The organism is Brevundimonas sp. 01N35 (assembly GCF_056399785.1).
Genome location: NZ_JBFTRZ010000008.1, coordinates 55,282 through 109,936, shown reverse-complemented (window position 1 = coordinate 109,936; position 54,655 = coordinate 55,282). Strand labels below are relative to the sequence as shown.

Sequence of the window (54,655 nt, the reverse complement as noted above, 5' to 3'; positions counted from 1 at the left end):
CTGGCCGAGCGGATTCCCGCAGCGATCGCCTCGGCCATGCTGGCCGGGGTGCTGCTGCCCTTCTGTCTGAAGCTGTTCCTCGTCTTTCCGACCGACATGGCCCTGGCGGGAGGGCTGCTGGCGGTCTTCATGATCCTGCGCCGCGTCGCCGCCGCCTGGGCCCTGCCTGCGGTTCTGGTCGCGGCCTTTGCGGTTCTGACCCTGCGCGGTCAGGTCGGCCTGCCCGCCGGGACCGGCCTGTTCGGCGCGCTGTCGCCGGTCACGCCCGCCTTCGACTGGAAGGCGGCCGTCAGCCTGGCCCTGCCGCTCTATCTGGTGACGCTGGCGTCGCAGAACCTGCCCGGTCTGGTGGTGCTGCGGGCCGCCGGATACGCCCCGCCCGCCGGAAAGCTGATCTTCTGGGGCGGGCTGACCAGCACCATCCTGGCCCCCTTCGGCGCGCACGGCGTCAATCTGGCGGCCATCGTCGCCGCCATCTGCACCGGACCGGAAGCCCATCCGGATCCGAACCGGCGCTGGACCGTCGGCGTCATTTACGGCCTGATCTATCTGGTCGTGGCCCTGTTCGCCGCACCGCTGGCGGGCCTGTTCATCGCCATGCCGACCGGGGCGCTGGCGGTCATCACCGGCCTGGCCCTGATCGCGCCCCTGACCGGGTCCCTGACCGGCATGATGAATGTGGCGGAGGACCGCGAAGCGGCGGTGCTGACCTTCGCCGCCACGGCCTCGGGCGTGGCCCTGTTCGGGGTCGGATCAGCCTTCTGGGGGCTGGCGGTCGGCTTCATCGCCCTGGCCGCGCGCCGCTGGATCCATCCCCGCCGCGCCTGAGCATCACGTCACTGTGAGAGAACAGCGGCTTCCCACGCCACAGCCGATTGTGAGAGCGTCCCCCCGGCCGATGGACGGCCAGATAGAGAGACGACGATGTCCCACAAGTTCGAAATCTATCAGGACAAGGCCGGCGAGTTCCGAGTCCGGTTCAAGTACAATGCCGAGATCATCTTCTCGACCGAGGGCTATTCCGACAAGTCGGGCGCCAAGCGTGCGATCGACTCCATCAAGAAGCACGTCGGCGACGCCCCCACCGAAGAAGTCTGAGTACACCTAAGCTTCACGGGGGCGCGGACGCCGCGTCCCCGCCATCTGTCTTATGGCCGCGCCGGGATGTTCAGACCCCGCTGCACTGCGGGTCGCGTCAGGCCGCGCTTCAGCCAGGCGGCGACGTGCGGGAAGTCGTTGAAGCCGACCAGATCGCCCGCCTCGTAGAAGCCGATCAGGTTGCGCACCCAACCCAGGCTGGCGATGTCGGCGATGGTGTAGTCCTCGCCCATGATCCAGTCGCGGGGCTCTGCCCCCTCATTGGCGAGCCGGCCTTCCAACACCCCCAGCAGACGCCTCGACTCCGCGACGTAACGGTCGCGCGGGCGCTTGTCCTCGAACGCGCGCCCGGCGAATTTGTGGAAGAAGCCGAGCTGGCCGAACATCGGCCCGATCGAGGCCATCTGGAAGAAGACCCACTGCAGGGTCTCGTAGCGCGCGGCCGGATCGGCGGGCAGGAAGCGTCCCGTCTTCTCGGCCAGATAGACCAGGATGGCGCCGGATTCGAACAGGGCCAGCGGCTTTCCGCCTGGGCCGTCGGGGTCGAGGATGGCGGGGATCTTGCCGTTGGGGTTCAGCGACAGATAGTCAGGCGTCCAGGTCTCATTCTGGCCGATGTCGACCAGATGCGGCTCATAGACCAGACCCAGCTCCTCCAGCAGGATGGAGACCTTGACCCCGTTCGGCGTCGGCAGGGAATAGAGCTGCAGCCGGTCGGGATGGGCCGGCGGATACTGGCGGGTGATCGGAAAGGCGGACAGGTCGGCCATGGGGCGCTCCGGGCGGGTTGAACCTCCCATGTTGGAAGCCACCCCGCCCGCCGCAATAGCCACCGTAACGGTGGCGGTCGATCAGGCCTCGTCGCGCTCGTCCACCTCGGTCGGGCGCACGATGCGCAGCCAGCCGTCAGCGACGTGCAGGTCCGGCGCCGCCTCGCGCGTGAAGGGCAGATACCACGTCGGTCCGCCTTCCTTCGGGGCGATCTCCAGCATGTCCGAGGCGCCGAAATTCTGCACCGACTTGACCGTGCCGACCGCCGCGTCGTCGAGGTCGCGGGCTTCCAGCCCGACCAGATCGGTCAGGTAGAACTCGTCTTCCTCGGGCTCCGGCAGGCGGTCGCGCGGCACGAACAGCTTCTGGCCGCGCGCGGCGTCGGCCTGCTCCTTGGTGGCGATCTCCTTGACCTTGGCCACCACGCCCGCCCTGTCCGGTCGCGCCGAAAGCAGGGTCAGGGCTGGCGTGCCGTCGGCCTTCAGCAGAGGCTGATAGTCCATCAGGGTCATGGGCTCGGCGGTGAAGGCGGTGATGCGCACCTCGCCCTTCACGCCGAAGGCGCCGCCGACCTGGCCGACGAGGATCAGTTTCGGATCAGACATGAGCACTCCTCATAAACGTCACCCCGGAATCGCAAAGCGATATCCGGGGCCGCGGTAGGCTCGACAATATTGACCTGCAGCGCATCCGGCGGTCCCGGATACCGCCGTGCGGCGGTTCCGGGATGACGCTCGAAAGGCTTAGGCCTGTTCTTCGGTCGCTTCAGCGGCCGGAGCTTCTTCAGCAACGACTTCAGCGGCGACTTCTTCGGCAGCAGCTTCAACCGGAGCTTCTTCGACAGCCGGAGCGTTCTTGGCGGCTTCGGCGGCGGCGGCGGCTTCTTCCTTGGCGCGGGCGGCGGCTTCGGCAGCCTCGACCTTGGCGGCGGCTTCAGCTTCCAGACGGTCGGCTTCGCGCTGGGCGCGCTCGGCGGCGCGTTCCTGGGCCTTCTTGCCCGGAGCGCCCTTGTTCGGGTTGTTCGACTGGGTCCAGGCGACCTTGCCGACCAGGGCTTCGTCTTGCGATTGGCTGATGAAGCGCGCGACGCGGTCGGTCGGCTGGGCGCCCTTGGCGAGCCATTCCGAGATGCGGTCGGCCTTCAGGACGATGCGCGGGGTGGCGCTGTCCTTGGGCAGCATCGGGTTGTAGCTGCCGACGCGCTCGATGAACTTGCCGTCGCGGGGAGCGTGCGAGTCAGCAACGACGATGTAGTAGTAGGGGCGCTTCTTGGCGCCGCCGCGGGCCAGACGAATTTTCAGCATTTTCAGTCTCTTTCTAGAAAGTCGAAATCAGTTCTTTTTCGGGAAGCCCGGCAGACCCGGAAGGCCTCCCGGAAGTTGTCCGCCGCCCAGACCCGCAAGGCGGTCCTGAATGGCTTTCATTTCGTCGGCGCTGGCTTCCGGCATCTTGCCGCCGCCCAGAGCTTTGAGCCGGGCCATGTCGGCGCCGCCCCCGCCCATGCCTGACATGCCGGGCATTCCGCCCATCATGGAGGCCATCTTCTGCAGGTTCTTGCCGCCGCCCTTGGACAGCGACTTGACCATGTCGGCCATCTGCCGGTGCTGTTTCAGCAGGCGGTTGATGTCCTGGACCTCGACGCCGGCGCCGGCGGCGACGCGCTTCTTGCGGCTGGCGTTGAGCAGGTCGGGCTTCTTGCGCTCGGCCTTGGTCATGGAGCTGATGATGGCTTCCTGACGGGCGATCATCTTGTCGTTGACGTTGCTCTCGGCCATCTGGGCCTTCAGCTTGGACACGCCGGGCAGCATGCCCATGATGCCCTGAAGCCCGCCCATCTTCTTCATCTGCTGCAACTGGGCGGCCAGATCGTCCAGATCGAACTGACCCTTGGCCAGCTTGCGGGCCATCTTCTCGGCCTTGGCCTGGTCCAGCTCGCCCGCAGCCTTTTCGACCAGGGCGACAATATCGCCCTGACCCAGGATGCGGCCGGCGACGCGGCGAGCGTCGAAGACGTCCAGGGCGTCGACCTTTTCGCCGGCGCCCAGATACTTGATCGGCAGGCCGGTGACGGCGCGCATCGACAGCATGGCGCCGCCGCGGCCGTCGCCGTCGGCGCGGGTCAGCACCAGGCCCGTCAGCGGCAGGCGCTCGTGGAAGGCGGCCGCGGTGCGGACCGCGTCTTGACCCGTCAGGCTGTCGGCGACCAGCAGGGTCTCGACCGGATTGGCGACGCGGGCGACCTCGGCCACCTCGGCCATCAGGGCCTCGTCCAGCGTGATGCGGCCGGCGGTGTCGAGGATCAGGACATCGAAGCCCTGAAGTTTTGCGGATTGCAACGCGCGCTTGGCGATCTCGACCGCCGACTGGCCCGCCACGATGGGCAGGGTCGCGACCTCGATCTGCTGACCCAGGGTCGCCAGTTGCTCCATGGCCGCCGGACGACGCGTGTCCAGCGAGGCCATCATGACCTTCTTTTTGTCGAACTTGGTCAGCCGCAGCGCCAGCTTGGCCGAGGTCGTGGTCTTGCCCGAGCCCTGCAGGCCGGCCATCAGGATCACGGCCGGCGGCGTGGCGTTGATGTTGATCGGGGTCGGCTCTTCGCCGCCCAGCATCTCGACCAGACCGTCATAAACGATCTTGACCACCTGATCGGCCGGCTTGACCGAACGGATGACGTCTTCGCCCGTCGCCTGCACCTTGGCGCGGCTGATGAAGTCCTTGACCACCGGCAGGGCGACGTCGGCCTCGAGCAGGGCGACGCGGACTTCGCGCAGCGCTTCCTCGACATCCTTTTCGGACAGGGCGCCGCGGCCGGTGATCCGGTCGAAGACGCCTGTCAGTCGCTCGTTCAGAGCCTCGAACATTCAAAACCTTTCATGCGCGAACCCTGACCTCCATAGAGAAACGACCTCTGGCGACGATCACGTCGGCAGAGGGTCCTCGCCATCCTCGTTCTTTCTTTTTGGGCTATCGGCCGGTCGGCCTACTTGAGCCCGAATGGGCTGTGCTCAAGTAGCGCTCAGCGCGGTAGCACGACCAAGAAAGCTGTCGTGATGGAGGAGGCGCAGGTTCAATTGCGCCGGAAGTGGCGGCTTATGCCTCATCAACAAGCCAGAGTCGACATTTTGTTGGGGGCGCTCCCAACTTCGTCCGACAACCACACAAAGGGTTTCAGCGTTGGGCATGGGACTGGCTCGTTCGCATTCCGCTGATACGGTTCTGCTTCCAGCCTCCCCGCTGAAGGACAATGCGATGATCCAGGCCGCCGACGATGCCCCGCGCGAAGAGGTCCGCCTGCTGGGCGCCCTGCTCGGCGAGGTGATCCGCGACGAGGGGGGCCAGGCGCTCTACGATCGGATCGAGGCGGTGCGTCAGGCCTCGGTGGCCTATCACCGCGACTCCGCCTCGCACGACGCGTCCAAGCTGGAAGCCCTGCTGAAGGACCTGTCGCTGGATCAGGCCGTCGGCCTGGTCCACGGCTTCGCCGCCTTCTCTCTTCTGGCCAATGTCGCCGAGGACCGGGCAGGCAAACGCCGCGCCCGGGAACAGGCCGAGGCCGGCGAGCGGGCCGACACGCCCGAGGGCGCACTGAAGCGGTTGGAGGCGGCGGGGGTGGATCGGGCGGCGGTGCGCGGCCTGTTGTCGGACGCGCTGATCTCGCCGGTCCTGACCGCCCACCCGTCGGAGGTCCGGCGCAAGAGCGTGATCGACCGCATCACCGCCGTCGGCGCCCTGCTGGACGGCTGCGACCGCGACGGGATCGCCTGTTCGCCCACGGCGCTGAAGGCGGCTCTGCGCCGCCAGATCGTCATCCTGTGGGCCACGCGGCTGACCCGCGCCTCCGGCCTGGTGGTGCAGGACGAGATCAACACCGTGACGGACTGGCTGCAGCGCATCTTCCTGCACGTCGCCCCGGCGCACCTGGCCGAGTGGCGCAAGCTGCTGGACGCGCCCGACCTGCCGCCCTTCCTGCGCATCGGCACCTGGGTCGGCGGCGACCGAGACGGCAACCCCAATGTCGACGCCGCCGTGATGAGCGCCGCCTTCCGCACCCAGTCACGCGCCGTCCTGCGTTTCTATCTGGACGAGGTGAACGCGCTCGGCGAGGAGCTGAGCCTGTCGGCCGACCTGACCACCGTCACCCCCGAACTGGCGGCTCTGGTCGGCACCTCCGGCGACGCCTCGATCCAGCGGGCGGACGAGCCCTATCGCCGGGCGCTCAGCCAGATTTACGCCCGACTGTCGGCGACCCATCTGGCCCTGACCGGCGGCCCCGCCCCCCTGCCCGCCCAGTTCGACGCCGCCCCCTATGACGACGGCCCCGACGCCTTCCGCGCCGACCTGACCGTGCTGCACGACAGCCTGGTGCGCACCCACGGCGCCGTCTTCGCCGACGACCGGCTGGCGCGTCTGATCACGGCCGCCGACGTCTTCGGCTTCCACATGGCGACCCTGGACCTGCGCCAGAACTCGGACGTGCACGAGCGCGTCGTCGCCGACCTGATGAAGGTCGCGGGCGCCTGTGATGACTACGCCGCCCTGGACGAGGAGGGCCGCTTGGCCCTGCTGGCGCGCGAACTGGCCGGGCCGCGCCCGCTGTTCTCGCCCTATGCCGACTACGCGCCCGAGACGCTGAAAGAACGCGCCATCCTGCAGGCGGCGGCGCAAGCTCTGGCCGCCTTCGGCCCGCAGGCGATCCGCACCCACATCGTCTCCAAGACCGACGCGGCGTCCGACATGCTGGAGGTCTATCTGCTGCTGAAAGAGGTCGGCCTCTACGACCCCGCCGATCCCGCCGCCTGCCCCATCCAGGCCGCCCCCCTGTTCGAGACCATCGACGACCTGCGCGCCTCGCAGCCGACGCTGGAGCGGGTGCTGGCCGAGCCCTCGGCCCGCGCCGTAGCGACCGCGCGCGGGGTGCAGGAGGTCATGATCGGCTACTCCGACAGCAACAAGGACGGCTCCTACCTGACCTCGGGCTGGGAACTGCACGAGGCCTCGCGCGCCCTGCTGGAGGTCACCCGCGCGGCGGGGATGCGGCTGCAACTGTTTCACGGTCGCGGCGGCGCGGTCGGGCGCGGCGGCGGCTCATCCTTCTCGGCAGTTCTGGGCCAACCGGCGGGGACGGTGGCGGGCCGCATCCGCGTCACCGAACAGGGCGAGGTCATCGCCAACAAGTACGGCGAGCCGGAGGTGGCGCAGAGGAACCTGGACGCCCTGACCTGCGGCACCCTGCTGGCTTCGCTGGGGCCGCAGACCGACGGCGGCTACAGCGCCGAGCACGGCGCCACGGCGGCGCGTCTGTCGGCGGCCTCGATGAAGGCCTATCGCGCCCTGGTCTATGAGACGCCGGGCTTTGTCGACTATTTCCGCGCCGCCACTCCCATCGCCGAGATCGCCGACCTGAAGATCGGCTCGCGCCCGGCCAGCCGCACCGCCTCCCCCGCCATCGAGGACCTGCGCGCCATTCCCTGGGTGTTCAGTTGGTCGCAGTCGCGGGTCATGCTGCCCGGCTGGTACGGTTTTGGCTCGGCGGTTCAGGGCGAGGACATGGCCGAACTGCGCGACATGGCCGCCGCCTGGCCCTTCTTCCGCACCGTGGTCCAGAACATGGAGATGGTGATGGCCAAGGCCGACATGGCCATCGCCCGCCGCTACGCCCGGCTGATGCCCGACGCGGCGCTGGCCGAGCGCATCTACGGCGCCATTCGCGCGGAGTGGGACCGCACCCGCGACGCTGTCCTGGCGATCACCGGCCATAACGATCTCTTGGGCGGCCAGCCCGAACTGGACCGGTTGATCCGCCAGCGCATGCCCTATGTCGAGCCGCTGAACCACGTGCAGATCGAGCTGATCCGCCGGAGACGGGCCGGCGACGACGACCCCCGCGTGAGGAACGGCATCCTGCTGGCCATCAACGGCGTGGCGGCGGGCCTCAGGAACAGCGGCTGATCACAGCCACCTGGTCCGCTTGAAGGTGATGTAGAGGCCGACGCATACGGCGGCGATGAAGGCCATCGTCGCCGGATAGCCATAGACCCAGCGCAACTCCGGCATGTGCTCGAAGTTCATGCCGTAGATGCCCGCCACCGCCGTGGGCGTGGCCAGGATGGCGGCCCAGGCGGCTAGCTTGCGGGTGATCACCCCCTGGCGCTGCTGCTCCAGCAGGTTGGACACCTCGAACACCGACGACAGGATGTCGCGCAGCGACGCCGCCCGACTGGAGACCCGCCGCACATGGTCGGCCACGTCGCGGAAATAGGGGCGGACCTCGCGGTCGATGCAGGGCAGGTCCAGCGACTGCAGCTTGTTCGCCACCTCTTCCATGGGACCGAGGACGCGGCTGAATTTCAGCAGTTCGCGGCGCAGCTGGAACAGGCGCTTGATGTCGGCGCGCGACAGGAAGCTGTCCAGCGCCTGCTGCTCCATCTCCAGGACGCTGTCCTCGATGTCGTCGACGATAGGCACATAGCCGTCGACGATGAAGTCCAACACCCCGTGCAGGATGAAGTCGGCGCCGTGCTTCAACTGAAGCGGCGAGGCCTCCAGCTGGGTGCGCAGCTGGGTATGGGCGCGGGCCGAACCGTGGCGGATGGTGATGACGTAGCGCGGCCCGACGAAGACGTGCGTCTCGCCGTACAGGATGGCGTCGTCCGCCGCCTGGGCCGTACGGGCGACGACGAAGAGCTCGTCGCCATAGACCTCGATCTTGGGCATCTGGTGCGCCGTCAGCGCGTCTTCGACCGCCAGCGGATGCAGATGAAAGCGCCGCACCAGCCCCTCGAACTCCTCGTCCGTCGGTTCGTAGAGGCCGATCCACAGGTACTCGCCGGCCTTGAGCCGCAGACCCGCATCGGTCAGCGGCGCCTCGCGAACGCGCTTGCCGTCCTTGTAGACATAGGAGGCGACGACGCTCATGCGGGGAACCTCATTCTTGCTGGACCGCGGTCAGAAGGCTCCGCCTTCACGACCCGACGCGGCCCGCGACACAGCCAAGGCTACGCCACCTCGGCCCGAATAGAAAAGGGCCCGGACGGATCGCTCCACCGGGCCCTCTCCAACATTATCACCTAACGGGCCTCAAGTAGGCCGAAGGCCGATAGGCCCCCTTAGGAAACAGGGAACCCCCGCACCTTCAGCAGGGCCGCCACGTTCGGGTTGCGGCCGCGGAACTGGCGATAGGCGTCGCCGCGATCCGTCGTGTTGCCCGGGGCCAGCATGATCGACTTGAAGCGGCCGGCGATGTCCGGATTGAAGACGTCGCCCGACTCCTCGAAGTAGGCCCAGGTGTCGGCGTCCATCGTCTCGGACCACAGGTAGGAGTAGTAGCCGGCCGAGTAGGCGTCCGAGGTGAACAGGTGGTTGAACTGCGGCAGGCGGTGCCGCATCACCATCTCCTTGGGCATGCCGATGCGGGCCAGCGAAGCCTTCTCGAAGGCGTCGATGTCGGTCGGCGGCGTGGCCTGGGTGTGCAGGTCCATGTCGACGATGGCCGAGGACAGGTAGCTGACCGTGGCGTAGCCCTGGTTGAAGGTCGAGGAGGCCTCGATCTTGTCCACCAGCGCCTGCGGCATCGGCTGACCGGTCTCGACGTGCTTCATGTAGCCATCGAGGATCGGGCGGCTCAGCACCCAGTGCTCGTGCACCTGCGACGGATATTCCACGAAGTCGCGCGGCGTGTTGCCGAACGACGGATAGGTCACGTTCGAGCTGAAGTAGTGCAGGGCGTGGCCGAACTCGTGGAACAGGGTCTCGGCGTCGTCCAGCGAGATCAGCAGGGGCTGACCGTCCTCGGCCTTGACGAAGTTGTTGTTGTTCGAGGCCAGGATCGGCTTGGCGCCGGTCAGGGTCGAGAAGGACCGATAGGTGGTCATCCAGGCGCCCGAACGCTTGCCCGGACGGGCGAAGTCGTCGGCGTAATAGAGGCCGATCAGCTTGCCGGTGGCCTTGTCGGTGACCTCATAGGTGGTCACGTCGGGCTCGAAGGTCGAGACCGTGCCCTTGGGCAGTTGCTTGAAGACGAAGCCGTACAGGCGCTCGGCCATGTAGAAGGAGGCCGCGCGCACCGCGTGCAGTTCGAAGTAGGGCTTCAGCTCGTTCTGGTCGAGGTCGTACTTGGCCTTGCGGACCTTCTCGGCGAAGTAGAGGTAGTCCCAGGGCTCGATGTCGAAACCAGCGATCGCCTTCATGTCGGCGACCTCTTCGGCCACGCGGGCCTTGGCCGGGGCCCAGACGCGCATCATCAGCTCGGATGCGGCGGCCGGGGTCTTGGCCATGGTGTCCTGCATCCGCCATTGGGCGTGGTTGGCGAAGCCCAGCAGCTTGGCGCGCTGCTGACGCAGGGCGACGATCTGGGCGATCGTAGCCTTGGTGTCGTTGGCGTCGCCGTTGTCGCCGCGCTTGACGAACTTCTTCCACACCTGCTCGCGCAGGGCGCGGTCGTCGGCGAAGGTCAGGAAGGGATCGACGCTGGAGCGGGTGTTGACGATGGCCCAGCCCTGGACGTTGCGGGTGCGAGCGGCGGAGGCGGCGGCGGCCTTGTTCGAGGCGGGCAGGCCCTTCAGGCCGGCTTCGTTGGTGATGACGGTCCAGGTGTTCTCGTCAGCCACCACCTTCTGACCGAAGCCGGTGAAGGCGTTCGACAGGGCGGTGTTGATGCGGCCCAGTTCGGCCTTGCCGGCGGCGTCCAGGGCGGCGCCGTTGCGGATGAAGGCGTCGCGGCTGCGCTCGGCCAGACGCGTCTGCTGGGCGTTCAGGCCGTTGGTGTCCGCGCCGTCGGCCACGGCCTTGATGCGGGCGAACAGCTTCTCGTTGAAGGTGATCTCGTCGCTGGCCGCCGACAGGATCGGCGACAGTTCCGTTTGCAGCGCCTGCCATTGCGGGCCGCCGACGTTGGACGTCATGACGCTGAACACGCTCATGGCGCGATCCAGCGGTTCGCCAGCCAGTTCCCTCGCGACCAGGGTGTTGGCGAAGGTCGGCGCGTCGGGGTTGTTCGCGATCGCGGCCACGTCGGCGCGCCGCAGGTCGATGCCTTCCAGGATGGCTTCGCGCATCTTGGCCACGGTCACCTTGTCCCAGGGCGGCACGCCCTCATAGGGGCCGGTCCAGGGCTGCAGCAGTTCGGCGCGCGGCGCGGTCGCCGGCAGGACGGCGCGGGCGATGCGCGCTTCGTCGGCGGTCGAGAGGGCGGCGGCCGACGGGGTCATTGCGGTCTCCTTGGCGCCGGCGGAGGCGCAGCCCGTGAGGGCGAAGAGGCTCGCGCCCCCGACGAGAAGATGGCGTCTGTGCATCCGGTTCTCCCAACCATTGAGCAGTGTCGCGCGGCCCTAAGGCGGACGTGGTCGGGCCGTCACATGGCGTCGATGTAGCCCTAACTATTGGACGACGGAACCCCGCAGGTCTAAAGGCCGCATCATGGCGATAGGCGTTTTCGACTCCGGCGTGGGGGGCCTTACGGTCCACCGCGAACTCACGACCCGCTTTCCGACGCGGGACTTCATCTATCTGGGCGACCAGGCCCACGCCCCCTATGGCGGGCGCGGCGGCGAGGACATCGTCGACCTGACGCGCGCGGGCTGCGAACGGCTGTTCGAGGCGGGGGCCTCGGTCGTCGTCCTGGCCTGCAACACCGCCTCGGCCATCGCCCTGCGTCGCCTGCAGCAGACCTGGATCCCGGGGATGCGCGAAACGCTGGGCCGTCCGGTCAATGTCCTGGGCATCATCGTCCCGACCATCGAGGCGGCCACCGGCCTGCCCTGGTCCTATGAGGCCGAGCGCAACGGCCGGCAGGAAGGCCAGAAGAAGCAGGCGATCGACGTCACCGGCGTCTTCTGCACCGCCGCCACAGCCATGAGCCGCGTCTATGAGATCGAGATCGACAAGCGGCGCGAAGACCTGGCCGTCTTCACCGAACCCTGCCCCGGCCTGGCCGGCCTGATCGAACTGGGCGCTCCGGCCGAGGAGCTGAAGGTGGTGGTCGACGACCACGTCGACGCCCTGCGTCGCCGCATCGGCCGTCACCCGGACAAGGCCATTCTGGGCTGCACCCACTATGAGATCGTCGCCGACATGTTCGCCGCCGCCCTGCCCGCGGGGGTCCAGGTCATCAGCCAGCCGACCGCCGTGGCCGACTCGCTGGAACGCTATTTCGAGCGCCACCCCGAATACGATCTGGGAGCCTCGGGTCGCCGCGACTTCCTGACCACCGGCGCGCCCGGCCCGCAGTCGGACCTGATCGCCCAGTTCTGGGGCGCGCCCCTGACCTTCACCGCCGCCTGAGGCGGGGGCGCGCCCCCCATACCCCGCCGTCATCCACGGGCTTGACCCGAAGATCGGGCGTGACTGCGAGCGCGACGACTGAAGTCTGCGCGCCGGTCGCGGGTCATCCTGCGCCGAGGCGGAGCCGACGGCTCGATCCTCGGGTCAAGCTCCGAGGATGACGGCCAGTGGGGGAGGGTGACGGCAGGCCCCGAAGGCCTGGCCGATTGCACCGTGCGCCGAAAAAAACAGTGCAATTAGTGCAATGGGAACGGGGTGGGTTTCGCCCGCATCCTGCGCCGAACCGGCCGAAGCCTCCTTGCGAACGCCAAACTTTGTCAAAGACCAGGGCGCATCATAGGGGCGCGCTGAACCTCGGCGCGTTCAAGACGGATTTCGCCGCGCAATGGCCGTCGCGGCTAGGTTCGGGGCGTCGGTGAAAAGAATATGGCTCGCGTCTGGACGAGGCTCTCACACGGCGAAGCGCCGCAAAAGCGAAGCGCCGGCCCCACCGCCGTCATCCTCGGGCTTGACCCGAGGATCGGGCGTTCAGCGCGCGCCTCGACGGAAGGCGGGCCGCCGGTCGTGGGTCATGGGTCATGGGTCATGGGTCATCCTGCGCAAGCGCCGGAGCGCCGGCTAGATCCTCGGGTCAAGCCCGAGGATGACGGCATTAGGGGCAGGGCGGTCTATTCCGACGACCGCGCCCCAGAGCGGCGTTGGCCGAAGGTCGGGGCCCGCTCCTTCTGCTGCGCCCAGTAGGTCGGGCCGTCGTCGGGCTTGAACATGGTGCGCGGCACGCCGTTGCGGTCCACCACCGCGAAGGTGTTGGTCGAGGCCTGGTAGTAGAGGGTGTCGCCGTTCGGGCGCTTGACCGTCTCGGTCCCGCGCGGCGCCTTGTCGGTGAAGGCGCGCACCTTGGTCAGATAGTCGTCCGCCGACTTGGCCCCGAAGGCCGCCCCGTTGCGCTCATACAGGCGCTGAACCTTGGCGTCGGCGGTTTCGCGCCGATTGGCGGTGACCGGCGGCTTGGCTTTGGCCGCGACCTCGACCGCCTCCCCTTCCGGCGCCGACGCCGAGATCAGGGCGACGGGTTCGGCCGCCGCCCGTTCACGCGTCTCGACCGCCGAGCCGCCGCTGTCGCATCCCGCCACAACCAGAGCCGTCAAAGCGGCCGCAATCATTTGAACTCGCATGGGTCACCCTCCCTGAAAAACCCGCCGAACACAGTTAGGCATAGAAGGCTTGTTCTGGCAATGTTCCGGAGACGCTTGATCGCCCGGACTCGGGCTTTGTCTCGACGCCGTCATGCGGCCCCGCTAGAGATTCCCCCATGACCGCATCCTCGCTTTCCGGCCGCAAGGTTCTGCTGATCGTCGGCGGCGGCATCGCCGCCTACAAGGCGCTGGAGCTGACGCGCCTGCTCAAGAAGGCCGGGGCCGAGGTGATGAGCCTGCTGACCAAGGCCGGGGCCGAGTTCGTCACCCCCATGTCGCTGGCGGCCCTGACCGGCCATCCGGTGCGCCAGGACCTGTTCATGCCCGAGGACGAGACGGCCATGGGCCATATCGAGCTGTCGCGCTGGGCCGATCTGGTGGTGGTGGCGCCGGCGACGGCGGGCCTGATCGCCAAGGCCGCCAACGGGATGGCCGACGACCTGGCCTCGACCACGCTGCTGGCCACCGACAAGAAGGTGCTGCTGGCCCCGGCGATGAACGTGCGCATGTGGCTGCACCCGGCGGTTCAGGCCAATGTCGCGCGGCTGAAGAGCTTTGACGGCTTCCACGGCGTGGCCGTGGTCGGTCCCGACGACGGCGAAATGGCCTGCGGCGAATTCGGCCCCGGCCGGATGGCCGAGCCGCCCGTCATACTGAACGAGATCGTCCGCCTGCTGGCCGGCCCTGATGGTCGCCCCCTGACCGGCAGGACCGCCGTGGTCACCGCCGGTCCGACGTTCGAACCCATCGACCCGGTGCGCGGCCTGACCAACCGCTCCAGCGGCAAGCAGGGCTACGCCGTGGCCGCCGCCCTGGCCGAACTGGGCGCCGAGGTGACCCTGATTTCCGGCCCCGTGGCGCTGGACGCCCCCGTCGGTGTCGCGCGCGTCTGGGTCGAGGCCGCGACCGAGATGAAGGCCGCCGTCGAACAGGCGCTCCCCGCCGACATCGCCGTGATGAGCGCCGCCGTCGCCGACTGGCGCGTGGACGGCATCGCCTCGGGCAAGATCAAGAAGAAGCCGGGCGGCCCGCCGTCGCTGGCCCTGATCGAGAACCCCGACATTCTGGCCGGCGTCTCCGCTCCCGGCCCCAGGCGGCCGAAACTGGTGGTCGGCTTCGCCGCCGAGACCAGCGACCTGGAAGCCAACGCCCGCGCCAAGCTGTCGAGGAAGGGCTGCGACTGGATCGTCGGCAACGACGTGTCCGACGACGTCTTCGGCTCGGACGGCAACGCCGTGACCCTGTTCACCCGCGACGGCGCCGAACCCTGGCCGCGTCAGTCCAAGACCGAGGTGGCGAGAAAGCTCGCCCAGCGCATCGCCGATCATTTCAAGGCCTGAGAGACTTCCATGACCACTGTCCGCGTCGAACGCCTGCCCCACGCCCAGGGCCTGGCCCTGCCCGCCTATGAGACAACGGGATCGGCGGGGATGGACCTGCGCGCGGCCCTGCCCGACCTGGCGCCCGTGACGTTGGAGCCCGGCCAGCGGGCGTTGATTCCCACCGGCCTGAAGATCGCGCTGGAGCCCGGCTATGAGGCCCAGGTGCGGCCCCGCTCGGGTCTGGCGCTGAAGCACGGCGTCACCTGCCTGAACTCCCCCGGCACGATCGACAGCGACTATCGCGGCGAGGTCGGCGTCATCCTGATCAACCACGGCCAGACGGCGTTCGAGATCCAGCGCGGCGAACGCATCGCCCAGCTTGTGATCGCTCCGTACGCCCAGGCGATCATGACCGCAGTCGAAGCCCTCGACGAAACCGCGCGCGGCGCCGGCGGCTTCGGCTCGACGGGCAAATAGGCTGAAAATCCTTCTCCCCTTGCAGGAGAAGGTGGACGGCGAAGCCGGACGGATGAGGGGTTGCGGGACATTCAACTCGCCGCCTTCATCCGCCCTGGCGAGACCCCTCATCCGGCCCTGACGGGCCACCTTCTCCCGCAAGGGAGAAGGGCGATTGGCGCTCAAGCAGCGCGCGACCCGCGTCGCGAGCCTTAGCGCCCTTCAGACTTATGCCTGCCTGAAACCCAAAACATCCTGCATGTCGTAGAGGCCGGGGCGGCGGTTGCGGACCCAGGCGGCGGCGGCGACGGCGCCCTTGGCGAACAGTGACCGGTCGATGGCCGAGTGCGACAGGGTCAGCAGTTCGTCTTCCGACCCGAACAGCACCGTATGCTCGCCGATGACGCCGCCGGCGCGCAGGGAGGCGAAGCCGATCTTGCCCGGTTCGCGCGGGCCAGTGATGCCGTCATAGGGAGCGGTCTTGAGCTCTTCCAGATCGCGGCCCCGGCCGTTGGCGGCGGCCTCACCCAGCATCAGGGCGGTGCCCGAGGGGGCGTCCACCTTGCGCCGGTGATGGGTCTCCAGCACCTCGATGTCCCAGTCGCGGCCGTCCAGACGCTGGGCCGCGTGCTCGACCAGACCGATCAGGATGTTGAGGCCCAGCGAGAAATTGCCGCTGCGGACGATGGCGATCTTTTCGGCCGCCGCCTCGATCAGGGCGTCCTGTTCGGGCGACAGGCCGGTGGAGCCGATGACCAGGGCCGGGCCGCCGCGCTCAGCGCAGGCGCGGGCCAGATCGACCGAGGCTTCCGGCGTCGAAAAGTCGATGATGACGTCGCACAGGTTCAGATCGGGCGTCTCGCCGCGATCAAAGCGAGTGGCGACCACCACGTCCTCGCGGGCGTCCAGGACTTGCGAAACGGCGCGGCCCATGCGGCCCCGGGCGCCGGAAATGCCGGCGTGGAAGATGTCGCTCACGCCGTCTCTTTCGGAGTATCGGCGTCGCCGCCCAGGATGTCGGCCCAGAAGCGCTTGGCCTTGCCGGCGAAGGTGGTGTTGCGCGGGTTCTGGCTCTCGCCGAACGAGGCGGCCAGTTCCTGCATCAGTTCCTTCTGACGCGGGGTCAGGTCGGCGGGCGTCTCGACGAACAGCTCGACCACCAGATCGCCGCGCTGGCGGCCGTTCAGGTGGGGCATGCCCTTGCCCTTGATGCGGACGGTCTTGCCGGTCTGGGCGCCCGCGGGCACCTGCACCGCAGCCTTGCAGCGGCCGTCGCAGGCCTCGGACACCAGGCAGGGCGCGTCGATCTCGCCGCCCAGGGCCGCGACCGTCATCGGCACGGGGACCGTGACCAGAAGGTCCAGGTTGTCGCGCTCGAACAGTTCGTGGTCGTGCACCGACAGGAAGACATAGAGGTCGCCGCGCGGGCCGCCGCGCTGGCCGGCCTCGCCCTCGCCCGACAGGCGGATGCGCGAGCCGTCGTCGACGCCGGCGGGGATCTTGAGGCTGAGCTGGCGGTTCTTGCGGACCTGGCCGTGACCGTGACAGGCGCCGCAGGGGTCGGCGATCATCTCGCCCGAGCCGCCGCATCGCGGGCAGGTGCGTTCGACCTGGAAGAAGCCGTTGGCCTGGCGCACGCGTCCAGCGCCGCCGCAGGTGGAGCAGATGGTCGGCTTGGTCCCGGCCTTGGCGCCCGAGCCGTCGCAGACCTCGCAGGTCATGGTGGTGGGCACCGCGATCTCGACCTCGGCGCCCTTGTAGGCCTGCTCCAGGGTGATCTCGAGGTCGTAGCGCAGGTCGGAGCCGCGACGCGGTCCGCCCTGCTGCTGGCGCCCGCCGCCCCGGCCGCCGAAGGCGTCGCCGAATGCGTCGCCGAAGACCTGGGAGAAGATGTCGTTGATGTCGTGGAAGCCCTGGCCGCCGCCGCCGCGTCCGAACGGGTCGCCGCCGCCGGCGCCGCCGTTCACGCCCGCATGACCGAACCGGTCATAGGCCGCGCGCTTCTGATCGTCCGACAGCACCGTATAGGCCTCGGAGATCTCCTTGAACTTGGCGAGGGATTCTTCCGAGCCGCCGTTGCGGTCGGGGTGGTGAACCATGGCCAGCTTGCGATAGGCCGACTTCAGGCCCGCAGCGTCGATGGTCCGCTCGACCTCCAGAATTTCGTAATAGTCACGCTGCGCCATCAGGCGTTCGTCCTCTTACTTTCCCGTTGCGTCCGCCGTCCCTGTTAAGCCGAGGATCGTGCGTTCGCGGATGACCCGTTGACCATGCCTGCTGACATGGGCGCCCGGTCGAATGATGCAAGTTTTATGAAACGGCCCCGCCTGCCGTCTGGCAAGCGGGGCCGGTCGTCATGAGCCGCGTTTCGTTACGCGTTCTTCTTGTCGTCGTCGCCCGCGTCGCCATTTGGCGAGACTTCCTCGAACTCGGCGTCGACCACGCCGTCGTCGGCGGGGGCTTCGTCCGAAGCGCCGCCTTCACCCGCGCCCTGCTGGGAGGCGTACATGGCCTCGCCCAGCTTCATCGAAGCCTGGGCCAGGGTGTTGGTCTTCTCGCGGATGACTTCGGGGTCCGAGCCTTCCTTGGCCGTCTTCAGGTCGTCCAGGGCCGACTGGATGGTCGCCTTGGTCGCGTCGTCGACCTTGTCGCCGTGTTCGGCCAAGGCTTTCTCGGTCGAGTGGATCAGGCTGTCGGCGCCGTTGACGGCCTCGACCAGTTCCTTGCGGACCTTGTCGGCCGCGGCGTTGGCCTCGGCTTCCTTGACCATCTTGTCGATGTCGGCGTCCGACAGGCCGCCGTTGGCCTGGATGCGGATCGACTGTTCCTTGCTGGTCGCCTTGTCCTTGGCGGTGACGTGGACGATGCCGTTGGCGTCAATGTCGAAGGCGACCTCGATCTGCGGCATGCCGCGCGGCGCCGGCGGAATGCCCATCAGGTCGAACTGACCCAGGACCTTGTTGTCGGCGGCCATCGGACGTTCGCCCTGGAAGACCCGGATCGTCACGGCCGACTGGTTGTCGTCGGCGGTCGAGAAGACCTGGCTCTTCTTGGTCGGGATCGTCGTGTTGCGTTCGATCAGCGGAGTGAAGACGCCGCCCAAGGTTTCGATGCCCAGGGTCAGCGGGGTCACGTCCAGCAGCAGCACGTCCTTGACGTCGCCTTGCAGAACGCCGGCCTGAACGGCGGCGCCCAGGGCCACGACTTCGTCAGGGTTCACGCCCTTGTGCGGTTCCTTGCCGAAGAAGGCCTTCACGGCTTCCACGACCTTGGGCATGCGCGTCATGCCGCCGACCAGGACGACTTCGTCGATGTCCGAGGCCTTGAGGCCCGCGTCCTTCAGCGCCTTGGCGCAGGGTTCGATCGTACGCTGGATCAGGTCGTCGACCAGGGCTTCCAGCTTGGCGCGCGACAGCTTGATGTTCAGGTGCAGCGGGCCTGAGGCGTTCATGGTGATGAACGGCAGGTTGACCTCGTACTGAGCCGTCGAGGACAGCTCCTTCTTGGCCTTCTCGGCTTCTTCCTTCAGGCGCTGCAGGGCCAGCTTGTCGGTCCGCAGATCGACGCCCTGCTCCTTCTTGAACTCGTCGGCCAGGTAGTCGACCAGACGCAGGTCGAAGTCCTCGCCGCCCAGGAAGGTGTCGCCGTTGGTCGACTTCACCTCGAAGACGCCGTCGCCGATCTCCAGGATCGAGACGTCGAAGGTGCCGCCGCCCAGGTCATAGACGGCGATCTTCTGGCCTTCGTGCTTCTCCAGGCCATAGGCCAGGGCGGCTGCGGTCGGCTCGTTGATGATGCGCAGGACTTCCAGGCCGGCGATCTTGCCGGCGTCCTTGGTCGCCTGACGCTGGGCGTCGTTGAAGTAGGCCGGAACGGTGATGACGGCCTGGGTCACGGTCTCGCCGAGGTAGGCCTCTGCGGCCTCCTTCATCTTGCCGAGGGTGAAGGCCGAGACCTGCTGGGGCGAATAGTCCTTGCCGTGGGCGCGCACCCAGGCGTCGCCCGTCGGGCCCTTGACGATCTCGTAGGGCACCATGCCCTTGTCCTTGGCCACCACCGGGTCATCGAAATTGCGGCCGATCAGGCGCTTGATGGCGAAGAAGGTGTTGGTCGGGTTGGTGACCGCCTGGCGACGCGCAGGCTGGCCGACGAGCACTTCGCCGCTGTCCTGGATCGCCACGACCGACGGGGTCGTGCGGTTGCCTTCGGCGTTCTCGATGACCTTGGGGTTCTTGCCGTCCATGACGGCGACGCACGAGTTGGTCGTGCCGAGGTCGATGCCGATGATCTTGGCCATGAGCTTGTCTTTTCACTCCTTGCGGCGGGCGATGCGGCGGCCTTCGAAAAGCGCCGCGCGTGACCGCCCCCTGTTGGGCTGAAAGCCGTTCCGGACGTCCGGTCGGGCGGGTTGAATGGTTTCGGTCGAAAGCCCCAGGAACTGCGGGGTTTCTTCCAGACTGGCCCGGATATGGGAAAGACCGCAGGGCCTGCAAGGGTTTCGTTCGGTTCGGGACGGATTCGGTGGAGTTTCCCGCCTTAGACCCTCTCCCGAGGGGAGAGGGCTTGAGCCTCGGAGAGCCGAAGGCGATCCGCCAGGCGAAAGGGTGAGGGGTTACGCGTTCTGTCGGCGTAAGCCGAGGCAAGGGGACTGCGACGGCTTACGCCGACGGACGCCGACACCCCTCATCCGGCCCTTCGGGCCACCTTCTCCCATCGGGAGAAGGGTCTTAGATGGTGAGCATGTCTCCGCCCCGCGAAACCCCGACCGGCCTGCCCGGCTTTCGCCTGTGGCCCGGCGCGCTCGATGCCGAGGCGCAAGCCGCCCTGCTGGCCGAGGTGCTGGCGGCGGCCGAAGCCGCGCCCTTCTATCGCCCGGTCACGCCGGGCGGGCGGCCCTTTTCGGTCGAGATGACCGGCCTGGGGCCTCTAGCCTGGGTCTCGGACCGGGCGGGCTATCGCTATCAGCCGACCCATCCAGTCACCGAGCAACCCTGGCCGCCGATGCCGCAGACGCTGCTCGATCTATGGGACGCCCTGACCGGCTGGCCCGCGCCGCCCGACGCCTGTCTGGTCAACCTCTATCGCGGCGAGGCCCGGATGGGCCTGCATCAGGACAAGGACGAGGCCGACCTGACCGCGCCGGTCCTGTCGGTGTCGCTGGGCGATACGGCGGTGTTCCGTATCGGCCCGACCGAGAGCGGCAGGACGCAGAGCCTGAAGCTGGCCTCCGGCGACGTCTGCGCCCTGACGGGACCGGCGCGGCTGGCGCGGCACGGCATCGACCGGCTGCTGGCGGGGTCGTCGCAACTGGTTCCCGGCGGCGGGCGGATCAATCTGACGCTGAGGCGCGCGCTCTGACCTCTCGGCGATCAGGACTCGACGGAACGCCGAAAGCCGGGCCACAGTCGCGCCCTCGACTTTGATGCCGCACCGGAGACCCGCGATGACCCTGATCACCCGGCCCGAGGGCCTGAGCGCCGACCAGATCGCCCCCAGCCGCCGCAGCCTCGGCGTGGCCACGGCCGGCGGCCTGATGTTCGCCGCCTACGCCCCCGCGGCGTTGAGCCAAAGCGCCAGCCCGATCACCACCGACAGCGCCGGACTGGTCACGGCCACCGTCTCCTATCCCGCCCCCGACGGGTTCGAACTGCCGGCCTATGTGGCGCGGCCCGAGGGCGAAGGCCCCTTCCCCGTGGTCATCGTCGTGTCCGAGATCTTCGGCCTGCACCAATACATCCGCGACATCTGCCGCCGCCTGGCCAAGGCCGGCTACGCCGCCGTCGCCCCCGCCTTCTTCGTCCGCGTCGAGGACCCGGCCCCGCTCAGCGACATGACGCGTATCCAGCAGATCGTCGCCGCCGCCGGATACGAACAGGTCATGGGCGACATCGCCGCCACCCTGGACTGGCTCGGGCTGCAATCCTGGGCCAATGCGGGCAAGGTCGGGATCACTGGCTTCTGCTGGGGCGGCAAGGTGGTGTGGCAGGCCGCTGCCCGCTTCTCGGCCATCGACGCCGGCGTCGCCTGGTACGGCCGACTGGCCGCGGGGGCTGCGGCGACCGAGGCCCAGCAGACGGCGGGCCGCCCCTGGCCCGTCGATCTGGCCCGCGATCTCAAGGCCCCGGTGCTGGGTCTTTACGGCGGCCAGGACCAGGGCATCCCCCTGGCCAGCATCGAAGCCACGCGCGCCGCCCTGACCCATTCCGGCGCGCACGGCAGCGAGATCGTGGTCTATCCCGACGCCCCGCACGGCTTCCACGCCGATTATCGCGCCAGCTACCGCGAAGCCGACGCCAAGGACGGATGGCGGCGGTTGCTTGCCCTGTTCGATCAGCGGCTGAAACACTGACCTCCAACAGGAAACCGCTCATCCCGGCGGACGCCGGGATCCAGTGAGAGCCTCGCAAGCAGCCGGCTGATTGCACCCCGCCCGATGGCCACGGACATGGCGGCGGCCAAAGGATTGGACCCCGGCGTCCGCCGGGGCGAGCGGGAGATGGGTGGCAAACAAAAGAAAAGGGCCCGGCGCGTCTGCTCCAGGCCCTTTCCTATTCTCGATGGACCGAAACTTACGCCTTGGCGTCGAAATTCCCGCCGGTCGTCCCGGCTTCCGAATAGGCGCCGCCGCTCGCAGGACCCGAGCCCTTGGCCGCGACCACCACCATGGCGGCGCGCACGGTGCGGCCGAACAGGGCGTAGCCCGTTTGCAGGGTCTGGATCACCGTGCCGCCCGGCACCGTGTCCGAGGGCTGTTCCATCACGGCCTGATGCAGGTGGGGATCAAAGGCCTCGCCCGGCTCGGGCGCGACGCGTTTCAAGCCATTGGCCTCGAAGGCCGACAGCAGGGACTTCTGCGTCAGCTCCAGGCCCGTCACCATGGCGGCCGCGGCGCCCTCGGCTTCGGCGCCTTCCAGCACCTTGGGCGCCGACAGAAGACCGCGTTCCAGGGTGTCGGCCACGCTCAGCAGGTCCTTGGCGAAGCGCTGGATGGCGTAGGCGCGGGCGTCGTTGGCCTGGGTCTCGGCGCGGCGCTTGGTGTTCTCGGCGTCGGCCACGGCGCGCAGGGCGCGGTCCTTCCACTGGTCGCGCTCGGCGATCAGGGCGTCGACCACGGCCATGTCGCCGTCGTCAGCCGCTTCCGCCGCCGCATCGATTTCGGCCTCGCCGATATCCTGCTCGAGTTGGTCCCGGGTCTCGTCGTTGATGTCGTTCACGTCTCTTGTCCGTCCAGAATCCGGCCCAGCACCCGGGCGGTATAGTCCACCAACGGTATGACACGGGCATAGTTCAGTCTTGCAGGGCCTATGACGCCGATGGCGCCCAGCATCCGCTGCCGACCCGTCATATAGGGCGCTGCGATCACGGCGGAACCCGAAAGGGAAAACAACCGCGTTTCGGCGCCGATGAAGATGCGCACGCCCTGGGCCGCGCCGACCCCGTCGAGCAGGCCGATCAGCTGTTCCTTCTGCTCCAGGTCGTCGAACAGGATGCGGACCCGCTCCAGATCCTCGACCGCCTGGGCGTCCTGCAACAGATTGGCGCGGCCGCGCACGATCAGGGACCGGTCGCGTTCGCCCCCGCCGGACCAGGCGGCCAGACCGTCCTCGACCAGGCGGGCGGCGGCGGCGTCCAGTTCGCGCCGGGCGGCGTCCAGTTCGACGCTCATCTCGGTGCGCGCCTCGGCCAGGGGCCGGCCCTTCAGCCGGGCGTTGAGGAAGTTGGAGGCCTCGGTCAGGGTCGAGGGCGTCACCCCCGCCGACAGAGGCATGAGCCGGTTCTCGATCGTGCCGTCGTCCCCGACCAGAACGGCCAGGGCCTGATCATGGCCCAGGGCGACGAACTCGACGTGCTTGACGCCCGCGTCGCGCACCGGACTGGCGACGATGCCCGCGCCCCCGGCCAGACCGGACAAAAGGTTGGTGGCGGCGTCCAGCGCCTCCTCGAAGTTCCGCCCCTTCCCGGCCAGACGGGCGTCGATCTCGCGCCGCTCGTCCTGGCCGATGTCGCCGACTTCCAAGAGGCCGTCGACGAACAGGCGCAAGCCCGCATGGGTCGGGATCCGTCCCGACGAGGTGTGGGGCGAGGCCAGCAGGCCCGCCAGGGTCAGATCCTGCATGGTGTTGCGGATCGAGGCGGGCGACAGGGCCAGCCCTCCGCGCGAAATGGTGCGCGACCCGACCGGCTCGCCCGTCTCCAGATAGGTCTCGACGATGCGGCGGAAGATGTCGCGCGCACGGGCGTCCAGCGTCCCCAGGCCGGCGGGGGCGCTTCCGAACGGAGACGGGTGGGGGGCATACAGGCTCACGCTTTCAGGATAAGCACGCGCTGCTCTGGTTCCAAGGAAATCTCATGCGCCCGTCCGAACGCACCCCCGAACAACTCCGCACCGTCACGCTCGAAACCGGCGTCAACCGCTATGCCGAAGGCTCCTGCCTGGTGTCGTTCGGCCACACCAAGGTTCTGGTCACCGCCTCGATCGAGGAAAAGGTGCCGGGCTGGATGCGCAACACCGGCCAGGGCTGGGTCACCGCCGAATACGGCATGCTGCCCCGCGCCACCCACACGCGCGGCCGTCGTGAAGCCGCCGCCGGCAAGCAGTCGGGCCGCACGCAGGAAATCCAGCGGCTGATCGGCCGCAGCTTGCGCGCCGTGGTCGATCTCAAGGCCCTGGGCGAGCGTCAGGTGCTGATCGACTGCGACGTCATCCAGGCCGACGGCGGCACCCGCACCGCCTCGATCACCGGCGCCTGGGTGGCCATGGCCTCGGCCCTGAACTACCTCAAGGACGAGGGCGTGCTGAAGACCGATCCCATCATCGATCAGGTCGCGGCCGTGTCGTGCGGCATCTTCAACGACCTGCCGGTGCTCGACCTCGACTATGAGGAAGACTCCACCGCCGAGGCCGATTCCAACTTCGTCCTGACCGGCGCCGGCGGCATCGTCGAAATCCAGGCCACGGGTGAGAAGCGCGGCTTCTCGCGCCCCGAGTTCGACCGCCTGTTCGAACTGGCCGAGATCGGCTGCGCCGACCTGTTCGCCCTGCAACGCGCCGCCCTGGGACGCTAAAAGACAAGGCTAGGCCGCGAGGGCCGATCGGGGCATTCTGGGGTCTTCCGCGAACGGAGACCCCGCCCCATGCCGCCCATGATGCGCCCCGCCCTCGCCGCCTCTTTCCTCGCCCTGTCGGTCGTTCTGGCCGGTTGCGGCCAGCCGAAGCCTGCGCCCGCCGAGGCGCCGCCCGCAGCGGTCGACACCAGGCTGTCGCAAGAACCGATCGACGCCGTGCCGATCAAGGCCGAGCCAGCGCCTGCGCCCGTGGCGCCGCCCAAGCCCAAGCCTGAACCCGTCGTCTCCGAACCCGCCGCGTCCGTCGTCACGCCTGTCGGGGAGCCCGGCTCCTGCCTGGCCGAAATCGGCGAGGCCCGCTCGAAACGCCTGGTCGAGCGCTGCATCAAGGTCAGCCCGGCGACGCACCCGCCGTGCAACAGCGCCAATCCCTGCGCGATGATCCAGGACGAGATCGACCGCGCCTGCGCCATGTACGGTCCGGACGAGACGAAGCCGAAGGAATGCGCGGTGTAAGCACCGCCATTAACCGCTCATCCCGGCGGACGCCGGGATCCAGTGCTTTGGCTAGAAGCTCGAGGTTGAATAAAGCGCTGTTTTTAACGAGGCGTCTGCGGCTCTTACTGGATCCCGGCGTCCGCCGGGATGAACGGGAATATTGGGCCTCCTGCCAAGAAAAAAGGCCCCGCTGTTTCCAGCGGGGCCTTCATCATTTCAGCCGTGAGGCCGTGGCTTAGTCGCGACGGCGACGGCCACGATCGCCGCCGTTGCGGTCGCCTTCACGCTTCGGACGGCCGCCGGTGTCGTCCGACAGGGCCGGCTCACCGCGTTCAGCGCGCTCGGCGTTGATCTTGTCGGTGATGTCCTCGCCGGTTTCCTGATCGACGACCTTCATCGACAGCTTGGTCTTGCCGCGATCGTCGAAGCCCAGGAACTTGACCTTGACCTCTTGGCCTTCCGACAGGACGTCGGCCGGGTTGGCGACGCGTTCCAGAGCGATCTGGGACACGTGGACCAGGCCGTCCTTGGCGCCGAAGAAGTTCACGAAGGCGCCGAAGTCGACGACCTTCACGACCTTGCCGGAGTAGATCATGCCCAGTTCCGGTTCCGAGGCGATGGACTGAATCCAGGCCTTGGCGGCGTCGATCTTCTCCTGGTCGTTGGCGGCGACCTTGATGGTGCCGTCATCGCCGATGTCGATCTTGGCGCCGGTCTTCTCGACGATCTCGCGGATCACCTTGCCGCCCGAACCGATCACTTCACGGATCTTGTCGACCGGGATCTTGATGGTTTCGATCTTGGGAGCGTGCTCGCCCAGTTCGGCGCGCGGGGCGTCCATGGCCTTGGACATTTCGTCCAGGATGTGGAGGCGACCGGCCGAAGCCTGCGTCAGGGCCTGCTTCATGATCTCCTCGGTGATGCCGGGGACCTTGATGTCCATCTGCAGCGAGGTGATGCCTTCCGACGTGCCCGCGACCTTGAAGTCCATGTCGCCCAGGTGATCTTCGTCACCCAGGATGTCGGACAGGATGGCGAACTCGCCCGACGGCTCCAGGATCAGACCCATGGCGATGCCCGAGACCGGACGGATCAGCGGCACGCCGGCGTCCATCAGAGCCAGCGACGAACCGCAGACGGTTGCCATCGAGGACGAGCCGTTGGACTCGGTGATCTCCGACACCAGACGGATGGTGTAGGGGAAGTCTTCCTTGGTCGGCAGCATCGGACGGATCGCGCGCCAGGCCAGCTTGCCGTGACCGATTTCGCGACGGCCGGGCGAACCCATGCGGCCGGCTTCACCCACCGAATAGGGGGGGAAGTTGTAGTGCAGCAGGAAGGATTCCTTGTACGTGCCCGACAGGCTGTCGATGTACTGCTCGTCCTCGCCGGTGCCGAGGGTGGCGACGACCAGGGCCTGGGTTTCGCCGCGCGTGAACAGCGACGAACCGTGGGTGCGCGGCAGGACGCCGACTTCCGAGACGATGGCGCGGACCTTGTCGAGGGCGCGGCCGTCGACGCGGTGGGCGTTCTCGATGATGTCGCGACGCAGAACGTCGGCTTCGCATTCCTTGAAGGCGGCCGAGAACTTGGACGAGTCAACGCCCTCGGGCTTCTCGTCGCTCTTCACCAGGGCGGCGGCAGCGGTCTTCTTGGCCGCGTCGACGCCGGCGCGGCGCTCATACTTGCCCGGGTGGGTGTAGGCGGCCTTGATGTCTTCGCCGACCAGCGACTTGATCGAGGCGACCACGTCCGAGTGATCCTCGGCGTGGAAGTCGAAGGGCTCCTTGGCGGCATGTTCGGCCAGTTCGATGATGGCGTCGATCACCGGCTGCATGCCGGCGTGAGCGAACATCAGCGCCTTCAGCATGGTGTCTTCCGAAAGCTCCTTGGCTTCGGATTCGACCATCATCAGGGCGTCTTGCGTACCGGCGACGACCAGGTCGAGCGTCGATTCACCCATGGCGTCGATGGCGGGGTTCAGGACCAGCTCGCCGTCGATCATGCCGACGCGCGCGGCGCCGATCGGACCCATGAAGGGAACGCCCGAGATGGTCAGGGCAGCCGAGGCGGCGACCAGGCCGACGATGTCCGGGTCGTTCTCCATGTCGTGCTGCAGCACGGTGACGACGACTTGCGTCTCGTTCTTGAAGCCCTTGACGAACAGGGGGCGGATCGGACGGTCGATCAGGCGCGAGACCAGGGTCTCTTTTTCCGACGGACGGCCTTCACGCTTGAAGTAGCCGCCCGGGATCTTGCCGGCGGCGAACGTCTTCTCTTGGTAGTTGACGGTCAGCGGGAAGAAATCCAGGCCCGGCTTGGGCTGGCGGCCATAGACGACGGTGGCCAGAACCACGGTCTCGCCGTAGGTCGCCAGCACGGCGCCGTCAGCTTGACGGGCGATGCGGCCGGTTTCCAGCGTCAGCGGGCGGCCGGCCCACTCGATCGTCTTGCGTTTGATGTCGAACATTTTTCTTCTTTCAAAGCCCGGCGGGCGTATTCCCGGCGGGGGTGGAGCGGCAGGCTTTATCGTCCCACGGTTCCCGATGAACCCGGCGGCGCTTCGCGGCCGGGCGGGTGGAGTAAGGACCGGATTCATGGCCCTCGCGTCTGCGCCGATTGAAGACCTGCGGCGCGCAGGAAGCTCGTTTGTCTGAGCGTTTTCCAAAGCAAACCGAGTCCGCTTCAAGAAAAGCTCTAGGTGCGGAACGAGGCGCGGACGTGTCCGCCCGCGCCTCGAAAATGGTTTCCGCTACTGGTCGGCCGCCTTAGCGACGCAGGCCCAGCTTGGCGATCAGAGCGACATAGCGCTCGCGATCGGTCTTGATCAGGTGGTCAAGAAGACGACGACGCTGCGAAACCATCTTGAGCAGGCCGCGGCGCGAGTGGTTGTCTTTCTTGTGGGTCTTGAAGTGGTCGGTCAGGTTGGCGATGCGTTCCGAAAGGATCGCGACCTGGACCTCGGCCGAACCGGTGTCGCCGGACGAACGAGCGTTGTCAGCAATGACCTCGCCCTTGCGTTGAGCAGTGATCGACATCGTAGATCTCCATGTTGGAGCCCGGTCGCGCCGCCAGAAGCAAACGCTAGGGGAGATTGAAAACGCGGTCGGGTTCTAGCCGTCCGGCCCGCATCGAACAGAGCGCGACCAGCGTGTCTCCCGCGAAAGCCGACACCGTGCGCGAACCGGCTGGAAGCCGGCTCTTCAAGGTTTCAACCTGACGGGGGAGCAGAACGATCGGCCGACCCTGCCTCAGCGAGAAGGCGTCCTGTTCCGTAACGGCCAGCTCCGGGATGTCGTCCAGGGCGGTCGAAACGGGCAGCAAGCCTTCCAAGGCGGCGCCCTTATGCGCCAGATCGGCGAGAAAATCCAGAGTGACGGCGTTCTCCGCGGTGAACGGCCCTACCCGCTCGCGGCGCAGGGCCGAAACATGCCCCTCGGCGCCCAGCATGACGGCCAGGTCGCGGGCCAGCGACCGGACATAGACGCCCTTGCCGGTCCGCATTCTGATTTCGACGTGATCGCCGTCCGGGGCGTCGGTCACCGCCGCCTCATGGATCGTCACCTTGCGGGCGGCCAGCTCGAACTCGGCGCCGTCCCGGGCCAGGTCATAGGCGCGCTCGCCGTTGACACGGATGGCCGAGAACTGGGGCGGGACCTGATCGATCTCGCCCACGAAGGCCGGCAGGGCCGCCTTCACCGCCTCGACCGAGGGGCGCACGTCCGAACGGGCGATGATCTCGCCCTCGCGGTCGATGCTGTCGGTGGAGATGCCCCAGTGGATGGTGAAGCGATAGACCTTCTCGGCGTCCATCATGAAGGGCACCGTCTTGGTCGCCTCGCCCAGGGCGATGGGCAGGACGCCCGAGGCCAGGGGATCCAGCGTCCCGGCGTGGCCCGCCTTCTGGGCGTCGAACAGGCGCCGGACCTTGGTCACCGCCTCGGTCGACCCCATCTCGAAAGGCTTGTCGAGGCAGACCCAGCCGTTGACGATCTCGCCCTTCTTGCGCCGCGCCATCAGGACTGACCTTCGTCGTCGCCTTCCGAACGCTCTAGGTCGGCCCGCACGCGCGGGTCATCCATCAGCCGCTCCATGTAGCTGGCCGCGTCGAAGCTCTCGTCGTGGCGGAACTTCAGGTCCGGCGTGTATTTCATGTCGATGTGGCGACCCAGTTGGCCGCGCAGGAATTTTGCGTGGGTGTTCAACGCCTTGATGATCACGGACTCCTGGCCCGCCGTCTCGGCGCTCTCGACGCCGGCGCCCAGAGGCTCGACGAAACAGGTGGCGTGCCTCAGGTCCGGCGACAGCCGCACCTCGGTCACGGTGAGCGACACGCCCAGCAGGGCCTCATCGTGGATCGTCTGTTCGCGCAGGACGTCGACCAGGGCGTGACGGATCAGTTCGCCGGCGCGCAGCTGGCGCTGCGACGGCCCCTGAGGACCGGTGGCGTTACGGGTGTGCTGTTTGCGGCTCATGGCGCGCCTCCCTTGTCGCTCGCCGGGGATCGGACGCCGGCTGAAAAAGCGAAGGGCCGGGGTCTAGTCGCGGACGGGCTTCAAGTCCAGCTTGACCGCGCCAGCTTGGCCGCGCCAGTTTTTCCGCGCCAGTGTTTCCGCACGGGCCGCCGTCCGCATCACCTCGTCCGAGGTCACGGCGCGGAATGGTCGGATCGGCAGCCCCGCCGCCGACAGCAGGTCCGCCGTCCAGTGATTGCACAGGTGGCCGACCCAGAAGGTCTCACGGCTCTTGAAGAAGGCCTCGTCGCCGAACCGCGCGGCCAGCACGGGCCGCCCCGCCGCATCGGTCTCCAGCGAGGCCTGCACCCGAGCCCGCAACGCCGCCATCCCCGCCTGAGACAGGGTCAGGACCTGACGATCCCTGGCGCGGAAACGCCGCGCGGGATCCTGCGCCTGCGGGGCCAGCATGACCACGGAAGGGTTGTGCGGCCTAAAGAAGGCGCGCGCGCCGTCGGCCAGACGCCCCTGGATCGGGCTTTGATCGACATAGAAGGTCGCGTCGCCCCAGCCGATCAGAACCCAGTCGCCGGGTTCCAGGCTCGCCGTCGCCTCGGCCAGCGCTCCGCCCCCGTCGATCAGCGCCGCGCGCGGCACGGCCAGGTCGGTGTGGAAGCCGTTATCCAGCAGATAGACGGTCACGCCCGCTTCTTTGGGCGAGGCCGGATAGAGGGCGGGATCGCCGGGCCGCGTCAGGGTCCACAGGGCCGCGATCAGACCGATCAGGGCCGCAAGAAGGAACCGGCCCGGCATCCCGATCTCAGTTCGGACCGTAGGCCACAGGCGCGTCCTTGGCCGGACCGGCGCCGGCCTGCGTCGCCCATTCGCCGCGATAGTCGTAGTTCAGCTCGACGCAGTGACGGTACTGGCCATCGCTCCAGCGGCCCACGGCGTGCATGGTCATGGGCCGCCCGGCCCGGACCCGACCGATCACCACCCAGCTTTCGTCAGCGCCGGGACACAGGGCCCGGGCCAGGCCGCGGCCGTCGCCTTCCTGGACGATGGCATAGACGCCGCTCTCGCTGGCGCCCGCCGGCAGGGCGCGGCGCACCGCGTCGGGGCCGCCGGGCGTGAAACGGGCCGAACCGCGCGAGGTGCTGGAAAACAGGTTGCGCACCGCAGTCGCGCCGAACAGGCCGCGCTCGACCTCCAGCGTCACGCCGCGCGTCAGGGCCTGGGTCGTGCGGTCGCGTGCGTCGAAGGCCAGGAAGCGGGTGTCGGCGGCCGCGGCGCCGGCCAGGACGCTCGCGCCCGACGCGACCAGGATCAGAGACAGGATGTGGCGGCGCATGGCGATCCTTCGATGAACGCCCCCTGGCGCCAGGCGGACTCTAGAGCCGACCAGGCCCGAGGTGAAGTCGTCCCGCTGTCACGCCCAAGACAAAGGGCGCGGCCCCTTTCGAGACCGCGCCCTGATGCCTTCGTCGAGTTCAGGCGTCCTAGTCGAGGGTGCGCTTGACCGCTTCGACCGTGAAGCACTCGATGTAGTCGCCTTCCTTGATGTCCTGGAAGCCCTGGAACTGCATGCCGCATTCCTGGCCGGAGGGCACTTCGTTGACCTCGTCCTTGAAGCGTTTGAGCGTGTTGAGGACGCCCAGTTCCAGAACCACGACATCGTCGCGGATGATGCGGACACGCGCGCCCTTGCGGACCACGCCTTCCGACACCCGGCAGCCGGCGATCTTGCCGACCTTGGTGATGTCGAAGACCTGCAGCACCTTGGCGTTGCCGAGGAAGGTTTCGCGCTGGAGCGGCGCCAGCATGCCCGAGAGCACGCCCTTAATGTCGTCCAGCAGGTCGTAGATGATCGAATAGTAGCGGATCTCGACGCCTTCACGGTCGGCCAGATCCCGCGCCTGTTTCGAAGCGCGAACGTTGAAGCCGAGGATCGGCGCGCCGGCCGACTTGGCCAGGTTGACGTCGCTCTCGGTGATGCCGCCGGCGCCCGAATAGATGGTGCGCGCGCGGACCTCGTCGTTGCCCATCTTGTCCAGCGAGCCGACGATGGCTTCGGCGGAACCCTGAACGTCGGCCTTGATGAGGACCGGCAGTTCCGAGACCTTCTTGGACTGCAGCTTCGACATCATGTCGACCAGCGAGGCCGAGCCGCCCGAGACCTGGGTCTTCTCGCGGCGCGCACGCTCGCGGTATTCGGTCAGTTCGCGGGCGCGGGCCTCGCTCTCCACCACGGCGAAGACGTCGCCCGGCGAAGGCGCTTCCGACAGGCCGAGGATTTCGACCGGGACGGAGGGACCGGCTTCGGTCAGTTGAGCATTGCGTTCGTCCAGCAGGGCGCGCGCCTTGCCCCAGGCGGAGCCGGCCACGACGATGTCGCCGCGCTTCAGCGTGCCGCGCTTGACCAGGACGGTGGCGACCGGGCCGCGGCCCTTGTCCAGCTGGGCCTCGATGACCACGCCTTCGGCCGAACGGTCCGGGTTGGCCCGCAGGTCCATCATCTCGGCCTGAACCAGGATGGCTTCGATCAGGCCGTCGAGGTTGGTGCGGTTCTTGGCCGACACCTCGATGATCTGCGTTTCGCCGCCCAGGCTTTCCGCGATGACTTCATACTGCAGCAGTTCGTTGACCACCTTCAGCGAGTTGGCGTCCGGCTTGTCGATCTTGTTGACGGCCACGATCAGCGGCGCGCCGGCGGCGCGGGCGTGCTGGATGGCTTCGATCGTCTGCGGCATGACGCCGTCGTCGGCGGCCACGACCAGCACCACGATGTCGGTGACGTTGGCGCCGCGCGCCCGCATCGCCGAGAAGGCGGCGTGGCCCGGGGTGTCGAGGAAGGTGACCCGCTGGCCGTCTTCCAGACGCACCTGATAGGCGCCGATGTGCTGGGTGATGCCGCCGGCTTCGCCGCCGGCCACGTCCGTGGTGCGCAGCGCGTCCAGCAGCGAGGTCTTGCCGTGGTCGACGTGGCCCATGATGGCCACGACCGGGGCGCGGACCATGGTCGCGTCCTCGTCGTCGGCCTCGGCGATGAAGCCTTCTTCGACGTCGGATTCCGAGACGCGCTTGACGGCCATGCCGTATTCCTCGGCCACCAGTTCGGCGGTGTCGGAATCGATCACGTCGTTGATCTTCATCATCATGCCCTGACGCATCAGGAATTTGATGATGTCGACGCCGCGGATGGCCATCCGGTTGGACAGCTCCTGCACGGTGATGACGTCAGGGATGACGACTTCGCGCGGCCGGTTCGGCGCATCGGTCGAGCCGCCCTTGCGCTTTTCCTTCTCGCGTTCGCGGGCGCGGCGGACCGAGGCCAGCGAGCGCATCCGCTCGGCGGTGTCGCCGTCGCCGGCGACCGACTGGATGGTCAGACGGCCTTCGCGGCGCTTGGGCTCGCCGCGGGTGCGGCTGACGGCCTTGCCGGGACCGGCGTCCGAGAAACGCTTGTCGCGATCGTCTTCGCGGCCGACCGGGCGGCCGAAGCCGGCGCCGGGAGCGCGGCTGGGACGCGCCACTTCAGGCGTGGCCGGAGGCTGGTTCGGGGCCGGACGGCCGCCGGGGCCGGTGCGGGCTGCGCCCGGACGGGCCGCGCCGGGCGCCGGTTTCGGGTTCAGCGCCGAATAGCGGACGGTCTGGCTGGCGGCCGGACGGGCGCCTTGCGGACGATCACCCTGGGGGCGGCCGCCTTGCGGGCGATCCGAAGCCTGGGGCCGGTCGGACTGCGGCCGTTCGCCTTCGCCCATGGCCTGTTCGCGGGCCGAGCGGCCGCCGAAGGCGGGGCGCTCGATCGGCGCGCGGCCGGTCGGGATCTTGGGCGTGCGCTGGCCGAAATTGACCACCGGACGCGCGGGCGGCGCCGGGCGAGCCGGAGCGGCCGGCGTCGGAGCCGCGGCGACCGGGGTCGGCGCGGGCGCCGGCGCCGGAACGATGGGCTTGGGCAGCTCGACCTTGGGCGCGGCCGGCTTGGCCGAGGCGGCTGTCGGCTTGGCCGGCGCGGCGGTCGGGGCAGCGGCCGTCAGCTTGGCGGCTTCGGCGCGGGCCGCGTCGGCAGCCGCCTTGGCGGCGGCGGCTTCGGCGCGAGCGGTCTCCGCAGCCTTGTCGGCGGCGGCGGCCTGATCGCGTTGCGCGGCTTCCCGGGCGGCCTTCTCGGCGACGGCGACGCGTTCGCGTTCAGCCTGAGCCTGAGTGGCCATGGCGATGGCGCGGCGACGCGCCTCCTGTTCCTCGACCGACAGGGCGCCGCCGGCGGGACCGCCGCGAGGCGCGTTGGATCGAGGCGCATTGGAGCCGCCCTGATCGGCGCGCGGACGTGAAACATCGAAGCCCTGCGGACGCTGATGTCCGGGGACCGCGCCGGCGCGGCGCTTCGTCTCGACGACCACGGTCTTGGAGCGGCCATGGCTGAAGCTCTGCTTCACGGTGCCGGTCGAGACCGATCCCGCCACGCGCGGCTTCAGGCTCAGCGGAGCGCGCGGCCCCGTTTGAGAAGGCGCGTTGGCAGGGGTCTTGCCGTCTTCGGTCTTGTCGTTTTCGTCGCTCATCCGGTCGCTTTACTCGGGGCGGAGAATTCCGCCGTCGTCTCGTCAAACACCCACAGCCGGGCGTGGTCCCGCTTCCTGGTCAGGAAACAGGGCCTCGTCCGCCAAAAGCCTCAGGCTCTCGTTCCGGGGTCTCGCCCCGGTCGTCCTCGGCGCCGTCGCCGGGACCAACCCGGCGCCAGCTCTCTGGACGCAGAGGCCGAAATCCCGCCAGTCGCTCGACCTCTACGGTCCAGCGATCGGCTCGCCCGCCTTTCAGCAGGACGGCGTGTATCGCATTTTCCAGCCCAAGGGCCAAACTCAAATCGTCCGCCGTGAAAGCGCCGCAGATTTTGGGCGCCGGGGACGGGTGTTTCGCAAGGGCCAGAAGTTTGCCTCGGCCGTCGGCGGCGCCGTCCGCCGCCTCCACGACCCAAGCCGCCCGCCCGCCACGGATGGCGGCGGCGCTCTTTTCGAAGCCAGAGATAAGCACGCCTTCGCGCCGGGCAAGGCCCAGTTGGTCGAGACAGCGCCGAACCAGCAGCTTCTCGACCAGGTCGGCCAGGTCGGACGCCGGTTTCAGCGGCGCCTTGGCCGAGCGGGCGAACAGGTTCTTCTTCACCGCCGTCTCGATCGAGGCGCGGTCGGCGGCGACCCAGAGGCCGCGGCCGGGCAGTTTTCGAGCGAGGTCGGGGGCCACCGAGCCGTCCGGCGCCGGCACGAAGCGGATCAGGCGAGATTCATCGAGAACCTGGCGTGTCACCAGGTCCTGACGGTCTCTATCGATCAGCGCCTCGTTCGGGTCCATGGACAGCTGCGGCTCCCATCACGCGTCTTGGGTCGGCTCGAGGTCTTCGTCGAAGACCTCCGCATCGACGTCAACGGTTACGACCAGCTCTTCGTCGCCGTCTTCGCCAGCTTCAGCGAAGATTTCTTCCTCGAACTCGACTTCCGGCTCGGGCTGCTGCGGCAGTTCCGAAGCGTCGATCCAGCCGGCCGCCACGCGGGCGTGGAGGATCAGCAGTTCAGCGGCTTCCTGCGACAGGCTGAAGCTTTCCAGAACGCCCGGCAGTTTCACCCGCTCGCCGTTCTTGACCTCATAGCCGCCGCGGATTTCGTCGGTGGCCAGGTCGGCCAGGTCTTCAACCGTCTTCACGCCGCCTTCGCCTAGGGCGACGGCGATGGCGCCGGTGACGCCCGGAACGGCCAGGACGTCGTCCTCGACGCCCAGAGCCACGCGCTTGGCGTCCAGTTCGGCGGCCTTGCGGTCCAGGAACTCACGGGCGCGGGTCTGCAGTTCTTCGGCGGTGTCCTCGTCGAAGCCTTCGATCTCGGAGACTTCATAGGCGTCGACGAAGGCCAGATCCTCGACCGTGGCGAAGCCTTCGGTGACCAGCAGCTGGGCGATGGTCTCGTCGACGTCCAGGGCTTCCTGGAACAGGGCGGTCCGCTCGGCGAACTCCTTCTGACGACGCTCGCTATCCTGAGACTCGGTGATGATGTCGATCTGCCAGCCGGTCAGCTGCGAGGCCAGGCGCACGTTCTGGCCGCGACGGCCGATGGCCAGCGACAGTTGCTCGTCCGGCACCACGACTTCGACGCGGTCGGCGTCTTCGTCCATGACCACCTTGGCCACTTCAGCCGGGGCCAGGGCGTTGACGATGAAGGTGGGCTCGTCGTCGTTCCACTGGATGATGTCGATCTTCTCGCCCTGCAGTTCGGCGACGACCGCCTGAACGCGCGAGCCACGCATGCCGACGCAGGCGCCGACGGGGTCGATCGAGCTGTCGTTCGACAGGACAGCCATCTTGGCGCGCGAACCGGCGTCGCGGGCGGCGGCGCGGATCTCGATCACGCCGTCATAGACTTCCGGCACTTCCTGGGCGAACAGCTTGGCCATGAAGCCCGGGTGGGCGCGGCTCAGCATGACCTGCGGGCCCTTGGCCTCGGGACGGACGTCGTAGATGTAGGTGCGGACGCGGTCGCCGACGTTGAACACTTCGCGCGGGATGGACTGATCGCGGCGCATGATGCCTTCGCCACGGCCCAGATCGACGATGGTGTTGCCGTATTCGACGCGCTTGACCGTGCCGTTGACGATCTCGCCGACGCGATCCTTGAACTCTTCGTACTGGTTGGCGCGCTCGGCCTCGCGGACCTTGCCGGTCACGACCTGGCGGGCCATCTGGGTCTGGACGCGGCCGAACTCGAACGGCGGCAGGGTCTCGACGTATTCCTTGCCGACCACGGCTTCCGGGTCGCGCTTGGAAGCGTCGGTCAGGCGCACCATGGCGCTGTCGTTGAACTCTTCCAGCTCGTCTTCCGGCTGCCAGTCGTCCTCGACGATGGTGACGTGGCGGGTCAGCGCCAACTCGCCGGTCTTGTGGTCGATCTTGGCGCGGATGTCGTGATGAGCGCCGTAACGCGACTTGGCGCCCTTCTGGATCGCCTCCTCGATCGCCTCGATGACGACTTCCTTGTCGATGTTCTTCTCACGCGCGACGGCGTCGGCGATCGAGAGCAGTTCGAGACGGTTGGCGGAAATACCGGTGACGGCCATCAGGCTTTGTCCTTGGTCGAGGTCGTGGTGTTGGTCGTGTCGTCAGTTTCAGCCTCGCCTTCCGGCAGGCCGTCGTCTTCGGGTTCGCCGCGCGCCGCGCGCAGGGCCGCGCCCCGCTTCAGCAGTTCGTCGGTCAGCACCAGCTTGGCGTCCGAAACCCATTCGAAGGGGATCAGGGCGGTGTCTTCCTCGCCGTCCAGATCAATGGCGACGTTGTCGCCCTCGGTCCCGGCCAGGATGCCCTTGAAGCGTTTGCGGCCCTCGACCATCCGGTCGGTCTCGAGGCGGGCCTCGAAGCCTTCGAACAGTTGGAAGTCCAGCAGGCGGGTCAGCGGCCGGTCGATGCCGGGCGACGACACCTCCAGCAGATATTCGCCGGTGATCGGGTCGGCGGCGTCGAACACTTCCGACACGGCGCGCGACAGGCGGGCGCATTCCTCGACCGAGATGTCGTTGTCGGTCACGCGCTCGGCCATGATCTGCAGGCGGCGACGCAGGGTGCCGCCCATCAGGCGCACGCGCACGACGGCCAGCCCCAGGCTCTCGGCCACGGGGTCGATCATCTCCAGCAGGGCGCGGTCTTCAGCGGTCTTGGCGCGCAAAGGATCAATCCAGAAAACAAAAGCGGCGGTCCGTCCGGGCCGCCGCTTGAAACGACGCCGTTGGACGCCGGTCTAACGATGTGAGCCGTCATATAGGCGAAAGCAGGAGCCGTGTCAGCCCCCGCTTTCGCCCTGCTTGGTTATGAGTCCGTCGGGACGAGGGCCAGACGCCCCAGATAGTCGCGCTTGCTCAGGTCGACGCCCGCCTGACGCAACAGAGCGTAAGCGGTCGTGACGTGGAAATAGAAGTTGGGCAGGGCGAAGCTGGTCAGATAGCCGGCCCCGTCGAACGACAGGTCGACGCCGGGGAAGATCAGACGCACCGGGCGCGTCTCGGCGCCGTCGAAAGCGGCGCGCTCGACCCCGGCGATGAAGGCGCGCGAGGCGGCGATGCGCGCCTGCATCTGATCGAAGGTCGCGTCATCGCCCGCGATAGCTGGAACCTCGACGCCCGCCAGCCGGGCGACGCAGCCCCGGGCCGAGAAGGTCGCCATGTCGATTTGGGCCGACAGAGGCTTCATGTCCGGCGCCAGCCGCGCCTCGATCAGGGCCGCCTCGTCCAGCCCCGAGGCCGCCGCCTTCTCCAGAATGGCCGACAGGCTGTCGAGCCCGCGCAGGAACATCGGCACGGCGGCGTCATAGAGGCTGAAGGTCATGGTCGGCTCCGGGATCAGGTCGCCGCCATATGGCTAGGCCTGGCGCTGGAACTCAAGGAAGATCGGCGTGGTGTCGCCCAGCTTCTTTTCTTCGTAACGGGTGACGACGTGGTCGGCGGGAACCGCGAACCAGTCGGCGCCCTCGGCTTCGACCCGCGTCAGGCCCGGCGTGCGCGCCAGCCGCTCCAGCGCCCATTCGGCATAGTCCAGCCAGTCGGTGACGAAGCGCACCCGGCCGCCGGGCTTGAGCAGACGAGCGATCTCGACCGCCGTCTCGTCCTGCAACAGGCGGCGCTTGTTGTGGCGCACCTTGTGCCAGGGATCGGGGAACAGGATCATGACCCGATCCAGCGAAGCGTCCGGCAGGGCCGCCATCACCGCGCGGGCGTCGTCGGCGTGCAGGCGGACGTTCTTCAGACCGCCCTCCTCCACATGGCGCAGGGCCGAGGCCACGCCGTTCAGGAAGGGCTCGCAGCCGATCATCAGCGCTTCGGGATGACGCCCGGCCTGCTCGGCCAGATGCTCGCCGCCGCCGAAGCCGATTTCGAGCCAGACTTCCTTCGCGTCCGGCATCAGAGCCAGCGGGTCGATCGGCCCCTTGGACGGGTCCGGCACGGCGATCTGCGGCATCAGGGTGTCGAACAGGGCCGCCTGCTTCGCCTTGATCGGCCGCGACTTGATGCGTCCGAACGAGCGCAGCGGGCCATGGGCCTGGGCCCACTCGGGGCGGTCCTTGTCAAAGGGGGCCTGATCGAAGGCGGGGGCGTCGGTCTCGTCGGTCATGGCGCGCGCTCTAGCCGTTTACGCCCGAAGGCGCAAAGTCGTTCAACCCCAGGGCCCGCGCGGCGAAGTCGGCGTCGACGGCGTGGTCGGCACGCTGGTCGAGGGCCGCGCCATGGCGACAGGCGCGCCAGCCGCGGGGCGCCGGCTCATGCCCATCGTCGCGCCCAGCTCCATCAGGGCGCGGACCCGGTTGCCCGTGGCCGGATGGGTCGAGAACAGGCTGTCGGCGCCCTTCCCGTTCAGCGGGTTGATGATGAACATATGGGCCGTGGCCGGATTGCGCTCTGCGGGTGCGTTCACCGCGCCGCGCGCATAGGCCTCGATCTTCTGCAGGGCCGAGGCCAGGGCGTGGGGATCCTTGGCGATCTCGGCGCCGACCCGGTCGGCCTCATATTCGCGCGAACGGCTGATGGCCATCTGCACCAGGCCCGCCGCCATCGGGGCCAGCAACATCAGGGCGATCGCGCCGATCATCCCGCCGGGCCGCTCGCGGTCGTCGCCGCCGCCGAAGAAGAGGGCGAAGTTGGCCAGCATGGCGATAGCGCCGGCCACCGTGGCCGTCACCGTCATGGTCAGGGTGTCGCGGTTCTTCACATGGGCCAGTTCGTGGGCCATCACCCCGCGCACCTCCTCGCGCGTCAGCATGTCCAGCAGGCCGCTGGTCGCGGCGACGGCGGCGTTCTGGGGGTTGCGGCCGGTGGCGAAGGCGTTGGGCTGGTCGTTGGGGATAATGGTGATGGTCGGCTGCGGCAGGCCGGCGTCGCGGGCCATCTGTTTGACGTCGGCGACATAGGCGCGGACCACGGCGTTCGGGTGGGTCTCGTCCACCACCTGAGCCCGGTACATCTTCAGCACGATCTTGTCGGCGTTCCAGTAGCTGAACAGGTTCATCGCCCCCGCCACGGCCAGGGCGACGACCATGCCGGTCGCGCCGCCGATCAGATAGCCGATCCCCATGAACAGGGCGGTCATCACGGCCAGCAGGGCGAAGGTCTTGAGATGGTTCATACCGGTCCGGCGTCGTCAGGGGGTGGCGTCAAAGGCCTGAACGTCTATTTGAGGCCCTGTATCCGCGCCCTCAAGGCAGACCCCCTGTGACCGAACAGCCCACCTCCCCCACCGCCAATGACGCCGAAGAAACGGCCGTCTTCAACGCCGACGTGCCCCACGCCACGCCGGAGCGGCCTTTGAGCGAAGCCGCGCGCCGCGCCCTGCTGGAAGCGGCCGAACGTCGCAAGGCGGGCGAAGAGGTCGTTCTCGCAGACGAACACGGCGGTCCGCGCGGCCCCGAGCCGACCCGTTACGGCGACTGGGAGAAGAAGGGCCTGGCCGTCGACTTCTAGGCGAAGTCGGCGCCCGCCGCTCGCGTAACGAGAGAATATTGAACGCTCCGGCCCAAACCGCATTAACCTTTGCGGCTGAAACAAGGAGCGTGGCCATGAGGGCTGTTCTGTATATCGCTGTCGGCGCCGCCCTGCTCGCCGCCGGAACCGCCGAGGCCCAGCAGCGCCCTGTCCGCCACAACGCCGCCTCCGGCCACGCGCGACAAGTCCATGTCGAGCGCGGGCCCATGGCCGAGAGCCGGGTCCAGACCTGGTACAGCGACACCGGCTGGCAGGGCGGCTTCGGCCCGGCCGAGGCCTATGGCTACGGATATGACGGCGCCGGCTATCGTCCGCCCGTCGTCGCCGTCCCCGCGCAGGCGCCGATCCGTCACGGCGGCTACAGCGGCGCCACCCGTTCCATGCCGTTCGGCTATCCGGTCGACGGGTACGGCCGCTATCCGTGGTCGCGCGGCGGCTACGGCCAGGGGCGATATCCGCAACCGGTCTACGCCTCCCAGACGCCCATCTATGTGGAATCGCCGCCGATCTATATTCAGCCGACCCCGGTCTATGTCGAACCGCCGCGCGTCCATGTCGCCCCGCCGGAAGTGCATTTCGAGCAGGGCTATTTCGCCATGCCCGACGCGCCTCCCCCGCCGCCGCATCACCGATCGCCGACGGAGCGCCCCTACACCCCCCACCCCCAGGAACCGGGCGAGCGAGGCTGATCAAGGAAAAGGGCGGCCCCTGCGAAGGGGGCGCCCTTTTGTTTCACGTGGATCAATGGGTTGAGCGCGCTCAGATGAGCGCGATCTCTGCCGAGATCGGACGTCTCTAGATGAGCGCGATCTCTGCCGAGATCGCCTGGGCCGCCGCGCGCGGATCGGCCGAGGCCGTGATCGGACGGCCGACGACCAGATGGGTCGCGCCGGATTGCAGAGCGCTGGCCGGGGTCGCCGCCCGCGCCTGATCGTCCAGGGCCGCCCCCGTGGGCCGCACGCCCGGCGTCACGATCAGGAAGTCGTCGCGTCCCGCCGCCAGGGCGATCTCGCGCACGCGGGCCGCCTCATGCGGGCTGGAGACGACGCCGTGGATGCCCGCGTCCAGCGCCTGACGCACCCGCAGTTCCACCAGATCGGCGGCCGACAGGCTGTGATCGTCCGCCCCCAGATCCTCCTCGGTCAGGCTGGTCAGGACGGTGACGCCCAGAATCTTCAGGTCCGAGCCCGCCGCCCCGCGCGCCGCCGCCGCCATCACCTGGGGCCGGGCGTGGACGGTCAGCAGGTCGCAGCCCGCGCCCGCCAGCACCGCCGTGGCCTTCTCCACCGTCGCGCCTATGTCGTGCAGCTTCCAGTCCAGGAAGACCTGACGCCCCGCCGCCTTCAGCTCGCGCGCCAGCCCCATGCCGTCCGAGGCGAACAGCTGCAGCCCGACCTTGTAGAAGCCGACCGCGTCGCCGATCCGTTCGACCAGGGCCCGCGCCTCGTCGGTCGTCGGCACGTCCAGAGCGCAGATGACGCGGGGATCAAACGGGCGGTTGGGGCGGTCTTCGGACATTTCCGGCTCTCGGCGGGTTGCAGGCGCGCGCGGATGCCCCGATAGGTGGGGCCGAAGCGTCGCGGGGTCGCGCGGCGGGTTTTAAGGCGGGGCGAAGCAATGAACGCGGTCGATCTGGGGGTCAACCTGTTCGTGGCGCTGTTCGCCCTGCTGGACCCCATCGGCAACGTGCCGATCTTCGCCGCGGCCACCGCCGGGGCCTCGCTGCGGCAGCGCATCAGCGTCTCGGCCATGATCTGCGGCTTCGCCGCCGTCTTCCTCGGCTTCTTCTTCTTCACCGGTCTCGGCCTGCTGCAGTTCTTCGGCATCTCGCTGGCCGCCTTCCGCATCGCCGGGGGCATTCTGCTGCTGCTGCTCGGCCTCGACATGGCGCGCGAGGACTTCCTCAAGATCTTCGCCGACGCCGACGCCGTGACCGACGCCAAGGACGTGCGCGGCTACGCCAAGCGCCGGTTCAAACGGATGATCGTGCCCTTCGCCATTCCGCTGATGATCGGCCCGGGCGCCATCTCGGCCATCATCATCAACGCCGGCGAGGCCCAGAAGCTCGGCGCGGCGGGCACGGCCTCGTCGCTGGCGGCCATGGCCGCCGCCTGCGTCGTCACCTTCTTCTGCTTCGCCGCCACCGGCCCGATCAGCCGCATCCTCGGCGACGTCGGCATGGCCATCGTGGTGCGGGTGCTGGGCCTGATCCTGTGCGCCCTGGCGATCCAGTTCATCATCGCCGGTCTGGGCGAGGCCATCCCCGGCATGTTCAGCCTCGGGGTGACGGCGCCCTACCCCGCCGGCGGTCACTAACCTCCCTCGGCCGTCATCCCGGCCGCAGCCTCGCTCGCGAGGCGAAGAGCCGGGACCGCCCAAGACTCCCCGGCCAGTGCTTGCAGCGGTCCCGGATAGCGGCTTCGCCGCTTCCGGGATGACGGCGGCTACAGCCGATTTAGCCGTTTGGCGTGGCCGCCGACCATCTTCAGCGCCAGGCTGTCGGGCAGCAGACCGCCTAGCGCCGCCAGCACATTGTTGGCGAACCCCGGGGTGACGCGGGGCCGGTCAGCCTCCACCGCGTCCCAGCCGACGCGGGCCACGCGCTCGGCGTCCATCCACATCCATTTCGGATAGGCGCTCGACACCTGCTTGCGCGAGCCGTTGACGTCGTGGAACTCGGTATAGGTGTAGCCGGGGCAGAGCGCCGTGACATGGACGCCCGTCCCTTGCGTCTCCAGCCACAGCCCCTGCGACGCCTTGATCAGGAAGCTCTTGATCGGCCCGTACAGGGTGTCGCCGCCGGTCGCCGGCATCTGTCCCGCCAGCGAGGCCACGTTCAGCACCCGGCCCCAGCCGCGCGCCACCATGCCAGGCAGCAACAGACGGCTCAGCTCGACCGGCGCGGTCAGCATGACGCGGATCATGGCGGCGTGGTCGGCCGGATCGGTGTCAAGGAAGCCCGTGGTGCGGCTGAAGCCGGCGTTGTTGATCAGGCCGTCGACGCTCAGGCCGCGCGCCTTGATGGCCTCGACCAGACGCGCGGGCGCCCCCGGCTCGGCCAGATCCGCCGTGACAAGGCTGGCGACGACGCCGTGCTTCGCCGTCAGTTCCTCGGCCAGAGCCGTCAGCGGCCCCTCGCGCCGGGCGGTCAGGATCAGGTCGTACCCGCGCGCGGCACAAATACGGGCAAGCGCCGCGCCGATGCCGGCGGAGGCCCCCGTGATCAGGATGGTGCGGCGCTTCTCCCCCAAGCGGCGCGCGTCAGGCGGCGGCGACGGGACAGGCGGCGTGCGGCGCGAAATCGCGCAGCGACGCGGGGTCCGCTTCGAGCAGGTCGGCGATGGTGATCTTGGACAGGGCTTCGCCCGCGGCCTGATCGGCGGCGGTCAGGGCCTTGGCCACCTGACGCGGGATATGCTCCCCCACCGGACAGCCCTTGGCCCCGGCCGGCGGCGAACCCAGATGGGCGCAGCCGTTCACAGCCTTCAGCACCTCGGCCATGCAGATGTCTTCCGGGCGACGCAGCAGCCAGGATCCGCCCGAGGCGCCGGGCCGCGTGGCGATCAGTCCCGCCTTGGCCAGCAGGGCCGTCACCCGGCGGATGACCACCGGATTGGTCGGCACCGAAGCCGCGAGCACGGCGCTGGGCGCCGCGTCGGCAGCCGAATAGGCGCCCTTGTAGGCCAGATAGGCCAGGGCGTGGGCGGCGACGGGGAATCTTTGGCTGTCAGACATCTCGGTTTTGTACTCCAGACCGGAAGGTAGGGCTTCCGCCGCCGTTTCACAAATCCATCCGCAACAAAAACTGTTTCTTTTTGGGCGCAGCGGGACTCCGAGATCGGGTCGAGGCCTCCGCCTTCCCCCTCCGATCGTCATCCCCGGCCTTGTGCCGGGGATCCAGATACTCAGCGTCAGCCCCCTGTCGCGATCGCGAGATCAAGCGTCGTGTGTCTGGATTCTCGGGACAAGCCCGAGAATGACGTCCAAGGTTTGCCGGAGCCGCTTCAGGCGCCGGCCTTCCTGGCGAAGCCCCAGGCCGCGTCCGACAGGGGCCCGACCTGGGCCGCCATGGTCCTGGCGTGGACGCTGGCGGCGGTGCCGTCGCGCACCCGCCCGGCGATGCCCTGACAGATGGCCGCCAGCCGGAACAGGTTGTAGGCGAACAGCCAATCGAGGTTCTGCGGCGCAGCCGTCCCCGTCTTTTCGGCGTAGCGTTCGACCGTCTCCTCGACCGAGGGAATGCCCAGGGCTTTCAGGTCCGCCCCCGCCAATCCGTTCCTCAGACTGGCCGGAATGACCCAGGCGATCAGCAGGTAGGAGAAGTCGGCCATGGGATCGCCCAGAGTCGACAGCTCCCAGTCCAGCACCGCCCTCACCCTGGCCTCGACCGGATCGAGGATCAGATTGTCGAGGCGGAAGTCGCCGTGAACGATCCGCGTCGGTCCCTCGACCGGCAGGCTGTCGGGCAGAAAGGCGATCAACCGGTCCATGGCCGGGATGGGCTCGATCTCCGAGGCCCGATACTGCTTGGTCCAACGACCCACTTGCCGTGCGAAATAGTTGCCCGGCTTGCCGTAGTCGGACAGGCCGATGGCCGCGGGATCGAAGGCGTGCAGCGCCGCCAGGGTATCCGTCTGGGCCTCATAGATGGCGCGGCGCTCGACCGGCTGCAGTCCCGGCAGCTTCAGGTCCCAGAAGACCCGGCCCTCGACCTTGTCCATGACATAGAAGATCGAGCCGATAACGCCTTCGTCCGTACACAGAGCATAGGGCCGCGCCACCGGGAACCCTTGCGCGTGCAGGGCCGAGATGACGGTGAATTCGCGGTCCACCGCATGGGCGCTGGCCAGCAGGACGCCCGGCGGCTTGCGGCGCAGCACATAGGTCCGGCCCGGCGTGGTCAGTTCATAGGTGGGGTTGGACTGCCCGCCCTTGAACTGGCGGATGGTCAGCGGCCCGGCGTAGCCCGCGACGTTCGCCGCCAACCACTGATCCAGCGCCGCCGCGTCCAGGCGATAGCGTTCGTCCACTTCGCGCGTGCCGGAGAAAGCCGACTGGGCGTCCAGGGTCTCGCTCATACGCTTTCTCCCGCATCCGGCGCGGCCGCGATGATGGCGGCCCTGACCGCCCCGCGCCAGCCCTTGAGCAGCCGCGCCCTTTCCGCCTCGCCCATGCGCGGGCGCCAGACGGCGGGGGCCTCGGCGGGGGCGGTCCACAGCGCCGACGTCAGCCCGACGCCGAAGGCCGCCAGCCTTGCCGCGCCCATGGCCGTCATCTCCTGGAAGGCGGGGCGCTCGACCTCGACCTCGCAGATGTCGGCGACGAACTGCATGGCGAAGGCGTTGGCGGTGACGCCCCCGTCGACCTTGAGCCGCGTCAGCGACGGTGCCCCGTCCTTCTTCAAGGCATCCAGCAGGTCGCGGGTCTGATAGGCCAGGCTCTCCAGCGCCGCGCGGACGAAGTGAGCCGGGCCGCTGTCGCGGGTCAGGCCGATGACCGTGCCGCGCGCGTCGGGCTTCCACCAGGGCGCGCCCAGCCCGGTGAAGCCGGGGACCAGATAGACCCCGCCGTTGTCCTTCAGCGTCTGGGCCATGGCCTCGGACTGGCGCGAGTCCGAGATCACCTTCAGCCCGTCGCGCAGCCACTGGATCGCCGACCCGGCCGAGAAGATCGACCCTTCCAGCGCATAGGCGAGCTGACCGTCAGCAGCGTAGCCCAGCGTCCCCAGCAGCCGCGACGTCGAGACCACCGGTTCGTCCCCGACGTTGGCGACCAGAAAGGCCCCGGTGCCGTAGGTGATCTTGGCGTCGCCCGCCTTCAGCGCCCCATGCCCGACCAGAGCCGCCTGCTGGTCCCCCGCCGCGCCGTGGATCGGCAGAGCCCGCCCGAACAGGCTGGCGTCGCAGTCGCCCAAATGATCAGCGCAGCCCCGAATTTCCGGCAGGGCCTCCATCGGCACGTTGAACAGGTCGCAAAGGTCCTCGCGCCATTGCAGCGTCGACAGGTCCATCAGGCTGGTGCGGCTGGCGTTGGTGGCGTCGGTGACATGGCTGCCCCCTCCCGTCAGCTTCCAGATCAGCCAGGCGTCGATAGTCCCGAGTTTGACCTCGCCCTGCGCCGCCCGCTCCCGCGCCCCCGGCACTTCGCCCAGCAGCCAGGCGTATTTCGAGGCCGAGAAATAGGGGTCGAGGATCAGGCCGGTCGCCGCCTGAACCGCCGCCTCATGCCCCTCGGCCGCCAGCCGCGTAGTCACGTCCGAAGTGCGCCGGTCCTGCCAGACGATGGCCCGGTGCAGCGGCTCTCCGGTCGCGGCGTCCCAGAGCACCGAGGTCTCGCGCTGGTTGGTGATGCCGACGGCGGCGAAGCGGCCGACGCCCCCGGCCTTCCTCACCACCTCGCGACAGGTCTGCAGCGTCGCGCGCCAGATCTCGGCCGCGTCATGTTCCACCCAGCCCGACTGCGGGAAATGCTGGGCCAGCTCGATCTGGCTGACGGCGACGGCGGAGAAGGCCCCTTGAGGCGAAACTTCAAACGCAATGGCCCGCGTCGAGGTCGTGCCCTGGTCGATGGCGAGGATCATGTTGGCGTGCATGATGGGAGTTATGCAGAGCCTGCGTCCGCGCGTAAGAGGGAACCATGCATACGCCCAGCTTCGAAGGCGTCGTCGACGCCGCCCGCCAGATCGCCCCCGCCGCCGTCCGCACGCCGCTGATCGAGCATCCGGCCCTGAACGAAGCCGTCGGCGGGCGTGTTCTGCTGAAGGCCGAGACGCTGCAGGTCGCGGGCGCCTTCAAGTTTCGCGGGGCCTACAACCGCATCAGCCGCCTGACCGATGAAGAGAAGACGCGCGGCGTCGTGGCCTATTCCTCGGGCAACCACGCGCAAGGGGTGGCGGCGGCGGCGCAGGCGGTCGGGACCCGCGCCCTGATCGTCATGCCGTCCGACAGCCCGGCGGTGAAGGTCGAGGGCGTGCGCGCCTTCGGCGGCGAGGTGCGGACCTATGACCGCTGGACCGAGAGCCGCGAGGCCATCGGCGCCCAGATCGCCGCCGAGCGCGGCGCCGTCCTGGTTCCGCCCTTCGACGACCCCTTTGTCATCGAGGGCCAGGGCACGGTCGGTCTGGAGATGCTGGAGCAGGCGGGCATCGAGATGGACCAACTGCTGTGCGGCGCCTCGGGCGGCGGCCTGATCGCCGGGATCAATCTGGTCATGGCCGAACAGAGCCCCGAGACCCGCGTCATCGTCGTCGAACCCGAGGCCTTCGACGACACCCGCCGCTCGCTGGAAGCCGGCGAGCGCGTCGCCCATCCGCAAGGCGCGCCCTCCATCTGCGACGCCCTGATGTCCCCCATGCCCGGCGAACTGACCTGGCCGATCAACCGGCGTCTGTCGGGCGCCGCGACCGTCACCGACGCCGAGGTCGCCGAGGCCATGCGCTTCGCCTTCCGCTGGCTGAAACTGGTCATCGAGCCGGGCGGCGCGGTGTCGCTGGCTGCCCTGCTGTCCGGCAAGGTCGCGGCTAAGGGCCTGACCACCGGCGTGGTCCTGTCCGGCGGCAACGTCGATCCGGGCCTGTTCGCCGAGATCATCGAGGGACGGTTCAAGCCATAGCCTCCTGCCGTCATCCCGGGGCCGCGCAGCGGAACCCGGGACCCAGACGCCTGATCTTTCCTCACCGCTGAAAGCTCGACCGCCTGGGTCCCGGATCAGCCTTACAGGCTGTCCGGGGATGACGGCGATGAAGGGTTCTCTTGCCTCCTCCCCTCACCCGCGCAAGGCTGCGAAAAATGGAGGGGACCCGATGACGAAACCGACCGAGCTTCAATCCCTGATCGGCCAGGAGGTCGGCGTCAGCCGCTGGTTCACGATCGACCAGGCGCGCATCGACGCCTTCGCCCGGATCACCGAAGACGAGCAGTTCATCCACGTCGACCCGGAACGGGCCAAGGCGACGCCCTTCGGCGGAACCATCGCCCACGGCTTCCTGACCCTCAGCCTCGCCGCCGCCATGAGCTATGACGCGGTCGCCCCGCTGGACGGCGTGGTCATGGGCGTCAACTACGGCTTCGACAAACTGCGCTTCCTCGCCCCCGTGCCGTCAGGCGCGAAGGTGCGCGGGCGCTTCAGGCTGCTGTCCGCCGAGAACAAGGGCGCCGAAGGCGGCGCAACCCGCTGGCTGCTCAAGCACGAACTGACCGTCGAGATCGAAGGCGGAGACAAACCTGCCCTGGTCGCCGAATGGCTGTCGATGCAGATGGTGAAGGCCTAGTTTCACCCGCTCATCCCGGCGGACGACGGGATCCAGTTCTTCGGCTTCAAGCGCCGAGCTCGCAGCTCTCACTGGACCCCGGCGTCCGCCGGGGTGAGCGGTGAGATGGCATCACTCGCCCAGGCACCTCAGCGCCACTTCCAGATTGCGCAGGCCGTCCTCGCCGGTCACCGCCGCCGTTTCGCCGGTGCGGATGGCGTGGATGAAGGCTTCATGCTCCTTCTTCAGCGGCTCGGCGGGCCAGGAGTGAAGCATGCGGGTGGAGTAGGAGCCGTCCGGCTGCTGACCGAAATACTCGGTGACCTGGCGCGTGATCAGATCGGCCACGACGAACTTGGTCTTGGTCGCCACCTGCAGGGTGCGGGTCTTGTAGGGCGTGACCCAGTTGGTGGTGATGTGGGCGATCACGTCGTTGGCCGTGCGGAACTGCAGCAGGGCCGTGTCCTCGCGCTCGGCGCGGGTGCGGACCAGCTGCGGCTGGACCTCGACGATCTCGGAGCCGGTCAGGTGGCGGATGATGTCGATGTCGTGCACGGCCAGATCAATGACCACCCCGACCTCGCCCATGCGCGGCGGGAAGGGGCCGACGCGGGTGATCTGGATGGAGATGATCTCGTCGCCCTCGATGGCGCGCTTGACCGTCTCGACCGCCGGATTGAAGCGCTCGACATGGCCGACCATCAGCACCCGGTTGTTGGCCTTGGCGGCGTCGATCATGGCCTGGGCGTCGGCGACGGTGGCGGCGATGGGCTTTTCGACCAGGACATGGACGCCCGCGTTCAGCAGGGCCACGCCCAGTTCGGCGTGATAGCGGTTCGGCGTGGCGATGACGGCGGCGTCGAGGCCGGCGGCGACAAAGGCCTGCGCCGTGGTCACGGCCGTCGCGCCATAGGCGGCGGCCACGCCTTCGGCCGTCACCGCATCGGGATCAAACACGGTCGTCAGTTCGACGCCGCGCAGTTCCGACAGGACGCGGGCATGGTTGCGGCCCATGACGCCGGCGCCGGCGACGCCGACCTTGAGGGGAGCTTGCTGGGTCATAGGGATCAGGCCTTGAAGCTGGCGACGGCGGCGATGATGCGGTCCTGGGTCGCCTCGTCCAGATCCGAGTGCATCGGCAGGCTGATGACCCGATCCATCAGACGCTCGGTCGTCGGCAGGCCCTGCGGTCCGCGCGGATACATGTCGTAGGCGGGCTGGAGGTGCAGCGGGATCGGATAATAGACCGCCGTGGGGATGCCCTCGGCCTTCAGGTGCGCGGCCAGGCCGTCGCGGTCCTCGTGCTCGATCGTGTACTGCGCCCAGTTGGAGACATTGCCCGCCGGCACGTCCGGCACGGCGGCCACGTGGGGACGCAGACCCTCGTTGTAGCGGGCGGCGATGCGGTTGCGCCACTCGATCTCCTGACCGAAGACCTTCAGCTTCTCGATCAGGACGGCGGCCTGGATGGTGTCCAGACGGCTGTTCAGGCCGACGCGCATGTTCAGGTATTTGGGGTCGTGGTCGAAGGTCTTGTCCTTCAGGTCGACCGCCACCGCCTTGCCGTGCACGCGCAGGGAATCGATCAGTTGGGCCAGTTCGTCGTCATTGGTCAGCACCGCCCCGCCGTCGCCGTAGCAGCCCAGCGGCTTGGCCGGGAAGAAGCTGGTGGTGGTGATGTCGGCCCACTTCAGCGGATGTTCGCCGTCGATGGTGCAGCCGAAGCCCTGGGCCGAGTCCGCGATCAGCTTCAGGCCGTACTTGTCGCAGACGGCCTTGATCGCCGGATAGTCGGCGGGCTGGCCGAACAGGTCGACGGCGATGACCACGCGCGGCGTCAGACGGCCTTCCTTCAGCGTCGCCTCGACGGCCGCCTCCAGATGGGCCGGGCTCATGTTGTAGGTGGTGGCGTCCACGTCGATGAAGACCGGCTCGGCGTCGAACCAGGGCACCACCTCGGCGGTGGCGGCGAAGGTGAAGCTGGGGACGAAGACCGCGTCGCCGCGTCCCACGCCCCAGGCCATCAGCGGCAGGGCCAGGGCGTCGGTGCCGTTGGCGCAACCGAGGGCGTGCTTGGCGGCGCCAAAGGCGGCCAAGTCGGCCTCGAACTGACGCACCTGCGGACCCATGACCCAGGCGCCGCCGACGACGGCCGCCTGAACGGCGGCCTCGATCTTGCCGCCGAGACGAAGGCGCTGGGCCTGAAGGTCGATGAAGGGAATGGTCATGAAGGCTCTCTCGGTGGCGCCCTGCGCGACCGGGCGCGCGGACAGGGAGGAGGTTATGTCGTTGCGGCCTCCTATCAAAGCCGCCGCCCAGCACCAAACCCACGAGGGTCACTTCGCGTTGCCGGTTGCAACGAAACCCGCGCTTGGCAAAGCCCGCGACCCTGCCTAAGCCCGACAGAAGATGACGTTGTCGAGCACACAAAACCGAGTCCGCGACTGGCTGTTCCGCCGGGCCCTGCCGCTGTGGGCCGAGGCCGGGATCGACGCCGAGGGCCGCTTCTTCGAGAAGCTGGATTTCGACGGTCGCCCGATCACCGGCCTGCCCCGCCGCACGCGGGTCCAGGCGCGACAGGTCTATGTCTTCGCCGAAGCCGCGTCGCTCGGCTGGACCGAAGGGGAAATGGTCGCCCGACGTGGACTGGACGCCTTGATCCGGGACCACCGCCGCGAGGACGGCCTGTGGGTGCGCGGTGTCGACGACGCCGGCGCGGTGATCGACCCCACGCCCGACCTCTACGACCTGGCCTTCGTCCTGTTCGCCCTGGCCGCCGCGCACCGGGTGTTGAAGGACGAGCGCGCCCTGCCCCTGGCCCTGTCCACCCTGGCCGCCATCGAGGCGCAGATGGCCGACCCGATCCACGGCGGTTGGCAGGAAGCCCTGCCCCCCGTCCTGCCGCGCCGCCAGAACCCGCACATGCACATGCTGGAGGCCCTGCTGGCCTGGCAGGCAGTCGCGCGCCGTCCGGCCTTCGAGGCGGCGGCGCGGCGCGTGCTGGACCTGTTCGCGACCCGCTTCTTCGACCCGAGCGCCGCCGTGCTGGGCGAATACTTCGCCGCCGACTGGGCCATCGCCCTCGGCGGCGCCGGGCAGGTGATCGAGCCGGGCCATCACATGGAGTGGATCTGGCTGCTGGATCAGGCCCGCCGCCTCGGCCTCGACGGTCATGAGCGACAGGCCCAGGCCCTCTTCGCCTCGGCCCTGACCAACGGCGTCGGCGCCCGGGGCATGATGATCCGCGAAATCGACCGCATCGGCGCCGTCCGCGACGGCGGCTGCCGCCTGTGGGGCCAGACCGAGGCCATCCGCACCCTCCTGCTGCGCGGCCGAACCGAAGGCGCTTTGGCCCTGACCAAAACCCTGTTCGCCACCCATCTGGCGACGGCGACCCCCGGCTTGTGGACCGACAGCTACGACGCCGAAGGCCGCCCGCAGGACGCCTCGGTCCCCGCCTCGACCCTCTATCATCTGATGACCGCCTTCTCGGCCCTGCTGACGGAGCCCGCATGAGCCGGCCCGCCGCCTTCCTCGACCGCGACGGCGTGCTGATCGTCGACTGCGGCTATCCGCACCGGCCCGACCAGCTGGTCCTGATCCCCGGCGCCGCCGAGGCGGTGAAGCGGCTGAACGACGCCGGCTATGTCGTCGTCATCGTCACCAACCAGTCGGGCGTGGCGCGCGGTCTGTTCAGCGAGGAGACCATGCACGGCTTCAACCGCCTGCTGGTCGCGCGGCTGGCCGAGGCCGGCGCCCGCATCGACGCGGTCTACGCCGCCCCCCATCACGCCGAGGCGGTGGACGAACGCTATCGTCATCCCGATCACCCCGACCGCAAGCCCAATCCGGGCATGCTGCTCCGGGCCATCGCCGAGCACGACCTCGACCCAGCCCGCTCGCTGATGATCGGCGACCAGCCCTCGGACATGGAGGCGGCGCGGCGCGCGGGCGTGACCGGCTATCCCTTCCCCGAAGGCGGCGACCTCGATCAATTCGTGGCGGCCATCCTCTCGACCTGATCGCAATTCTTCATCTGGTGAATTACTCTGCCCGCCACGCTGGACACACAGCCGGAGAAACGCCTGATGACCGCTGGATACGCCGAACGCCGCTGGACCTCGCCCGAGGGGCTGACCCTGTATGCGCGGGACTACGCTCCCGCCGACGGCCCGGCCAGGCTGCCGGTCATCGCCATCCACGGCCTGACCCGCAACAGCGCCGACTTCGAGGTCATCGCCGCCCTGATCGCCCAGAGCGGACGCCGCGTGCTGGCGGTGGACGTGCGCGGACGCGGACTGTCGGACCGCGCGCCCGACCCCATGACCTATACGCCCGACGTCTATGCCAAGGACGTCGTGGCCCTGATGGCGCAGGCCGGGATCGAGAAGGCCGTCTTCCTCGGCACCTCCATGGGCGGGCTGATCACCATGGCCCTGACCGCCATCAAGCCCCAGGCCGTCGCCGCCGCCGTTCTCAACGACATCGGCCCCGAGGTGGCGCCCGAAGGCCTGGCCCGCATCGCCGAATACACCGGCCGCAAGATCGAGATCCGCAGTTGGTCGGACGCCGCCGCCTACGCCCGCGACATCAACGCCGTCGCCTTCCCTCACTACGGCGACGCTGACTGGGACGCCTTCGCCCGCCGCATCTTCCGTGAGGGCGAAGACGGGAAACCGGTGCTGAACTACGACCCCGACATCTCGGTCCCGATCCGGGCGGCGGGGGCCTCGGCCCTGATCCCCGACCTGTGGCCGGCCTTCACGGCTCTCGCGGGCAGTCGGCCCAGCCTGCTGGTGCGCGGCGGAACTTCGGACCTGCTCAGCGCCGAAATCGCCGGCCGGATGCGCGAGGCGGCGCCGGACATGGCCTATGTCGAGGTTCCCGGGATCGGCCACGCCCCCATGCTGGACGAGCCCGAGGCGCGCGCCGGCATCCTGAACTTCCTGAGCGACGCGGCCTGAACCTCTTCCGTCATTCCGGGGCGGCGCAGCCGAACCCGGAATCCAGACGGTTGGGCAATTTCTGGTCGTCTTGAGATGATCTCAACCGTCTGGGCCCCGGACAGCCCTGCGGGCTTCCGGGGTGACGGCTAGGAAGCTGGCCCAATCAGGCCTTCTTGACGAACTCCGTGCGCAGCACCAGGCCGCGCACCTTCTCGACATTGGCCTCGATCTCGTCGGGGTCGCCGGTCAGGCGGATGTTCTTGACCATCGTGCCGCGCTTCAGCGTCACCCCGCCCGAACCCTTGACCTTCAGGTCCTTGATCAGGGTCACGCTGTCGCCGTCGGCCAGGATGTTGCCGTTGGAGTCCTTGGTCACGTCGTCGGTCATGGTCGTCTCTTCCTCGTCATCCCGGCCGGAGAGCCGGGACCGCCGGACACGCCGACGTCTAATAAGGTGACGGTCCTACTCAATCGGGAACATTGTTGTCGAGTTCGTCCAGCCAGACGCGCGCGCTGCTGTCCGAGGGCGCCCGCCAGTCGCCGCGCGGCGACAGCGAGCCGCCCGTCACCACCTTGGGCCCGTTCGGCACGGCCGAGCGCTTGAACTGACTGGTCTGGAAGAAGCGGATCAGGAACTTGCGCAGCCACGCCTTGATGGTGGCCAGATCGTAGGCGACCCGCTCCGCCTCCGGCAGACCCGACGGCCAACTGCCCGTCGCCGCGTCGCCCCAGGCCTGATGGGCGAGGAAGGCGACCTTCGACGGCTTCAAGCCGAAGCGGCTGATGTAGAACAGGAAGAAGTCGTTCAGCGCATAGGGGCCGACGATGCTCTGGGTCGACTGGATCGCCCCGTCGGCGCCTGCCGGCACCAGCTCGGGCGAGATCTCGGTGGCCAGGATGGCGTGCAGGATGGGCGCGGCTTCGGCCCCGATCAGTTCGCCGTCGGCGACCCAGCGGATGAGGTGCTGGATCAGGGTCTTCGCCACCCCGCCGTTGACGTTGTAATGGCTCATGTGGTCGCCGACGCCATAGGTGCACCAGCCCAGGGCCAGTTCCGACAGGTCGCCGGTGCCGAGCACGAAGCCATGGTTCTGATTGGCCAGTCGGAACAGATAGTCGGTGCGCAGACCCGCCTGAACATTCTCGAAGGTGATGTCGTGAACCGGCTGTCCGTCGGCGAAGGCGTGACCGATGTCGCGCAGCATCTGTTCGGCGGCGGGGCGAATGTCGATCTCGGCGCCCGTGACGCCCAGGGCCGTCATCAGCGCCCAGGCGTTGGACTTGGTGCCTTCCGACGTGGCGAAGCCCGGCAGGGTGAAGCCGAGAATCCCGGTGCGCGGCAGCTTCAGCCGGTCAAAGGCCCGACAGGCCACCAGCAGCGCCTGGGTCGAATCCAGCCCGCCAGAGACGCCGATCACCAGGGTCTTCGACCCCGTCGCCGTCATCCGCCGCATCAGGCCCTGAACCTGAATATTGAAGGCCTCGAAGCAGTCCTGATCCAGACGCGCCGGATCGTCCGGCACGAAGGGGAAGCGGTCCAGCGGGCGCAGCAGACGCCCGGTCGGGCCGTCGCCAGCCTCGAACGGCACCACCGTCGCCGCCTCGCCTTCCAGACGGGCGCAGTCGGCGAAGGTGCCGTTGCGCAGCCGGTCCAGACCGATCCGCTCGACGTCCACGTCGGCCACCGTCAGATGCGATTCCAGCGCGAACCGCTCGCCCTCGGCCAGTCGGGCGCCCAGTTCGTGGATCGTCGCCTGACCGTCCCAGGCCAGGTCGGTCGTGCTTTCGCCCCAGCCCGAGGCGGCGAAGACATAGGCCG

General features: G+C 68.5%; 52 protein-coding genes (2 of these 52 running past the window's edge). 18 read left to right on the top strand and 34 right to left on the bottom strand.

Annotated elements, in window-relative coordinates:
• A protein-coding gene (locus AC1DJ5_RS10210; RefSeq protein ID WP_477020511.1) for a benzoate/H(+) symporter BenE family transporter crosses the window boundary here: on the top strand, positions 1–828 show its 3' portion. The gene continues 348 nt to the left of window position 1, outside the view; 828 of the gene's 1,176 nt are visible here — the last part of the coding sequence; its start codon lies off the left edge, out of view; the stop codon is at positions 826–828.
• A 96-nt stretch (positions 829–924) separates the two neighbouring features.
• Positions 925–1,098 (top strand): YegP family protein, encoded by a 174-nt coding sequence (locus AC1DJ5_RS10205; protein WP_441455078.1) that lies wholly within the window; start codon positions 925–927, stop codon positions 1,096–1,098.
• Positions 1,099–1,148: 50 nt separating this feature from the next.
• Here AC1DJ5_RS10205 and AC1DJ5_RS10200 read toward each other — a convergent pair whose 3' ends face one another.
• The 4 genes from AC1DJ5_RS10200 to ffh all read right to left on the bottom strand — a co-directional run bounded on the left by AC1DJ5_RS10200 (position 1,149) and on the right by ffh (position 4,733).
• A complete protein-coding gene (locus tag AC1DJ5_RS10200) occupies positions 1,149–1,868 on the bottom strand; it encodes a glutathione S-transferase N-terminal domain-containing protein (RefSeq protein WP_477020510.1) in 720 nt (239 codons plus the stop codon).
• A gap of 81 nt (positions 1,869–1,949) precedes the next feature.
• Positions 1,950–2,474 (bottom strand): ribosome maturation factor RimM, encoded by a 525-nt coding sequence (rimM, locus tag AC1DJ5_RS10195; RefSeq protein WP_441455080.1) that lies wholly within the window; start codon positions 2,472–2,474, stop codon positions 1,950–1,952.
• A gap of 138 nt (positions 2,475–2,612) precedes the next feature.
• On the bottom strand, positions 2,613–3,173 hold the full coding sequence (rpsP, locus tag AC1DJ5_RS10190) for a 30S ribosomal protein S16 (RefSeq protein ID WP_441455081.1): 561 nt from the start codon (positions 3,171–3,173) through the stop codon (positions 2,613–2,615).
• Between the two features lie 27 nt (positions 3,174–3,200).
• Positions 3,201–4,733, bottom strand: a complete 1,533-nt coding sequence (gene ffh / locus AC1DJ5_RS10185) for a signal recognition particle protein (RefSeq protein ID WP_441455082.1) — start codon at positions 4,731–4,733, stop codon at positions 3,201–3,203.
• A gap of 388 nt (positions 4,734–5,121) precedes the next feature.
• Between ffh and ppc the strand changes: the two genes are divergently transcribed.
• Positions 5,122–7,821 (top strand): phosphoenolpyruvate carboxylase, encoded by a 2,700-nt coding sequence (ppc, locus tag AC1DJ5_RS10180; protein ID WP_477020509.1) that lies wholly within the window; start codon positions 5,122–5,124, stop codon positions 7,819–7,821.
• On the opposite strand, the gene corA is transcribed toward ppc, so the two are convergent.
• Together corA and AC1DJ5_RS10170 are read right to left on the bottom strand one after the other, a co-directional pair.
• Positions 7,822–8,787 (bottom strand): magnesium/cobalt transporter CorA, encoded by a 966-nt coding sequence (gene corA / locus AC1DJ5_RS10175; protein WP_477020508.1) that lies wholly within the window; start codon positions 8,785–8,787, stop codon positions 7,822–7,824. It lies immediately after the preceding gene.
• Between the two features lie 191 nt (positions 8,788–8,978).
• A complete protein-coding gene (locus AC1DJ5_RS10170) occupies positions 8,979–11,078 on the bottom strand; it encodes a M3 family metallopeptidase (protein ID WP_477020507.1) in 2,100 nt (699 codons plus the stop codon).
• A gap of 208 nt (positions 11,079–11,286) precedes the next feature.
• On the opposite strand from AC1DJ5_RS10170, the gene AC1DJ5_RS10165 reads away from it, so the two are divergent.
• Entirely contained in the window at positions 11,287–12,150 is an 864-nt protein-coding gene (locus AC1DJ5_RS10165) for a glutamate racemase (protein ID WP_477020506.1), read from the top strand.
• Between the two features lie 668 nt (positions 12,151–12,818).
• Here the strand turns inward: AC1DJ5_RS10165 and AC1DJ5_RS10160 are convergent.
• Positions 12,819–13,325, bottom strand: coding sequence for an S-type pyocin family protein (locus AC1DJ5_RS10160; RefSeq protein WP_441455087.1), 507 nt, complete (start codon positions 13,323–13,325; stop codon positions 12,819–12,821).
• A 137-nt stretch (positions 13,326–13,462) separates the two neighbouring features.
• Here AC1DJ5_RS10160 and coaBC point away from each other — a divergent pair, with 137 nt between their 5' ends.
• A complete protein-coding gene (coaBC, locus tag AC1DJ5_RS10155; RefSeq protein ID WP_477020505.1) occupies positions 13,463–14,686 on the top strand; it encodes a bifunctional phosphopantothenoylcysteine decarboxylase/phosphopantothenate--cysteine ligase CoaBC in 1,224 nt (407 codons plus the stop codon).
• Between the two features lie 9 nt (positions 14,687–14,695).
• Complete coding sequence (gene dut, locus AC1DJ5_RS10150) at positions 14,696–15,145, top strand: dUTP diphosphatase (RefSeq protein WP_477020504.1); 450 nt, start codon at positions 14,696–14,698, stop codon at positions 15,143–15,145.
• Positions 15,146–15,352: 207 nt separating this feature from the next.
• On the opposite strand, the gene dapB is transcribed toward dut, so the two are convergent.
• The 3 genes from dapB to dnaK all read right to left on the bottom strand — a co-directional run bounded on the left by dapB (position 15,353) and on the right by dnaK (position 19,421).
• On the bottom strand, positions 15,353–16,102 hold the full coding sequence (gene dapB, locus AC1DJ5_RS10145; RefSeq protein ID WP_441455091.1) for a 4-hydroxy-tetrahydrodipicolinate reductase: 750 nt from the start codon (positions 16,100–16,102) through the stop codon (positions 15,353–15,355).
• Positions 16,099–17,310, bottom strand: a complete 1,212-nt coding sequence (gene dnaJ / locus AC1DJ5_RS10140; protein WP_441455092.1) for a molecular chaperone DnaJ — start codon at positions 17,308–17,310, stop codon at positions 16,099–16,101. Before dnaJ ends, dapB begins: the two co-directional genes overlap by 4 nt.
• A 185-nt stretch (positions 17,311–17,495) precedes the next feature.
• A complete protein-coding gene (gene dnaK / locus AC1DJ5_RS10135) occupies positions 17,496–19,421 on the bottom strand; it encodes a molecular chaperone DnaK (RefSeq protein WP_477020503.1) in 1,926 nt (641 codons plus the stop codon).
• Positions 19,422–19,864: 443 nt separating this feature from the next.
• On the opposite strand from dnaK, the gene AC1DJ5_RS10130 reads away from it, so the two are divergent.
• Positions 19,865–20,482: an alpha-ketoglutarate-dependent dioxygenase AlkB gene (locus AC1DJ5_RS10130; RefSeq protein WP_477020502.1), complete on the top strand. Its 618-nt coding sequence runs from the start codon at positions 19,865–19,867 to the stop codon at positions 20,480–20,482.
• Between the two features lie 85 nt (positions 20,483–20,567).
• The gene (locus tag AC1DJ5_RS10125) at positions 20,568–21,473 is read left to right on the top strand and encodes a dienelactone hydrolase family protein (protein WP_477020501.1); all 906 of its coding nucleotides are present in this window, start codon (positions 20,568–20,570) and stop codon (positions 21,471–21,473) included.
• A 220-nt stretch (positions 21,474–21,693) separates the two neighbouring features.
• Here the strand turns inward: AC1DJ5_RS10125 and grpE are convergent, their stop codons facing one another.
• Both grpE and hrcA read right to left on the bottom strand, forming a co-directional pair.
• Entirely contained in the window at positions 21,694–22,293 is a 600-nt protein-coding gene (grpE, locus tag AC1DJ5_RS10120; protein WP_477020554.1) for a nucleotide exchange factor GrpE, read from the bottom strand.
• Positions 22,294–22,334: 41 nt separating this feature from the next.
• Entirely contained in the window at positions 22,335–23,423 is a 1,089-nt protein-coding gene (gene hrcA, locus AC1DJ5_RS10115) for a heat-inducible transcriptional repressor HrcA (protein WP_477020553.1), read from the bottom strand.
• A gap of 50 nt (positions 23,424–23,473) precedes the next feature.
• Here hrcA and rph point away from each other — a divergent pair, with 50 nt between their 5' ends.
• Together rph and AC1DJ5_RS10105 are read left to right on the top strand one after the other, a co-directional pair.
• The gene (gene rph, locus AC1DJ5_RS10110) at positions 23,474–24,190 is read left to right on the top strand and encodes a ribonuclease PH (protein ID WP_441455098.1); all 717 of its coding nucleotides are present in this window, start codon (positions 23,474–23,476) and stop codon (positions 24,188–24,190) included.
• A 69-nt stretch (positions 24,191–24,259) separates the two neighbouring features.
• Positions 24,260–24,706: a hypothetical protein gene (locus AC1DJ5_RS10105; protein WP_477020500.1), complete on the top strand. Its 447-nt coding sequence runs from the start codon at positions 24,260–24,262 to the stop codon at positions 24,704–24,706.
• A 217-nt stretch (positions 24,707–24,923) separates the two neighbouring features.
• Here AC1DJ5_RS10105 and pnp read toward each other — a convergent pair whose 3' ends face one another.
• From pnp to htpX, 13 genes are all read right to left on the bottom strand, one after another.
• The gene (gene pnp / locus AC1DJ5_RS10100; protein ID WP_477020499.1) at positions 24,924–27,158 is read right to left on the bottom strand and encodes a polyribonucleotide nucleotidyltransferase; all 2,235 of its coding nucleotides are present in this window, start codon (positions 27,156–27,158) and stop codon (positions 24,924–24,926) included.
• A 298-nt stretch (positions 27,159–27,456) separates the two neighbouring features.
• Positions 27,457–27,726: a 30S ribosomal protein S15 gene (gene rpsO / locus AC1DJ5_RS10095; RefSeq protein ID WP_441455101.1), complete on the bottom strand. Its 270-nt coding sequence runs from the start codon at positions 27,724–27,726 to the stop codon at positions 27,457–27,459.
• Positions 27,727–27,772: 46 nt separating this feature from the next.
• Positions 27,773–28,705, bottom strand: a complete 933-nt coding sequence (gene truB, locus AC1DJ5_RS10090) for a tRNA pseudouridine(55) synthase TruB (protein WP_477020498.1) — start codon at positions 28,703–28,705, stop codon at positions 27,773–27,775.
• A complete protein-coding gene (rbfA, locus tag AC1DJ5_RS10085) occupies positions 28,705–29,163 on the bottom strand; it encodes a 30S ribosome-binding factor RbfA (protein WP_477020497.1) in 459 nt (152 codons plus the stop codon). The genes truB and rbfA overlap by 1 nt, the downstream gene beginning before the upstream one ends.
• Before the next feature lie 63 nt (positions 29,164–29,226).
• Positions 29,227–29,955: a DUF2459 domain-containing protein gene (locus AC1DJ5_RS10080; RefSeq protein WP_477020496.1), complete on the bottom strand. Its 729-nt coding sequence runs from the start codon at positions 29,953–29,955 to the stop codon at positions 29,227–29,229.
• Positions 29,956–29,962: 7 nt separating this feature from the next.
• A complete protein-coding gene (locus tag AC1DJ5_RS10075) occupies positions 29,963–30,493 on the bottom strand; it encodes a hypothetical protein (protein WP_477020495.1) in 531 nt (176 codons plus the stop codon).
• Positions 30,494–30,641: 148 nt separating this feature from the next.
• Positions 30,642–33,701 (bottom strand): translation initiation factor IF-2, encoded by a 3,060-nt coding sequence (infB, locus tag AC1DJ5_RS10070; protein WP_477020494.1) that lies wholly within the window; start codon positions 33,699–33,701, stop codon positions 30,642–30,644.
• A 79-nt stretch (positions 33,702–33,780) separates the two neighbouring features.
• Positions 33,781–34,485, bottom strand: a complete 705-nt coding sequence (locus tag AC1DJ5_RS10065) for an RNA-binding protein (protein ID WP_477020493.1) — start codon at positions 34,483–34,485, stop codon at positions 33,781–33,783.
• A gap of 18 nt (positions 34,486–34,503) precedes the next feature.
• A complete protein-coding gene (gene nusA, locus AC1DJ5_RS10060) occupies positions 34,504–36,237 on the bottom strand; it encodes a transcription termination factor NusA (RefSeq protein ID WP_477020492.1) in 1,734 nt (577 codons plus the stop codon).
• Complete coding sequence (gene rimP, locus AC1DJ5_RS10055; RefSeq protein WP_477020491.1) at positions 36,237–36,839, bottom strand: ribosome maturation factor RimP; 603 nt, start codon at positions 36,837–36,839, stop codon at positions 36,237–36,239. The genes nusA and rimP overlap by 1 nt, the downstream gene beginning before the upstream one ends.
• Before the next feature lie 140 nt (positions 36,840–36,979).
• Positions 36,980–37,495 (bottom strand): DUF1993 domain-containing protein, encoded by a 516-nt coding sequence (locus AC1DJ5_RS10050; protein ID WP_477020490.1) that lies wholly within the window; start codon positions 37,493–37,495, stop codon positions 36,980–36,982.
• 33 nt (positions 37,496–37,528) lie between these two features.
• Positions 37,529–38,278 carry a tRNA (guanosine(46)-N7)-methyltransferase TrmB gene (gene trmB / locus AC1DJ5_RS10045; protein ID WP_477020489.1) on the bottom strand — a complete coding sequence of 250 codons (750 nt, stop codon included), beginning with the start codon at positions 38,276–38,278 and terminating at the stop codon, positions 37,529–37,531.
• Positions 38,279–38,320: 42 nt separating this feature from the next.
• Positions 38,321–39,286 (bottom strand): zinc metalloprotease HtpX, encoded by a 966-nt coding sequence (htpX, locus tag AC1DJ5_RS10040; protein ID WP_477020488.1) that lies wholly within the window; start codon positions 39,284–39,286, stop codon positions 38,321–38,323.
• An 86-nt stretch (positions 39,287–39,372) separates the two neighbouring features.
• Between htpX and AC1DJ5_RS10035 the strand changes: the two genes are divergently transcribed.
• Positions 39,373–39,621: a DUF1674 domain-containing protein gene (locus AC1DJ5_RS10035; RefSeq protein ID WP_441455113.1), complete on the top strand. Its 249-nt coding sequence runs from the start codon at positions 39,373–39,375 to the stop codon at positions 39,619–39,621.
• A 95-nt stretch (positions 39,622–39,716) separates the two neighbouring features.
• Entirely contained in the window at positions 39,717–40,331 is a 615-nt protein-coding gene (locus AC1DJ5_RS10030) for a hypothetical protein (RefSeq protein ID WP_477020487.1), read from the top strand.
• Between the two features lie 106 nt (positions 40,332–40,437).
• On the opposite strand, the gene pyrF is transcribed toward AC1DJ5_RS10030, so the two are convergent.
• On the bottom strand, positions 40,438–41,160 hold the full coding sequence (pyrF, locus tag AC1DJ5_RS10025; RefSeq protein WP_477020486.1) for an orotidine-5'-phosphate decarboxylase: 723 nt from the start codon (positions 41,158–41,160) through the stop codon (positions 40,438–40,440).
• A gap of 99 nt (positions 41,161–41,259) precedes the next feature.
• Here pyrF and AC1DJ5_RS10020 point away from each other — a divergent pair, with 99 nt between their 5' ends.
• Positions 41,260–41,958, top strand: a complete 699-nt coding sequence (locus AC1DJ5_RS10020; RefSeq protein ID WP_441455116.1) for a MarC family protein — start codon at positions 41,260–41,262, stop codon at positions 41,956–41,958.
• A 128-nt stretch (positions 41,959–42,086) separates the two neighbouring features.
• Here AC1DJ5_RS10020 and AC1DJ5_RS10015 read toward each other — a convergent pair whose 3' ends face one another.
• The 4 genes from AC1DJ5_RS10015 to glpK form a co-directional block, all read right to left on the bottom strand.
• Positions 42,087–42,893, bottom strand: coding sequence for an SDR family NAD(P)-dependent oxidoreductase (locus AC1DJ5_RS10015; protein WP_441455117.1), 807 nt, complete (start codon positions 42,891–42,893; stop codon positions 42,087–42,089).
• 10 nt (positions 42,894–42,903) lie between these two features.
• A complete protein-coding gene (locus AC1DJ5_RS10010; RefSeq protein ID WP_477020485.1) occupies positions 42,904–43,377 on the bottom strand; it encodes an Rrf2 family transcriptional regulator in 474 nt (157 codons plus the stop codon).
• A gap of 269 nt (positions 43,378–43,646) precedes the next feature.
• Positions 43,647–44,720 carry a phosphotransferase family protein gene (locus AC1DJ5_RS10005; RefSeq protein ID WP_477020484.1) on the bottom strand — a complete coding sequence of 358 codons (1,074 nt, stop codon included), beginning with the start codon at positions 44,718–44,720 and terminating at the stop codon, positions 43,647–43,649.
• Positions 44,717–46,234, bottom strand: a complete 1,518-nt coding sequence (glpK, locus tag AC1DJ5_RS10000) for a glycerol kinase GlpK (protein ID WP_477020483.1) — start codon at positions 46,232–46,234, stop codon at positions 44,717–44,719. The genes AC1DJ5_RS10005 and glpK overlap by 4 nt, the downstream gene beginning before the upstream one ends.
• Positions 46,235–46,278: 44 nt before the next feature.
• Here glpK and AC1DJ5_RS09995 point away from each other — a divergent pair, with 44 nt between their 5' ends.
• Positions 46,279–47,253: a threonine ammonia-lyase gene (locus tag AC1DJ5_RS09995; protein WP_477020482.1), complete on the top strand. Its 975-nt coding sequence runs from the start codon at positions 46,279–46,281 to the stop codon at positions 47,251–47,253.
• A gap of 190 nt (positions 47,254–47,443) precedes the next feature.
• A complete protein-coding gene (locus tag AC1DJ5_RS09990; protein WP_477020481.1) occupies positions 47,444–47,911 on the top strand; it encodes a MaoC family dehydratase in 468 nt (155 codons plus the stop codon).
• Between the two features lie 111 nt (positions 47,912–48,022).
• On the opposite strand, the gene AC1DJ5_RS09985 is transcribed toward AC1DJ5_RS09990, so the two are convergent.
• Together AC1DJ5_RS09985 and AC1DJ5_RS09980 are read right to left on the bottom strand one after the other, a co-directional pair.
• Positions 48,023–48,952: a Gfo/Idh/MocA family oxidoreductase gene (locus AC1DJ5_RS09985; protein ID WP_441455124.1), complete on the bottom strand. Its 930-nt coding sequence runs from the start codon at positions 48,950–48,952 to the stop codon at positions 48,023–48,025.
• Positions 48,953–48,957: 5 nt separating this feature from the next.
• Positions 48,958–50,118, bottom strand: coding sequence for a DegT/DnrJ/EryC1/StrS family aminotransferase (locus AC1DJ5_RS09980; RefSeq protein ID WP_477020480.1), 1,161 nt, complete (start codon positions 50,116–50,118; stop codon positions 48,958–48,960).
• Positions 50,119–50,305: 187 nt separating this feature from the next.
• Between AC1DJ5_RS09980 and AC1DJ5_RS09975 the strand changes: the two genes are divergently transcribed.
• From AC1DJ5_RS09975 to AC1DJ5_RS09965, 3 genes are all read left to right on the top strand, one after another.
• Complete coding sequence (locus tag AC1DJ5_RS09975; RefSeq protein ID WP_477020479.1) at positions 50,306–51,406, top strand: AGE family epimerase/isomerase; 1,101 nt, start codon at positions 50,306–50,308, stop codon at positions 51,404–51,406.
• Positions 51,403–51,912: a D-glycero-alpha-D-manno-heptose-1,7-bisphosphate 7-phosphatase gene (locus AC1DJ5_RS09970; protein ID WP_477020478.1), complete on the top strand. Its 510-nt coding sequence runs from the start codon at positions 51,403–51,405 to the stop codon at positions 51,910–51,912. The genes AC1DJ5_RS09975 and AC1DJ5_RS09970 overlap by 4 nt, the downstream gene beginning before the upstream one ends.
• 66 nt (positions 51,913–51,978) lie before the next feature.
• Positions 51,979–52,854, top strand: coding sequence for an alpha/beta fold hydrolase (locus AC1DJ5_RS09965; protein ID WP_477020477.1), 876 nt, complete (start codon positions 51,979–51,981; stop codon positions 52,852–52,854).
• Between the two features lie 145 nt (positions 52,855–52,999).
• Here AC1DJ5_RS09965 and AC1DJ5_RS09960 read toward each other — a convergent pair whose 3' ends face one another.
• Both AC1DJ5_RS09960 and AC1DJ5_RS09955 read right to left on the bottom strand, forming a co-directional pair.
• On the bottom strand, positions 53,000–53,224 hold the full coding sequence (locus AC1DJ5_RS09960) for an alkylphosphonate utilization protein (protein ID WP_207824154.1): 225 nt from the start codon (positions 53,222–53,224) through the stop codon (positions 53,000–53,002).
• Positions 53,225–53,303: 79 nt separating this feature from the next.
• Positions 53,304–54,655: the 3' portion of an NAD(+) synthase gene (locus tag AC1DJ5_RS09955; RefSeq protein ID WP_477020476.1), read on the bottom strand. 709 nt of this gene lie beyond the right edge of the window; only the last 1,352 of its 2,061 coding nucleotides appear in the window; its start codon lies off the right edge, out of view; its stop codon occupies positions 53,304–53,306.

What these genes read in the sequence shown, in the direction of transcription:
- AC1DJ5_RS10205 (WP_441455078.1), top strand. Translation starts at nt 925, where the DNA reads ATGTCCCACAAGTTCGAAATCTATCAGGACAAGGCCGGCGAGTTCCGA.
- AC1DJ5_RS10200 (WP_477020510.1), bottom strand. Translation starts at nt 1,868, where the DNA reads ATGGCCGACCTGTCCGCCTTTCCGATCACCCGCCAGTATCCGCCGGCC.
- rimM (WP_441455080.1), bottom strand. Translation starts at nt 2,474, where the DNA reads ATGTCTGATCCGAAACTGATCCTCGTCGGCCAGGTCGGCGGCGCCTTC.
- rpsP (WP_441455081.1), bottom strand. Translation starts at nt 3,173, where the DNA reads ATGCTGAAAATTCGTCTGGCCCGCGGCGGCGCCAAGAAGCGCCCCTAC.
- ffh (WP_441455082.1), bottom strand. Translation starts at nt 4,733, where the DNA reads ATGTTCGAGGCTCTGAACGAGCGACTGACAGGCGTCTTCGACCGGATC.
- ppc (WP_477020509.1), top strand. Translation starts at nt 5,122, where the DNA reads ATGATCCAGGCCGCCGACGATGCCCCGCGCGAAGAGGTCCGCCTGCTG.
- corA (WP_477020508.1), bottom strand. Translation starts at nt 8,787, where the DNA reads ATGAGCGTCGTCGCCTCCTATGTCTACAAGGACGGCAAGCGCGTTCGC.
- AC1DJ5_RS10170 (WP_477020507.1), bottom strand. Translation starts at nt 11,078, where the DNA reads ATGACCCCGTCGGCCGCCGCCCTCTCGACCGCCGACGAAGCGCGCATC.
- AC1DJ5_RS10165 (WP_477020506.1), top strand. Translation starts at nt 11,287, where the DNA reads ATGGCGATAGGCGTTTTCGACTCCGGCGTGGGGGGCCTTACGGTCCAC.
- AC1DJ5_RS10160 (WP_441455087.1), bottom strand. Translation starts at nt 13,325, where the DNA reads ATGCGAGTTCAAATGATTGCGGCCGCTTTGACGGCTCTGGTTGTGGCG.
- coaBC (WP_477020505.1), top strand. Translation starts at nt 13,463, where the DNA reads ATGACCGCATCCTCGCTTTCCGGCCGCAAGGTTCTGCTGATCGTCGGC.
- dut (WP_477020504.1), top strand. Translation starts at nt 14,696, where the DNA reads ATGACCACTGTCCGCGTCGAACGCCTGCCCCACGCCCAGGGCCTGGCC.
- dnaJ (WP_441455092.1), bottom strand. Translation starts at nt 17,310, where the DNA reads ATGGCGCAGCGTGACTATTACGAAATTCTGGAGGTCGAGCGGACCATC.
- dnaK (WP_477020503.1), bottom strand. Translation starts at nt 19,421, where the DNA reads ATGGCCAAGATCATCGGCATCGACCTCGGCACGACCAACTCGTGCGTC.
- AC1DJ5_RS10130 (WP_477020502.1), top strand. Translation starts at nt 19,865, where the DNA reads ATGTCTCCGCCCCGCGAAACCCCGACCGGCCTGCCCGGCTTTCGCCTG.
- AC1DJ5_RS10125 (WP_477020501.1), top strand. Translation starts at nt 20,568, where the DNA reads ATGACCCTGATCACCCGGCCCGAGGGCCTGAGCGCCGACCAGATCGCC.
- rph (WP_441455098.1), top strand. Translation starts at nt 23,474, where the DNA reads ATGCGCCCGTCCGAACGCACCCCCGAACAACTCCGCACCGTCACGCTC.
- AC1DJ5_RS10105 (WP_477020500.1), top strand. Translation starts at nt 24,260, where the DNA reads ATGCCGCCCATGATGCGCCCCGCCCTCGCCGCCTCTTTCCTCGCCCTG.
- pnp (WP_477020499.1), bottom strand. Translation starts at nt 27,158, where the DNA reads ATGTTCGACATCAAACGCAAGACGATCGAGTGGGCCGGCCGCCCGCTG.
- rpsO (WP_441455101.1), bottom strand. Translation starts at nt 27,726, where the DNA reads ATGTCGATCACTGCTCAACGCAAGGGCGAGGTCATTGCTGACAACGCT.
- truB (WP_477020498.1), bottom strand. Translation starts at nt 28,705, where the DNA reads ATGGCGCGGCGCAAGAAGGGCGAGATCGTCAACGGCTGGGTCTGCCTC.
- rbfA (WP_477020497.1), bottom strand. Translation starts at nt 29,163, where the DNA reads ATGAGCCGCAAACAGCACACCCGTAACGCCACCGGTCCTCAGGGGCCG.
- AC1DJ5_RS10080 (WP_477020496.1), bottom strand. Translation starts at nt 29,955, where the DNA reads ATGCCGGGCCGGTTCCTTCTTGCGGCCCTGATCGGTCTGATCGCGGCC.
- AC1DJ5_RS10075 (WP_477020495.1), bottom strand. Translation starts at nt 30,493, where the DNA reads ATGCGCCGCCACATCCTGTCTCTGATCCTGGTCGCGTCGGGCGCGAGC.
- infB (WP_477020494.1), bottom strand. Translation starts at nt 33,701, where the DNA reads ATGAGCGACGAAAACGACAAGACCGAAGACGGCAAGACCCCTGCCAAC.
- AC1DJ5_RS10065 (WP_477020493.1), bottom strand. Translation starts at nt 34,485, where the DNA reads ATGGACCCGAACGAGGCGCTGATCGATAGAGACCGTCAGGACCTGGTG.
- nusA (WP_477020492.1), bottom strand. Translation starts at nt 36,237, where the DNA reads ATGGCCGTCACCGGTATTTCCGCCAACCGTCTCGAACTGCTCTCGATC.
- AC1DJ5_RS10050 (WP_477020490.1), bottom strand. Translation starts at nt 37,495, where the DNA reads ATGACCTTCAGCCTCTATGACGCCGCCGTGCCGATGTTCCTGCGCGGG.
- trmB (WP_477020489.1), bottom strand. Translation starts at nt 38,278, where the DNA reads ATGACCGACGAGACCGACGCCCCCGCCTTCGATCAGGCCCCCTTTGAC.
- htpX (WP_477020488.1), bottom strand. Translation starts at nt 39,286, where the DNA reads ATGAACCATCTCAAGACCTTCGCCCTGCTGGCCGTGATGACCGCCCTG.
- AC1DJ5_RS10030 (WP_477020487.1), top strand. Translation starts at nt 39,717, where the DNA reads ATGAGGGCTGTTCTGTATATCGCTGTCGGCGCCGCCCTGCTCGCCGCC.
- pyrF (WP_477020486.1), bottom strand. Translation starts at nt 41,160, where the DNA reads ATGTCCGAAGACCGCCCCAACCGCCCGTTTGATCCCCGCGTCATCTGC.
- AC1DJ5_RS10020 (WP_441455116.1), top strand. Translation starts at nt 41,260, where the DNA reads ATGAACGCGGTCGATCTGGGGGTCAACCTGTTCGTGGCGCTGTTCGCC.
- AC1DJ5_RS10010 (WP_477020485.1), bottom strand. Translation starts at nt 43,377, where the DNA reads ATGTCTGACAGCCAAAGATTCCCCGTCGCCGCCCACGCCCTGGCCTAT.
- AC1DJ5_RS10005 (WP_477020484.1), bottom strand. Translation starts at nt 44,720, where the DNA reads ATGAGCGAGACCCTGGACGCCCAGTCGGCTTTCTCCGGCACGCGCGAA.
- glpK (WP_477020483.1), bottom strand. Translation starts at nt 46,234, where the DNA reads ATGCACGCCAACATGATCCTCGCCATCGACCAGGGCACGACCTCGACG.
- AC1DJ5_RS09995 (WP_477020482.1), top strand. Translation starts at nt 46,279, where the DNA reads ATGCATACGCCCAGCTTCGAAGGCGTCGTCGACGCCGCCCGCCAGATC.
- AC1DJ5_RS09990 (WP_477020481.1), top strand. Translation starts at nt 47,444, where the DNA reads ATGACGAAACCGACCGAGCTTCAATCCCTGATCGGCCAGGAGGTCGGC.
- AC1DJ5_RS09985 (WP_441455124.1), bottom strand. Translation starts at nt 48,952, where the DNA reads ATGACCCAGCAAGCTCCCCTCAAGGTCGGCGTCGCCGGCGCCGGCGTC.
- AC1DJ5_RS09980 (WP_477020480.1), bottom strand. Translation starts at nt 50,118, where the DNA reads ATGACCATTCCCTTCATCGACCTTCAGGCCCAGCGCCTTCGTCTCGGC.
- AC1DJ5_RS09970 (WP_477020478.1), top strand. Translation starts at nt 51,403, where the DNA reads ATGAGCCGGCCCGCCGCCTTCCTCGACCGCGACGGCGTGCTGATCGTC.
- AC1DJ5_RS09965 (WP_477020477.1), top strand. Translation starts at nt 51,979, where the DNA reads ATGACCGCTGGATACGCCGAACGCCGCTGGACCTCGCCCGAGGGGCTG.
- AC1DJ5_RS09960 (WP_207824154.1), bottom strand. Translation starts at nt 53,224, where the DNA reads ATGACCGACGACGTGACCAAGGACTCCAACGGCAACATCCTGGCCGAC.